The organism is Mycolicibacterium iranicum (assembly GCF_002101705.1).
Lineage (GTDB): Bacteria > Actinomycetota > Actinomycetes > Mycobacteriales > Mycobacteriaceae > Mycobacterium > Mycobacterium iranicum.
Map to the genome: position 1 here is coordinate 283,727 of NZ_LQPC01000026.1, position 56,206 is coordinate 339,932.

A 56,206-nucleotide genomic window follows, 5' to 3' on the forward strand; every position below is an offset into this window, starting at 1 on the left:
ACGAGCGGCCCACCCGAACGGCGGGCAGCTCCCCGTTGTGCACCAGTCGATACACGGTCATTTTGCTGACTCGCATCAGGCTCGCCACCTCGGCGACCGTCAGGAATTGAGCTCGAGGCGCTTGCGCGTCGCCGGCACTGCTCTGTCCGGCGTCACGCGCCGCCTTGCCGCCAGCAGACTCCCGCGAAGAAGGCCCGTTCATAGACGTCATCGCAACCCAATCCATCAGGCCCGGGCAGTTCCAGCGGCTTCCCCACCGCTGGCACCGAACCCGTGCTTACCACTGGGAGAATAGCGTGGCGGATGGGGTTACTGCGACGGGTGTGGGGTAATCCGTGCGAAATTGGATAACTACTCCGATGTAATTCCGAGCTGCTCAGAGCGCTTTTTGGCGGCCTCCACGGCGTTGGCGACAGCCGCGCGCAAACCGCCTCGCTCGAGTTCCCGCAGACCAGCGGCTGTGGTGCCGCCGGGCGAGGTGACCGTGGCGCGCAATTGCGCCGCGGAAGTGTCCATCGCCGCCCCGAGCGTCGACCCGCCCGAAGGCGTCGCCTCGTCGAGGCGCTCCAGCAGCATCGCGGCCGAACCGGCCATCGTCTGCACCACCAGATCCGTCGCCACGGGTCGAGCCAGCCCCGCGTCGACAGCCGCGTCGACGAGCGCCTCGACCATCAGGAAGAAATAGGCGGGCCCCGAACCCGACACCGCGGTGACGGCGTCGATCTGGGTCTCGGACACCGTGAGAACGCCGCCGACCGCGTCGAAGAGGCTCGAGACCTCCTTGACGTGTTCGGCGGTGGCGAACCGGCCCGGCGCGATCGCGCTGACGCCGCCGCCGACGAGCATCGGCGCGTTCGGCATCACCCGGACCACGGGCGCGCCGGCAGGCAGCTTGTTCTCGTAGTAGGTGGTGTTGACGCCTGCGGCGACGCTGACGAAAACCTGTTCGGCTGCGTCACTTTCGGCACGCGCCGCGGTGTCGGCGATGTCGCCGATGACGTTCTGCACGTCGTGCGGCTTCACCGCAACGATGACGTAGGTCGCCGCGTCGACCGCGTCGGAAACTGAGGTGACCCGCACCGAGTACTTCTCGGCGAGGAACTTTGCACGTTCGGGGTACTTCTCCGCGACGACGAGGTCCTTGACCTGCTTGCCGGCGCGCAAGAGTCCCGCCAGCAGCGCTTCGCCGATATTTCCGCCACCAATGATCGCGATTCTGGCCATGCGGGCAAGCATGGCACGCGGTCAGGACGGGAGTGCGGGCACCATCGCCAGCTGACGGGTCTGCACGATGATGCGGCCCTCGCAGTCGACGACGACGTGGTCCTCGTCGAACCAGTCCTGCCCGATCTGCGTCGCGGTGCACATCACCCTCAGCCACCCGTCGGCAGGCAACGCGCGCAGATACGCCGTCAGCTGGACGGTGGGCGCCCAGCCAAACCTGTTGACGCCGAAGGTGACCGGGGCCGACACGTCACCGCACAGCAGGGCGAACAGCACGTCGGGCGCGACCCCCTTGGGACGTACCCAGTACTCGATGACGGGCATGCCGCCGTCCGGGCGGGGATCGAACGTCGTCAGCGAGGGCCGGATGTCGCAGCCGTGCGCCAGGTGCACGATGTCGGCCATCTTGTGACCGGGCCCGATCGGCTCCAGACCCGGCGGCGGCTCGGGTGTCATCAGGGGCACCACCGGGTTCACCGACAGCAGCGGCTGAACGTGATGCTCGGGCGTGCCCAGCGTGATCGCCGCACGCAGAGCCGTCCTGTCCCCTTGCCTCAACTCTACGTCGATGAGGCTGACCCGCCGTCCGCGCTTGCGGACCGTGGTCACGACCTCCATCGAGCCGGGGTCGGGTGCCCACAGGAAGCTGCCCGACACCGCAATCGGCTCCACACCCGGCTCGCCGAACCCGGTGCGGGCGGCATTGGCGCACAGTGCGAGCATCGCGCCGCCGTGCACCTTCGGGCCGATCGTCCAGTGTTCGTTGAGGACACCGTGATAGACCCCGTCGCCGGCGGAGGTCAGCGCCATCGCGTCGGTGAACAGGGTGGAGCTCGTCATGTACGCGTCCTTACGCTCAGCGCAGCAGATGCGTCCTGGCGAACTGCAGCGACTCGGTCAACAACCCCTCACGTTCGGCGGCGTTGCGCGCGCCCGAGGTCGTGACCTCGAGGATGACATGTCCGGAGAAGTCGCTCGCGGCCAGCATCTCGCAGATCTCCGCGGTGGGTTGGGTGCCGTGGCCGGGCACGAGGTGCTCGTCGTGGGAGGCGCCGCTGCCGTCGCACAGATGCAGGTGCACGAGACCCTCCCCCATGCGCTTGGCCATGTCGACGGCGTCAGTGCCTGCCGTCGCGGTGTGCGAGAGGTCGAGTGTGTAGTGGGCGTGCCCGCCGTCGAGCGGGTCGTACGAGGGAGCGAACGCCGAGATGCCGGGGCCCGGGTTACCGCCGCGCTTGCGCATCCGCTCGATCGACGTCTGGCCCGCGCCGAAGAATCTGTCGGCCCGAAACGGGAACATGTTTTCCACGGCGACCATGACGTCGCTGGACGATTCCAGCTCCGCTACCTGGTCGCTGAAGCCTTCGGCGTAGCGCCGCTGCCAGCGGAACGGCGGGTGCACGACGACGGTCTGGGCGCCGAGATGCTCGGCCGCCCGCACGCTGCGTTCCAGTTTCGGGATCGGGTTAGCCCCCCATACCCGCTGGGAGATGAGCAGACACGGCGCGTGCACCGACAAAACAGGCACGTCGTACTGTCGCGACAGCTCCGCGATGGCCGCGATGTCCTGGCTGACCGTCTCGGCCCACACCATCAGCTCGACACCGTCATAGCCGAGTTTCGCCGCGTACTCGAAAGCGGCCTCGGTCTTCAACGGATAGACCGAGGCCGTCGAGAGGCCAACCTTGATTGCGGGGCGCACCCGTCAGCCTGATTGCAGCAGCGCCAGCGGCCCGAGGGTGACCAGGGCGCCGACGGCGACCGCGATCAGCGTGCTGCCGATGTCCTCGGTTTTACGCACCACCCGCACGCCGACCACCAAACCGAGAATGACGAGTACCGACAGCACCAGCGCGACGATGTTGTTCCACTTCCACAGCTGGTCGAAGGCGACGAACAGACCGGCCCCGAATACCACCGCGATGACACTCTGCCCGACGATCCACAGACCGTGCACCAGTGGGGACATCGTGCGGGGCTCGTCCTGCCCGGCGTCGAGGTCGTCCTCGTCGTCGAGCATCGCGGTTTCGCCACGCAACGCGTCGTCAGCCACGGACTGGCCTCCGAACAGCGGCTCCTCCGTGGACCGCAGGTAGGACGGAAGTTCGTCGCGGTCGTCGTCGTCGTCGGCCGTGCCCGTGCGCTCCTCGACCGCGGCCTCGGCGTCCAGGTCCTCGAGCTCGACGGGCTCGTCGGTCACCTCGGTCGCGTCGGCGCTCCCGTCGACCGGATCCGGGGTCCATGTCTCGGCGTCGACCTCGGGATTCTTGCGGCCGAACCGCCCGAAGCCGAACCTGCGAGCGGGCTCTGCCGGGGCGGGCTCAACCTGCTCTTCGGTCTCGGTCTCGGTCTCGGTCTCGGTCTCGGTCGCACTCTGCTGCACCCGCGCCGCGTACGCGGCGACCGCGTCGGCGTACTCGTCGATCTCTTCTGCCTCGTCGCCAGCTTCGTTGTCGGCTTCGGTGTCCGCGTCGGCTTCGGTGTCCACGTCGGCTTCGACGTCTTGGGCGATTTCCTCGACGGGCTCTTCGTCGACAAGCTCTTCGTCGGCTTCTTCGCTGACGGCTTCTTCGCTGACCGCCGCTTCCGTGGTCTCGACAGCCTCTGCCTCGACCACGCCATTGGTCGACGGTGCGTCGTCGGCACCGGGCGGTGCCCCATCGGCTTCGACGGCCTCGTCGGCCGGCTCCTCGACGGATGCGGCGGGCGTCTCGATGGGCGGCGGATCATCCGGACGGATGATCGGGATCTCGCCGGTGAGCTCGGCGACCGTGACGGCGTCGGCGTTACCGCGCCGTCGACGGCGCCTGCCGCCGACCGGTGGTGCACCGATCGTGCCGTTCTTGGCCAGCAGCTCCGCGACCGAAATCGGCCGCGTGCTGCTGTTGCTGTCGTCAGATCCAGTCATCGTCTGTATGCCTTCGAGCCTCGCTGCTTCATCGTCCAGCATTACGCACGGACACCAGCCGCGCGGCCGATTCTCCTGCCCCGCCCTTGACGGCTTTGTCCGCTCCGCTCACCTTGCCCGATTTGCCGGAACCGCCGGATTTCGTCGCGGGCTCATTGCCTCCGACGAACGCGGTGCCGTCGGCCTCGCTATCGAGTTTCCGCAGGATAAGCCCCTCACGCAACGCCCATGGACAGATGTCGACGCTCTCGATGCCGAGAGCTTTCATGCTCGCCTCCGCCACCAGTGCGCCCGCCACGATCTGGGGAGCCCGGTCGACACTCACCCCTTCCAGTTCTGCTCGGTCAGCCGCGGTCATCCTAGAGATGAAATTTATGAGTTGCCGAAGACCCGTCGCGGTGAGCGTGCGCTTGACGCGCGGACCCGCCCCCGACGGCGCTGCACCGGTGAGCCGTGCCAGCGAACGGAACGTCTTCGACGTCGCGACGGCGAGATCGGGGGTGCCGGCCTCGGTGATCGCCGTCGCGGACTCGGCCAACTCGTTGGACAACCAGTCGCGCAGCATCGCCACGCGCCGGCGCCCCGGCGGGTCGTCGGGCAGCCATTCCCTTGTCATCCTGCCGGCGCCCAGTGGCAGCGACAGCGCGACATCCGGCTCCTCGTCCACACCGCTGGACAACTCCAGAGAGCCGCCGCCGATGTCGATGTTGATGATTCGGCCTGCGCTCCAGCCGTACCAGCGGCGCACTGCGAGAAATGTCAGCCGGGATTCGTCCACCCCGCTGAGCACCCGCAGTTCCACGCCTGTCTCCGCCTTGACGCGCGCGAGCACGTCCTCGGAGTTGCGGGCGTCACGGACCGCGGAGGTCGCGAACGCCATCAACTCCGAGCATCCCGAACTCGTCGCGATGCGGGCGAACTCGTCGACAGTGCCGACGAGCCGGTCTGCGCCGCGGCGGGTCAGCTTCCCGGAGTCGTCGATCGCCTCGGCGAGCCGTAGCGACGCTTTCGTCGAACTCATCGGTGTGGGATGCCCACCGCGACGGGCGTCCACCACCAAGAGATGGACGGTATTGCTGCCCACGTCGAGCACGCCTAATCGCACTTCTCCAACTTAATGGGTCTACCGTGGGAAATTGTGAGCGCATCGCCTTCTCACCCAGGTGAGGTCGAATTGGATTTCGCCCGCGAGTGGGTCGAATTCTATGACCCCGACAACCCTGAGCACCTGATCGCCGCCGACATGACGTGGCTGCTGTCGCGGTGGACGTGTGTGTTCGGCACCCCCGCATGCAAGGGCACGGTGGAGGACAGGCCCGACGACGGATGTTGTTCGCATGGCGCGTTTCTGTCTGATGACGACGATCGCGCCCAACTCGACGACGCGGTGAAAATGCTGACCGACGAGGACTGGCAGTTCCGCGAGAAAGGCCTGGGCAAGAAGGGCTATCTCGAAATGGACGAGTACGACGGCAAGCCGAACTGGCGGACCCGAAAGTACAAGGGCGCGTGCATCTTTTTGAATCGCCCCGGTTGGGCGAAGGGAATCGGTTGCGCACTGCACCAGAAGGCCCTCGACATCGGCGTCGAGCCGCTGACGCTCAAGCCCGAGGTGTGCTGGCAGCTCCCGATCCGGCGCACCCAGGAGTGGGTCACCCGGCCCGACGACACCGAGATCCTCAAGACCACGATCACCGAGTACGACCGGCGTGGTTGGGGCGAGGGCGGCGCCGACCTGCACTGGTACTGCACCGGTGACCCGAGCACGCATGTCGGTGCCAAGCAGGTGTGGCAGTCCTATGCACCTGAGCTGACCGAGCTGCTCGGCGAGAAGGCGTATGCCGAGCTGGCGGCAATGTGCAAGCGCCGCAGTGGTTTAGGGCTGATCGCCGTGCATCCCGCGACCCGCGCCGCCGAATGAATGACCGGCTCCTGTTTCTGTTCCGGTTGATTCCGCCGCGGGCCGACTTCGCGCAGACCATGACCGACGTCGAGCAGCACACGATGCACCTGCACATGACCTACTGGCAGGAGCTGCTGGCATCCGGCCGTGTCGTGGTGTACGGCCCGGTCGCCGATCCCGAGGGCGTGTGGGGACTGGGGGTGCTTCGTGTCGCGGACCGCGCCGAGGCGCTTGCGATCGCCGAAGACGATCCGTCAGTTCGCGCGGGAGTCAACACTTTCGAGATGCTGGAGATCATGGGCGGCACGACGGGCTGAGCGCCCTCGGTTCACCCGTAGGCTGACAGTGCCCAGTGCACCACAGGTCGAACTGCACTCCGGTAGGGATCTGCGCTCCGCTTGCAGCTCAACGTAATTCGGTGATCATCTCGGCGAAGCAAAAGAGCGGCAGCCGTGTGACGGCTACCGCTCCATGCCCGCTCGGCTGACGCTCAGCCCTCCAGCTTGTATCCGAGACCTCGCACGGTGACCAGATGCACCGGGTTCGCCGGGTCTGCTTCGATCTTGCTGCGCAACCGCTTCACGTGCACGTCGAGGGTTTTGGTGTCGCCGACATAGTCGGCGCCCCAGACCCGGTCGATGAGCTGACCGCGGGTGAGCACCCGCCCACTGTTGCGCATCAGGTATTCGAGAAGATCGAATTCTTTGAGAGGCAACGTGATCGGCTGGCCGTTGACACTGACCACATGTCGCTCCACGTCCATGCGCACAGGACCGGCCTCCAGGACCCCGTCAGCGATACCGGGGTCCTCGCCGTCGGAACCGCGACGCAGCACGGCGCGGATCCGGGCGATGAGCTCACGAGCCGAGTACGGCTTGGTCACGTAGTCGTCGGCACCCAGTTCGAGCCCCACGACCTTGTCGATCTCGCTGTCGCGGGCCGTCACCATGATCACCGGGACGCTCGAACGGGACCGCAACTGCTTGCAGACATCGGTGCCGCTCATCCCGGGCAGCATCAGGTCCAGAAGCACGATGTCGGCGCCCGCCCGCTCGAACTCGGCCAGGGCTGAGGGCCCGTCGGCAACCACGGTGGCTTCGAAGCCCTCCTTCCGCAGGAGGAAGGCCAGGGGATCGGCCAAGGACTCCTCGTCCTCCACGATCAGCACGCTGGTCATCGATGTATCAATCCTCTCGTTCGGGAAGATGGTCAGCACCATCGGCGTCGTCGCCGCGGAGATGGGAGGGAACAGCCGCCGGGATCGACATCGTGAACGTCGAGCCGGTGCCCGGCTGACTCCACAGGCGAATGGAGCCGTTGTGGTTGGCGGCGACGTGTTTGACGATCGCCAGCCCGAGCCCGGTGCCACCGGTGGCCCGGGACCGCGCCTTGTCGACGCGGAAGAATCGTTCGAACACCCGCTCCTGATCGCTGGGCGCGATGCCGATACCGCGATCGGTGACGGCGATCTCGATGTTCTCGCCCCGCCGGCGACGGCTGATCGACACCGAAGAACCGTTGGGCGAGTAAGCGATTGCGTTGGATACCAGGTTGGCGACGGCGGTGACAAGCAAGGTCTGGTCACCGAGCACGCGGTAGCCCGTCGGGGCATCGGTGGTGATGGCGATGTCGGCGTTGTCGGCGGCCACCTTGTGCCGTGACAGGGCCTCGGAGACGACGGTGTCGACGTCGACCTCCCCGAGGTCGGGCAGCCGCTCGCCGCCCTGCAGTCGCGACAGCTCGATGAGTTCACCGACCATGTTGGCCAGCCGGTTGGATTCGGTGACCATCTTCTCGGCGAAGTGCTTCACCGTCTCCGGGTCGTCGCAGGACGCCAGCACCGCCTCGGCCAGGACCCCCATCGCGCCGACCGGCGTCTTGAGCTCGTGGCTGACATTGGCCACGAAATCGCGTCGCGTCGCCTCCATCCGGGCGTGCTCGGACTGGTCGTCGACGTAGACGACGGCGAATCGGCGATCCTCTTCGGTCAGCAGACGGACATGACCGCGTACCGAAAGCCCGGACCGGCCGGGCTTGCTTCGTTTGCGGGGCGACAGATCGAAGCCGACCGGCTCGCCCGTGGCGAGTGTGCGTTCTGCGGCCGCCCACGCCCGGTCGTCCAGCAGGCGCTCGCGCACCAGGCCGAGTTCCTGGGCGCGGTCATTGGTGTACACGACGTCACGAAAGGTGTCGACGACCACGATTCCGACCGGTGACTGCGAGACGATGTGCTCGAGCATCCGCGACACCGTGATGCCCGTCTGCTCGGCCGAACGCCGTTGCTGGCGATCCTGAAGCCGCGGCGCCACCCGTACCCCGATCGCCGCACCGATCGACAACGCGAGCAGTGCCACGACCGCTGCGAGAAGCAGCGCCGAGATGACACTCACGCGCAAATCGTACGCATTCGGTGAACGTCATCCCAGCAGCGTGCGGCCAAAACGGGACAAGTCACAAAGCCAAAGACGGATGTTCGAACCGCCGTCTCCCACTGTTCACCCGCCGTTTGCCGGCCGCCGGGTCGCACCGCGCTACTTGGCTCCCTGCGCGGCCACCGCGGCCGCTCCGGCGGCCGCCGCGTCGGGGTCGAGATAGCTGCCACCCTTGACCGTCGGTGACAAATTTTCGTCCAGGTCATAGCGCAGCGGAATCCCGGTCGGGATGTTCAGGCCGACGACATCCTCGTCCGACATCCCGTCCAGGTACTTGACGAGCGCTCGCAGCGAATTGCCGTGCGCCGCGATCAGCACGGTCTTGCCCGCTTTCAGGTCGGGCACGATCACCTCAGTGAAGTACGGCACGAACCGCTCGACGACATCTTTGAGGCATTCGGTGAGCGGCGCGCCACCCTCGATGTCGGCGTAGCGCACATCGGTGTCCTGACTGAACTCCGAGCCGGGCTCAATCGGCGGCGGCGGGGTGTCGTAGCTGCGACGCCACGCCATGAACTGTTCCTCGCCATACTTGGCCTTCGTCTCGGCCTTGTTGAGCCCCTGCAGGGCGCCATAGTGACGCTCGTTGAGGCGCCAGTCGCGGTGCACCGGAATCCAGTGCCGGTCGGCTTTGTCGAGCGCGACATTTGCGGTCGTGATGGCGCGCCGCAGCAGCGAGGTGTACAGCACGTCGGGCTGGCGATCCTGTTCCTTGATGAGCTCGCCGGCGCGAGCCGCCTCAGCCCGCCCCTTGTCGGTCAGGTCGACGTCGACCCATCCGGTGAACAGGTTGAGCGCATTCCATTCGCTCTCACCGTGGCGGAGCAGGATCAGCGTCGCGGTATCTGCCATGGGAGAAATCCTCTCACGCGAATCAGTCGTCGTCCCGCTCGTCCTCGATGAGATGTTGAAAGGCCTGAAGATTCTTCAGCGACTCCCCGCGGGACACCCGCCACTCCCATTCCTTCTGGATGGACGTGCGAAAACCCAACTCCAACAACGTGTTGAAGTCCGAGTCCACGGCTTCGAGCACCTGGCCGAGCACCCGGTCGACCTCGTCGGCGGTCACCGACGCCAGCGACATCCGGCCCACGAGATAGATGTCGCCGACGTTGTCGAGGGTGTAGGCCACGCCGTAGAGCCTGCGGTTGCGTTTGAGAAGGAACTTGTAGACGCCCTCATGGTTCTCGTCGGGACGGCGGCACACGAAGGCCTCGACACGCACCGAGTGCTCACCGATCGACAGGATCGTGTTGGTCTTGAGCCTGCGCTCGCCGGGCAGCGCGACGATCAGTCCCGGCAGCCCGCCTGCGGCGCCTTCGTGGCGGGTATAGGCCAGGTCGTTCTCCGTCAGGGTCGCCTCGATGATGTCCTGGACAGAAGTGCTGCCTGATGCTCGTCGCGCAAGCGGCTCATCGGTCATGCCCTGACTCCTCGCCTCATCGAGAATCGCCGTCCGCTGCGCTGGGCGGCGAGCTGACGCTGGTGATCGGCGCGGTAGTCGGCGATGGCGCGGCCGTAGCCCGCCAGCAGCGCGTCCACGGTGTGCGCCCACGAGAATGTCGCGGCGTGATCGACAGCAGCCCGGCTGAGGGCGGCCGAATCCGCCCGCAGCACCCCATCCAATGTCTTCGCCCATGCCTCGGGGTCGTGGCCGTCGACCAGGGCTCCGCTGACCCCGTCCCGCACCGCGACGGGCAGCCCGCCGACCGCGGCCGCCACGACCGGCGTCCCGCACGCCTGCGCCTCGACCGCCACCAGTCCGAAGGATTCGTTGTAACTGGGTACCGCGACGATGTCGGCGGCCCGGTAGACCTGCACGAGATCCTCGCGGGACTGCGGCGGCAGGAACGTCACGCGGTCGGCGATGCCGAGCTCGGCCGCGAGGCGAACCAGGTTGTCGGGGGTCGCCAATCCGGATCCCGAGGGTCCGCCGGCGACAAGCACCCGGACCTCGGGCAGAAGGGCGGCGGCACGCAGCAGCACATCCGGCGCCTTGAGCGGCTGGATCCGCCCGACGAACGCCACGATGCGGGCGTCGGCCTCGAGGCCGAGCGCTGCGCGCGCGGCGCGGCGATCACCGGGGCTGAAGGTCGCGAGGTCGACGCCGGGGTGGACGACGTCGATGCGCGCCGGGTCGGCCTGATGCAGCGAAACCAGTTGCTGCGCTTCGTGTTCGGTATTGACGATGAGCCGGTCGGCCTCGTCCACCACCTGCTGCTCGCCGACCGAGCGCATCGGCGGCTCGGGGGTGTCCCCGTCGGCCAGGGATGCGTTCTTGACCGCAGCCAGCGTGTGGGCGGTGTGCACCAGCGGCACCGCCCACCGGTCCGCGGCCAGCCAGCCGACCTGGCCCGACAGCCAGTAGTGCGAATGCACGATGTCGTAGTAGCCGGGCTCGTGGGTGGCTTCGGCCCGCAGTACGCCCGCCGTGAACGCGCACAACTGGGTCGGCAGGTCGTTCTTGTCCAGTCCCTCGAACGGGCCCGCCACGACGTTGCGCACGACGACGCCCGGTGCCACGGACACCACGGGTTCATCCGCCGATGAGGTGGCCCTGGTGAAGATGTCGACCTCGACACCGCGGCGGGCCAGTTCGAGGGAGGTTTGCAGAACGTAGACGTTCATCCCGCCTGCATCGCCGGTGCCCGGCTGGGCCAGTGGCGAGGTATGCACGGACAACACCGCCGCCCGGCGTGGCTCGGGAAGTCCGGAAGGCGGGCCGGCCGGATCGGTCGCTAGACGCACACGTCATGTCTACACCGCGGCGGAATGTTCCAAACTGCCGACGTGCTGGCCGAACTCAGGCGCTCACCTCGGGCCTGCGTGACGCGCGGCGCATCGCGGCAACGGGATCGGCGTACAGGCCGCCGAGCGACACGATGCCGGCCCCGGCCTCTTGCACCCGGTTCCCGAACGCCGTGACGCGGATGTCGCGGTGCCCCAGCACCGAGCGCTCCGCGAACGACGACTCGACGATGCCCATGCCCTCCGGGTATTCGGTGAAAGCCTGACCGCCGACAACCAGGTCATCGGGGTTGAGCATGTCTCGCAGCAGCGCGACGGCCTCGCCGAGCACCCGGGCCCGCTCGGCGACGAGCGCGATCGCCTCTTCATTGCCCTGCCTGGCGGCGCGCAGCACGGCCGTCACCGTCGATGTTGCGCCATCGGCGGGAACGATGCGCGCCTTCCTGGCCGCCGACAGCACCGCCTCGTCACTCACAGTGGATTCCAATTGCCCTGTGCCGCCGAGCAATTCGGAGTACACGGGTAGCGCCGCGATCGTGCCTGGGCCGCTGGACGGGGAGTGCACCCGCCCCCCGATGGACAGGGCGTAACCGACTGTCTCACGGGCGTAAACGTAGAGGCTGGTGGCCGACGCGGTCGGCTGTCGACGCACACCGAGCAGCAGTTCGGCGCCGGCCATGGCGTCCACGTGGGACGCCACCGAGACGGGCAGGCCGAGGGATTCGGCGAGCACCGGTCCGACGGGCGCGTCCGACCAGCCCAGCCGTGGGTGGTCCAGGTATCCGGTGACGCTGTCGACGACACCGCCGGTCGCGACGCCGACCCACAGTGGGCGGCGCCGGTGCCAGCGGCTCAGGTAGCGGCGGGTGCTGGCGGCGATCGCCGCCAACGCCGCCGCCTGAGGTCCGCGCGGGGTCGGCGTCTCGACGACGTCGAGCGTGCGCCCGAACAGGTCGGCGGCCACGATGCTGGTGGTGCGAGCACCGATGTGGACGCCGAGGGTCAGGTAGGGCTCGTGGTTCACCTCGACAGGTACACGGGGTCTGCCGATCGCGCCGGACACGGCGAGGTCGGCGCGCTCACGCAGCAGCCCCACGTCGAGAAGGGCGGTGACCTGGCGGTTCACTGTGGCGATGCTCAGCCCGGTGACCTGCGCGATGACGTCGCGAGCGATGGGCCCGCGCTGTCTGGTCGCGGCGAACACGAAGGCGGCAGCCGCTTCAGGCAGGCGCAGCGCGGGCGCCACGATGTGGTGCAGCAGAGCCTGCGGGTAGCGACCGCTGCCCGTGGCGGACTTCGCGCGCTTGGCCGAGGCGGTGCGGGGACGCTGGGTGAGGGTGGTGCTCATAGAAAAGTCCTTGGAGTCGGCGCGGATGGTGGGGCGCGGCCACACCTTCGCGACTCAGCAGGACTTGGTCAGTCCCGGGGCGCAGTCAGGCGCGGCGGGGTGCGCAACAACAACACGCACGCCGCGCGGCAGCGAGAACTGCCTGACTGTTCCGGTACACGCGGTCAACTTAGCACGACGGCTAGGGTTGGGTACATGACGACTCCAACAGATGCCCGCCGGGTCGCAGTGGTCACCGGAGCCAGTGCCGGCATCGGCGAAGCAACCGCGAGAACGCTTGCTGCTCAAGGCTTTCACGTGGTCTGTGTGGCGCGTCGCGAGGAGCCGATCAAGGCGCTCGCCGCCGACATCGACGGAACCGCGATAGTGGCCGACGTCACCGACCCGACCGCCGTGGCGGCCATGGCGGGCCGCCTGGACCGGGTTGATGTGCTGGTGAACAACGCAGGCGGGGCCCGCGGTTTGGAGTCGATCGCCGACGCCGACGTCGAGCATTGGCGGTGGATGTGGGAAGCCAACGTGCTCGGCACCCTGCATGTCACCCGCGCGCTGCTCCCCAAGCTGATCGACTCCGGCGACGGACTCATCGTCACGATCACCTCGATCGCCGCGGTCGAGATCTACGACAACGGCGGCGGGTACACCTCGGCCAAGCACGCCCAAGGTGTCCTGCACCGCACGCTGCGCAGCGAGCTGCTCGGAAAACCGGTGCGGCTCACCGAAGTTGCGCCGGGGATGGTGAAGACCGACTTCTCGCTGAACCGTTTCGAGGGCGACGAGGAGCGCGCCGAGAAGGTCTACCAGGGCGTCACCCCCCTGGTGGCCGAGGACATCGCCGAGGTCGTCGGATTCGTCGCAAGCCGGCCGTCGCACGTCGACCTCGACCTCGTCGTCGTGCGACCGCGCGACCAGGTCAGCGGCGCCAGCGGTTCGCGCTTCAACAGGAAGTAGCCGTCCTCAGCAGATTGTCAGCGAATCCGATGGCAATTTCTTGGGATAACACGCAGGAAATTCCTCAGTACGGCCACAAAGCTGAGTAGCGTCCAATCAAGGCGCAACTCACAGGCGAGGACTGCGATGGCAACTCTGACACTGCCCACCACCCCGGCGATCGATCCCACCCTGGAAGCCGTGCTGGAACTCAGCGCGCTCGAGGCGATGATCCTGGACGCGTTCTGGACCGGCGACGAAAGCTAGCCGCCCGGACGACCCCCCACCGGCTGCGGAGCACCTGACGGCGTCGCCGGTGCGGTACTCGGCATGCCGTCGGGCTTGGCCTGCGACGACAGCGCGGACATGGACTTCCATTCGTCCCACGGGATGGCCCAGTCCCAGATGTCCCCGTCGGCGTAGGAGAGCTGGATCCGGGTGCCGGTGACCTCGACGGGATCGCCATACATCGCGACGTTGAAATACTGCTCGGCGTCGGTGAGGGACAGGTTGATGCAGCCGTTGGTGACGTTGCTGTTGCCCTGTGCGCCCGAGCTGGCCGGGTTGGCGTGGATGAACTCGCCGTTGTTGGAGATCCGCACCGCGAACCGCTCGCGCACGTTGGCGTAACCGGCGGCCGGGTTGGTCATGTAGAAGTCCTCGTACTTCTCGGTGACCACGTGAATGCCGCTGCGGGTGACGTTGCGGTCCAGATCTCCCTCGCCGTAGCTGCACGGGAAATCCATGATGACGCCTGCGTCGGTGAGGACCTGGATGCGGTGGCTCGACGCCTCGGCCTTCACCACCTGGAAGCGGCCGATCGTGAAGTCCAGCGTCGAGTCGGCAGCGCCGTAGGCGCCATCGCCGAATGGCACGCCGTACAGGTTGGCGTCGACGTGCACGGTGGTGCCGGCCGGGTAGTAGTCCTTGGTCCGCCAGTGCACCCGTGAGCCGCCGGCCTCGTCGGGTAGCCAGGCCCAGCTACCCTCCACCGGCGGCGTGGTGGTCACCTTGAGCGCCTTCTCCACCTCGGCGCGGTCGTCCTCGGCGATGGCCGAATCGAATTGCAGAATGATCGGGGCGGCGACGCCGACGGTCTGCCCGTCGGCGAGTTGGAAACGACCGCTGACCTCGGTGGTCGGCGCTACGGTGGTGAACGTGCCCGACAGCGGTACCGCCTTGCCGTCCTCGCCGACGGCCGAACCGGCCCACTTGTAGGACGCCCCGTACCCGAGCGATTCGGTGATCGTGTAGGCGTTGCGGTCCTTGTTGAGGGCACCCGCGACGACCGTGCCGGTGCTCGTGTTGGTCAGCGAGACCTTCTGGAACCAGCCGTCGGCCACCTTGACGCCGATGCTGCCGGTGGGCACGACCTCGGCGGTCGCGTCGGAGGGTTCGTAGGTGATGGTGGGTACCTTCGGCGCTTCCTCGGCGGCCTCCCCTGCGGAAGGGCCGTCGGTTCGCATACAGGCCGCGAGAGCACCCGGTGCGACGACGCCGACCGCAAAGGCGGCAAGGGCTCGCCGCCTGTTGATCGACGGCAGCGGTTCAGCAGGGCTCACGTGAACCAACGGTACCTAGAGAGAGCAGCCAACCAGAATCGGCTCGGGTGTGAGTTCGATCCCGAAAGCCGTCTTGACCCCGTCTCGCACCATCCTGGCCAGCGCAATCACGTCAGACGATGTCGCCGCGCCGCGGTTGGTGAGCGCCAGCGCATGTTTGGTCGACAACCGCGCCGGCGCTTCGTCGTCCGGATAACCCTTACGGAATCCGGCACGCTCGACAAGCCACCCCGCAGCAAGCTTCACGCCGTCGGCGGCCGGATAATTCGGGACGGGACCGTCGACGGCCGCGTCAAGGCGCTCGAAGTCGGCACGGGTGACGACGGGGTTGGTGAAGAAGGATCCGACGCTCCAGGTGTCGTGGTCGGCCTCGTCGAGCACCATGCCTTTGCGGGCACGCAGCGCCAGTACCGCCGCGCGGACCTGCTCGGGGTCGGCGCGCTCCCCCGCCTGCGCGTCGAGCGCGGCGGTGAGCTCGCCGTAGCGCAGCGGTGCGCTGCGCCCCGCGGGGTCGAGCTCGAACTCCACCTCCAACACCACCCAGGCCCTGGAGTGCTTCAAAATGCTTGTGCGGTAACCGAACCGGAGAACATCCGAGGTGACCCAGCGGTCCTCGCCGGTGGCACGGTCGAGCAGCCGGACCCGACGAATGGTGTCGGAGACTTCAGCGCCGTATGCGCCGACGTTCTGCACCGGTGTCGCCCCGGCCGACCCGGGGATGCCCGACAGGCATTCCAGCCCGCCGAGCCCGTGCTCCAGCGACACGGCGACGACGTCGTCCCAGACCGCTCCCGCCTCGGCGCGCAGCACGGCACCGTCGACGGTGATTCCGGTGTTGGCGAGGCGGACAACGGTGAGATCCGTCAGCTCGTCGGACAGCACCACGTTCGAGCCGCCCGCCAGGATGAGCGCATCGGGACCGGCGGCGGGCACCGCGTCGATGACCTGCCCGGTGGTGACACAGGTGGCCACGCGCGCAGCAACCGGTCCCACGCGCAGCGTCGTCAGCGGCGCCAGCGGCACGTTCTCGGTGAACGGCACGCCGCCCAACAACGAAGTGCCCACGGCCGGTAACGGTAGCGTGGCCAGCTATGCCGCGTTCATTCGACATGGCCGCCGAGTACGAGGGCACGGTCGAGCAGGTGCACAAGGCGTTCAGCGACGAGGAGTACTGGCTGGTCCGGCTCGGCGACTCCGGCGCCGACGATGCCACCCTCGACGAGATGGTCATCGACGACGCCGGCGGGATCCGCATCAAGACCACGCAGACACTGCGCGCGGACCGGCTGCCCGCGGTGGTGTCGCAATTCCACCGCGGAGACCTGAGTTTCGTGCGCGAGGAGGCGTGGACACCCGTGGCCGACCGACGCGCCACCGCGGTGGTGCGCGGGTCGATCCCCGGCGCGCCTGCCACCCTGACCGGTGACGCGGTGTTGTCATCGGTGGCCGACGCCAACGGCGCCATCGCGTCGCGGATGACGTTCAAAGCCACCGTCGAGGTTCGGGTGCCGCTGGTCGGCGGCAAAATCGAGAACTTCATCGGCAGCCAGCTGCTCTACCTGCTCACCGCAGAACAACGCTTCACCACGGTGTGGATCACCGCGAACAGCTGATTCGCTCTCTACCATCGGAGTCATGGCCGCCCCCCTCGGACAGGTGACGCGGGGCACCACGGGCCACAACCGTCTGCGCCGCAGCGATCGCTGGCTGGTGCATTCGTCGCGGGTACGCACTGCGCTCCAGGCCACCCCCGACCCCCTCGTCGTGGATCTGGGATACGGGGCCAAGCCCGTCACGACATTGGAGCTGGCCGTGCGGCTGAGGGAGGTCCGCCGCGACGTGCGGGTGATCGGGCTGGAGATCGAACCCGAGCGGGTGCGGGCCGGTCAGGCCGCGGTGCGGGACGGAGCCGCGCCCGGCGTCGAATTCGCGCTCGGTGGTTTCGAATTGGCGGGCCACCGGCCAGTTCTGGTGCGCGCCTTCAATGTTCTGCGTCAATATCCGGTCGAGGCGGTACACGACGCGTGGGCCGCGATGCGGGAGGGGGTGTCCGCAGGCGGCTTGATCGTCGACGGCACCTGCGACGAACTTGGACGACTGTGCTGCTGGGTGCTGCTGGACGCGACGTCACCGGTGAGCCTGACATTGGCGTGCGACCCGTTCGCGATCGAGAAGCCGTCCGATCTCGCCGAGCGCCTGCCCAAGGTGTTGATCCACCACAACGTCGAGGGCCAACCCATTCACACGCTGCTGCGGGCAGCCGACCGCGCATGGGCCAGCGTGGCGGGCCACGGCGTGTTCGGACCGCGAATCCGATGGCGGGCGATGGTGGATCTGCTTGTCGCCGAGGGGTTTCCGGTATCCATGCCACGCAAGAGCCTGCGCGACGGGGTCCTCACGGTGCCGTGGGAGGCCGTCGCACCCCTCGGGTGAGCCACCGACCCATCGGCACGCCGGCCGTCACGACGAGAATGACGGAGCCGATGAGAACCGGCAGCGTCAGGTCCACCCGCTCTCAAGAGCAGACGCCAGATTACGTCGCCTCGGCTCCCACCTTCGCCGGAACAAGCGGCTCTTCTTCGAAACGATCCGGCTCGTCGAGCACATCGTCGAGATCTTCGGCGACCTTGATGTCGAGTCCACGCAGATGAGCGGCCGGCGTGGCCAACGACACCGCGACATAGGTGAGCAGGCCTGCGGCGAACGCGATGAACGTCGGCCAGCCGTCGAACGACGCGCCCATGAGGTCGTTGGGAATGTAGAGGATGGTGTTCTCGACACCGAACATCGTCGGCGTCATCACGAAAAGCCCGATCCGGACCACGAATCCGACTGCGATGGCGGCCATCGCGGCCGTCGTCGTCCCCCGTCGCCACACCAGGCCGAGGATGAACGGCACCGCCAGGCAGGCAAGCATCAGATCGAAGGCCAGAGTCAGCAGGATGCCCGTCTGCTGGACGTAGATCGCGAACACAATCGAGAACAGCGTCATCGGCACCATTGCGATCCGGGTGGCTTTCAGCAGCGGGTCCTTCTGGCCGGGCACATGGACGCGCCGTACGCCGCCGAGATTGCGCACGCACACATTGGAGATGGCCAGGATCGCACCGTTGGCGGTGGACATCGACGCACCCACCAGACCGCACAGCACCAGCACCGTCAGCCCGACAGGGGCGTACTGATCCAGGAGCACGAACAGCACCGGGCCGTCGAGCTCCTCAGGCATGAACGAATGCGCCGCCAGCACAACGAGTCCGAACGGCACACAGATCGCGACGACGCCCGCGGACGCGGAGAAGCAGGCCCTACGCGCCGCCTCGGGCGACTTCGCCGAGAACACGCGCGCCATGAAGTCGATCGCGACGATGTCACCGATACCGAGCGCGATCAACGTCGCCCAGTTGATGACGGCGCCCTGCGCCGGATCCGACAACTGACCCAACGCGAAAGGTCCTGCGCCATCGGCGATGTTGATGCCGTGCGTGCTCGACATCCAGATGAACAGACCGATCGCTCCGAATAGGATCAGCGTCATCTGGATGATCGCGGTGTAGGCGTCGGCGATCAGGCCGCCGGTTCCTGTGTAGGCCACAGCAATTGCCGCGATCAGCACCACGCCGAGCCAGTACGGCATGCCAAGGAAGTAATTGAACAGCAGCCCGCCTGCCACGAGGTTGCCGGCCACCAGCATGCAGAACGCGATGGCGAGCAGGATCGACGAGCTGACTTCCACCGAACGGCCGAAGCGCAGGCGGTAGTAGTCCGGGAACGATGTCAGCCCCATCCGGTTCATCGGCTTGGCGAAGAAGATGCCGGTGATGAGCAGGCACAGTGCCAATCCGAGTGGCAGACATGCACCGGCCCAGAAGCCGAATTCGAAGGCGAGATCGGTGTTGCCGAGCGTGGCGTTGGTATCGACCGCCGCACCCATCAGGGCACCGCCGACCAACCAGAATGGCAGCATCCGGCCGCCGACAAGGAAATTGGAGCTGTCGCCCTCGATCCTCTTCGACACATAGAAGCCGACGGCCACGACCACGGCGATGCTTATCGCAACCCCGAGAAGAATCATGCGCAGGAGCCTCCTGATAGAGATTGGAGTCTCCCGGGCTTTTGTCCCGCCGTGGAACGACCGGGCTCCGATGCCGACCGCCTGCGTCTCTCGGACCAGACCCGGCCCGATTCACTCGGCCCGGCGGAACCCTAGGCGCGCCCCACACTTTTTCTGCGGGTCTCAGTCAGGAAAGACCTGGTGTGTTTCGTGTTGTCGCGCCGCGTGTTAACGATGCGTTTCAGTCAGCGCTGGACAGGCATTGCGCGACGTGCCAAGAATGGGTCCAGGCGGCGGTATCACCGCGCCCCGGACGAGTGCGTCGTACCCGGTCTGCGACAAGACGGCGCTGTGAGGAGATCTCGTGTCCGATCGACCCGATCCATCCCTGCCGAACGCCGAAGGCGCGTGGGCTCAACAGGTCGAAGCCAATCTCGGCGACCGCCGGCTGCGCGAGGAGATCGACCGCGGCCTGAGCTACGGCCTGGAGGCCGCTCCCACGATCAACGACAGGACGATCTCGACGTTCGTCCGCGGCGAGAAGCCGCATTTCGCCGGCGAGCGCGGGACATTCCTGAAGTGCCCGTTCATCGAGGACGTCAACGAGGTCGACGACGCCGAGGTCGCGATCTTCGGCGTCCCACTGGACGCCGGCGCGACGTATCGGCCCGGCACGCGGTTCGGCCCCCAGGGCATCCGCCGCTCCACCAACCTGTTCGGCACCTACAACTACGAGTCGGGTGTCGACCTGCGCGAGCAGCTCAACATGGTCGACATCGGCGATGTCTTCACGATCCCCGGCAATCTGGAGAAGTCTTTCGACCAGATCAGCACCGCGATGGCGCACGTAGTGCAAAAGGGTGTGATGCCGATCGTGCTCGGCGGTGACCACTCGATCGGGTTTCCGACGATCCGTGGCATGGCGCCCTACATGGACGGCAATATCGGCATCATCCATTTCGACAGGCACGTCGACACGCAGGAGACCGACCTCGACGAGCGGATGCACACCACCCCGTGGTTCCACGCCACCAATATCAAGAACGCGCCGGCGACGAACCTGGTGCAGATCGGCATCGGCGGGTGGCAGAGCCCCCGAGAAGGCGTGAAGGTGGGCCGCGAACGCAAGTCGACCGTGATCACCGTCGGCGACGTCGAGCGGGTCGGGATAGAAAAAATTGCGGAGACGGCGCTAGAGATCGCGTGGAAGGGCGCCAAGGCGGTCTACCTGTCGTTCGACATCGACGTCATCGACGCCGGTTTCGTGCCGGGCACCGGTTGGCCGGAGCCGGGCGGCCTGCTGCCGCGCGAGGCGTTGAACCTGGTGAAGATGATCTCCGAGCCCGGCCTGGCCGGCATCGAGGTGGTGGAATGCTCGCCGCCCTACGACTGGGCCGAGCAGACGGCCCTGATGAGCTCGCGCGTGATCCTCGACAGCCTCGCCGCGCAGGTGCGCTCGGGCAAGCTCGGCCGCAAGGCCGCCAAGGCCGACCGGCCCGCCTGGGGTCCGTAACCGCAGGTGTAAAAACCGCACGTCGCGGGGTGTTTGACGGCACACCCGAAAAAGTCGCATCCACGATGCGTAATTAGTAGCTTCGAGCCATGCAGCTCACTCGCTTCACCGATCTGGCGCTGCGGGCGATGATGCTGTTGGCCGCCGGCGAGAACGACGAACAACGGGTCACCACCCGCCAGATCGCCGCCGCTGCAGGCGCTTCCGAACATCACATCGCCAAGGCGGTGTCCCGACTCGTCGACCTCGGCCTGGTCCATGCCCGCCGCGGCCGAGTCGGCGGGCTGTCGTTGACCGACGCCGGCCGCGCCGCCTCCATCGGTGGGTTGGTGCGCGAACTCGAAGGCGACCGCGAGGTCATCGACTGCCACGGCCAGGGAACCTGCCCGCTCATCGCGGGCTGCCGGTTGCGCCGCGCGCTGGCCGAGGCCAAAGAGGCGTTCTACGCCGAACTCGACCGCTACACCATCACAGATCTGGTGCGCAGCCCTGCGCTTCCACTCCTTCAGATAGCACCGCCAGAGAGGAACAGTCGATGACCGTCACTACCACCCGCGAGGACCTGAAACCCGATCAGGCCGAAATCATCTCGGCGACACTGCCGTTGGTGGGTGCGCACATCGACGAGATCACCACCGAGTTCTACCGCCGGATGTTCGAGGCGCATCCCGAGTTGTTGCGCAACCTGTTCAACCGCGGCAATCAGGCCCACGGCGCACAGCAGCGGGCGCTGGCCGCGTCAATCGCCACCTTCGCCACCCATCTGGTCGATCCCGACCTGCCGCACCCCGCCGAGATGCTGTCGCGGATCGGACACAAGCACGCATCGTTGGGCGTCACCGCGGATCAGTACCCGATCGTCGAGGAGCATCTGTTCGCCGCGATCGTCGCCGTCCTGGGCGCCGACAACGTCACCGAAGACGTCGCCGCCGCATGGGATCGGGTCTTCTGGATCATGGCGAACACATTGATCGCGCTCGAACACGACCTCTATGCCGGCGCCGGGGTCGCCGACGGCGACGTGTACCGCCGTCTGCGGGTGACACAGCGGGTCGACGACCCGTCCGGCGCGGTACTGGTCACCGTCGCGTCCAATACCAAAAGCTCTCCCGGTCAATATGTTTCGATCGGGGTGACGCTGCCCGACGGCGCACGACAGCTCCGCCAGTACAGCCTGGTGAACGCACCCGGGGAAGATCTGACGTTCGCGGTGAAGCCGGCTGGGGAGGTGTCGGAGTGGATCCGCGCGAACCTTCGCGTCGGCGATCTGCTCGATGTCACCGTGCCCTTCGGTGATCTGCCCACCCCCGGCCCGCAGGTACCGGTGGTGCTGGTCTCGGCGGGCATCGGTATCACCCCGATGATCAGCATGCTGGAGCATCTGGCCACCACGGCGCCCGAGACGTCGGTGCTGGCGCTGCATGCCGACCGCTGCGACACCAGCCACCCGCTGCGGGAACGACAGCGGGAACTGATCGACGCGCTGCCCAACGCGTCGCTGGCCATCTGGTACGAGGACGGTCTGACCGCGGGTGATCCCCGTGTGCACGCCGGCCGAATGGTGCTCGACAACCTTCGAGGTGGGCAGGAAATCCCCAAGGACGCACACGTCTACGTCTGCGGAACGGACGGATTCGTCCAGGCGGTGCGTCCGCAACTGCTCGACCGCGGACTGCCCGCCGATCGGGTGCACTGCGAGCTGTTCTCGCCCAACGACTGGCTGCTGGGATAGCGCTTAGTCTGGCAGCCATGCGTATCGCCCTCGCTCAGATCCGCAGCGGTACCGACCCGACGGAGAATCTCGGCCTGGTCGAGGAGTACACCGGGCGGGCCGCCGAGGCGGGCGCCTCGCTCGTCCTCTTTCCCGAGGCGACGATGGTCCGCTTCGGTGTCCCGCTCGGCGGCCTCGCCGAACCGTTCGACGGCCCCTGGGCGACGGCGGTGCGCCAGATCGCGGCACGGGCGGGCATCGTCGTCGTCGCCGGCATGTTCGTCCCGTCCCGGGAAGAACCTGCCGGGCGGGTCACCAATTCTCTGATCGCCACCGGCCCCGGGGTGGAGGCGCGCTACGACAAGATCCACCTCTACGACGCGTTCGGTTTCACCGAGTCGAGAACGGTGGCTCCGGGCCGGGAGCCGGTGGTCATCACCGTCGACGGCGTGACGGTCGGGCTGACCCTCTGCTACGACATCCGATTCCCCGAGCTCTACGTCGAGCTGGCCGAACGGGGCGCCGAGCTGATCACCGCACACGCGTCCTGGGGGTCAGGCCCCGGCAAGCTCGACCAGTGGACGCTGCTCGCCAGGGCACGCGCCATCGACACCAGCAGTGTGGTCGCCGCCGTCGGCCAGGCCTACCCCGGCGACGAGATCGCGGCGCTGGGCCCCACCGGCGTCGGCGGCAGCCTCGTGGCGTCGGCGCTGGGTGAAGTGCTGGTCTCGGCGGGTGATGAACCCGAACTTCTGGTGTGCGATATCGACCTGGACGCGGCACGGAAAGCCCGCGAGACGGTCGCGGTCATGCACAACCGCTCAGGTGCAGCTCAACCCCGTAGGGCACAATCGCTGGCGTGAGTGATCCCTGGGCCCCTCCGCCGCAACCGCCAGGCCCCCCGCCGGGGCAGCTCCCGCAGGGCCCCGGCTATCCGCCGGCGCCCCCCGCCCAGGAAAGCGCGTCGGCCGGGGGGAAGCTGAAGAGACTCTTCAGCGACCCGATCTCGATCGTTCTGGCCGTCGTCATCGTCCTGGCGCTGGTGTTCGCCGGCCTGCTCGGCGGTGAGCTCTACGCCCGCAGCCGCGCCGACACGATCGTCGCAGGAACCGTCGAATGCGTCGTCCAGGATGACGCGTCGGCCTCCTTCGGGGTGATGCCGCCGTTCCTGCTGCAGCACATGTCCGGCCACTACACGAACATCCGGATCGAAACGGCGGGCAATCAGATCCGCGATGCCAAGGGCATGAAGGTCAACCTCGAGATCAACGACGTCCGTATCGAGGACTCCGCGACCTCCAGTGGTTCCATCGGCTCGCTGGTCGCCAACATCAGTTGGAGCGCCGAGGGCATCAAGGAGACCATCCAGGGCGCCATCCCGCTGGTGGGCAGCTTCGTCAACGGCGTGACCACCAATGCCAACGACGGCACCATCGAGCTCGAAGGTGCGCTCGGCAGCATCACGGCCAAGCCGGAAGTCGTCAACGGCGGACTCTCGCTGCAGGTTCAGCAGGTCACCGGGCTCGGATTCACGCTGCCGCGCGAAGCGGTGCAGCCCGCGCTGGATGCTTTCACCGCGGAACTGACGCAGAACTACCCGATGGATATCAAAGCCGATTCGGTCGAGGTCACCGATTCGGGTGTGGTGAGCCAGTTCTCGACGCAGAACGCGTCGATCCCGAAGGGCGAGCAGGACCCCTGCTTCGCGTCTCTCTAGACGCCGAGACCGTCGAGCACCGCGCGGGTGCCCGACAACCCGAGCCGGGTGGCACCGGCGTCGAGCATCGCGATTGCGTCTGCGGCCGAGCGGATTCCACCGCTCGCCTTGACGCCGAGGCGGCCGTCGACGGCGCCTGCCATCAACTCGACGGCGCGCGGTGACGCACCGCCGCTGGGGTGAAAGCCCGTCGAGGTCTTGACGAAGTCCGCGCCCGCATCTTCGGCGACCCGGCAGACGTCGACGAGAATCGGCTCGCCGCTGAGATCGAGCAACGCGGCCGACTCGACGATCACCTTGAGCACCGCCTGCGGCGCTGCCTGCCGCACCGCGGCAACGTCGGCACGGACGGCGTCGAGCTCACCGGCGAGCGCGGCTCCGACATCGATCACCATGTCGATCTCGGCGGCGCCCTGCGCCACGGCGAGGCGGGCTTCCTCGGCCTTGACCGCGGAGAAGTGCTTGCCTGAGGGAAACCCGACGACCGAAGCGATGACAACGTCGCATTCGTCGAAGGCGGCGGCCGTCGCGACCAAGGTCGGTGACACACACACCGCATACACGTCGAGGTCGACGGCGTCCTTGAGCAGTAGGGCGATATCGGCTTGGGTCGCCTCGGGTTTGAGCAGCGTGTGGTCGACGAGCGCAGCCACCTCGGCGCGGGTGTAGGAGCCCATCAGAACGGCTCTTCGGTGCCGCCCGGATTACAGCGGCTCGCCACCATCTCCTCGTAGCCGACCTCAGGACGCCACGGTTCGAGGTTCCAGCTCACCTTGCCGGGTTCGACGAACTCCGCGAAATTCCAGTGGCACAGGAATTGTTCCTGCATGCCGGGGATCGCGGCGTCCGGTGACAGCGCGAGCACCTCAGACCACGCCAGTGCCGCCATCGGTTCCGTGCCCGCATGACCCGAGGAGGCGCGGGCGGACGGCGTCGGATACACGCGCAGGCTGGAGAGATCGCCCCATTTCGCCCATTCCACGTGGTCGACGTATGGCGGACCCGTCGGGCTCGCGGACGCCGCGGGGGCCAGTGCCAGGGCACTCGCCAGCGCGAGGCCCGCGACGAAGATGCGCACTAGCGCGACTTTCCTTGGATCTCCAGAATCTTGGGCCGAACATCGACCAGGTACACACCGGATGCGACGGCCGCGATGGCGATACCCGTGACGCCGAGAACAAGTGCGAGAAGCGTGCCCACACCGAGGATCACCAGCCAGACCGGTTTGGTGAGCTTCTCAGCTGCCGTGTAAGCGTCGGGACGCTGCATGGCGGCGTGCACGAATGCATACACCGACGCCACAAGCACGGCGACTTGCAACGCAAAGAGGACGTAACTCACGAGGCCTTGGAGCTGCACGCTCACAGCCTAGGCGGGTTACGTCCCCTTTTCGACTTTCTCTCGCGCGGGGCGAATTACTTCTGGGTGACCTTCTTGGCCGGCGCCTTCTTGGCGGGGGCCTTCTTGGCCGGGGTGCTCGCCGAAGCCTTGGCGGGGGCCTTCTTGGCCGGCGCCTTCTTGGCGGCCTTCTTCACCGGGGCGGCAGCCGACTCGGCCTTCTTCGGAAGCTCGACGCCGACCAGCTTGGCGGCGCGCTCGCCAACGGCGCGGGTCTGCGAGGCGACGTTGCCCAGCGCTTCCTGGGTCAGCTCGACGGCCTGGTCGGTGTATTCCTCGACGCGGCTGGCGGCCTCTTCGAGCGCCGGCTGGCTGCGCAGACGCTCCAGCGCGGCCTCGCCGCGCTCGATCAGCTTGGTGTAGGTGGTCTGAGCCGCCTCGGCGTAGCCCTCGGCGAACTTGCGCAGCTCGTCGGAGGTCAGCTTGTCACGCAGGTCGCCGAACTGAGCGGGCAGCTCTTCCTGCAGCTTGGCGACACGGGCACGGCTCTCCTCGACGCGGCTCTCGGCGTCGGTGCGGGCATCGCCGGCACGCTCGCGCAGGGTGGCCACGATCTCGTTGACGCGCTCCAGCGCCAGGTCGGCAGCACCCACAGCGGCGAGAAGCGGGGCCTTCAAATCGTCGATATCGAGCTGGTTCTTGGTCTCAGCCATGGTTGTTTCCTTCCTTCTCAGGATTGAGTTCTGTGATTGATAGCGGGGTCTGGGAGATCTCTAGAGGATTCTTGTGTTGTTCAGGTGTGGGCTCCTCTGCAGCTTCGGCCACGGCGGCCTCGTTCTGCTGACAGAACGAGGTGTAGATGTCGAGCAGCACCTGCTTCTGCCGCTCGTTGATCGCCGTGTCGGTCACGATGGCGTCGCGGACCTCGTTGGTCTCGCTCGGCTCGAGGATTCCCGCCCTGATGTAGAGCACCTCGGCGGATACCCGGAGAGCCTTGGCGATCTGGTTGAGCACGTCCGCGGATGGCTTCCGCAGACCCCGTTCGATCTGGCTGAGGTACGGGTTGGAAACTCCCGCCTTCTCGGCCAGCTGCCGCACCGATACCTGCGCGGCTTCGCGCTGGGACCGGATGAACGAGCCGATGTCCTGTGCGGCACTGGACACGACTGCGGCAAGATTTTCATCCTGCGGCATGGGTTGCCCCTTCGTTCGGTGGTTATCCGTGATATTGGGTACCGACGATCCCACCGTACGACGGGGTGCTAACTTTTGCAAGCACTCGTTAGCGCAGGTCAGAACAGTAGCTGAGCTATCGAATAGATGACGAGGCCGGCGAGCGAACCGACGACGGTGCCGTTGATGCGGATGAACTGCAGGTCACGACCCACATGGAGCTCGATTCGTCGGCTGGCCTCCTCGGCGTCCCAGCGCTCGATCGTGTCGGTGATGATCGTTGTGATCTCCGCCCCATATTCGCCGACGAGATGGTTCGCGCCGCGGACGATCCAGTTGTCGACCTTGTCGCGCAGCTCGGCATCGTCGCGCAACGATTCGCCGATGCGCACCACGGTGTCGGCGATGCGGCTCCGCAGCGTGGAAGACGGATCTTCCACCGACTCCAGGATGATGCGCTTGGCCGCCCCCCACGCGGTCTCGGCCGCCCTCGCGACCTCGTCTCGCGACATGATCTGCTCTTTGACGTTCTCGGCCTTCTGGATCGTGGCCTCGTCGTTCTGCAGGTCTCCGGCGAATTCGAACAGGAAGCGGGTGGCCGACTTACGGAGCTCGTGGTCCGGGTTGCGGCGCACCTTGTCGGTGAAGTCCATCAGCTCGCGGTGGATGCGGTCGCCGACCAGATGATCCACCCAGCGCGGTGACCACGTCGGCGAGTCCCGCTCGATCACGCGCTCGATGATCTCGTCGGCATCGAGCGACCACTGGAACGCGCGGTCGGCCAGCAGCTGCAGCAGCGCTTCTTGCCGCCCCTCTTCCAGCAGCGAGGTCAGCACGCGTCCGATCGGCGGCCCCCACTGCGGCTCGGCAATTCGCTTCACGATCATCCGGTCCAGAAGCTGCTGGACGTCGTCGTCGCGCAGCATCTCGACGAGCACCCGCAACACGGTCGACACCTCGGCCGCCACCCGCTCCGCGTTGGCCGGATGTGCCAGCCACTTGCCGGTGCGGCTGGCGACGTCGGCGTCGCGCAGCTTCGTCTCGACGTTCTCCGGGGACAGGAAGTTCTCGCGCACGAAGTCGCTGAGACCCTCACCGAGCTGGTCCTTCTTGCGTTTGATGATCGCGGTGTGCGGAATCGGGATCCCGAGCGGGTGCTTGAACAGCGCGGTGACGGCGAACCAGTCGGCCAGCGCGCCGACCATTCCGGCTTCGGCGGCAGCACGCACATAGCCCACCCAGGGCGGTGCGCCGGTCGACTGCCACCACGTGCAGAACAGGAAGACGGCGGTGGCCCCGAGCAGGAAGCTCAACGCCACGACCTTCATGCGCCGCAGTCCGCGCCGCCGTGCGGCGTCGGCGGCGGAGTCGACACCGGCGAGCGCCTCGGCGAAGCTCCGGCGTTCGCGGGTCTCTCGGACCGCCGGCGGGGAGCCGGCGCCCTCGGATCGGTGTGCCACGTGTCCATCATCCATGTGAAGACCCGTGTGCCTCACCAGGCGCCGTCCGAACCGCCAGCTAGCGCTGGCCACCGTACTATTGAGACGGACTTAGGGAACGGATCTGCGCGATAGTGGCACAACAATCCCCGCCCGTGGCGGTCAAGACCGATGGACGCAAACGGCGCTGGCACCAGCACAAGGTCGAGCGCCGCAACGAGCTCGTCGATGGCACGCTAGATGCCATCCGCCGGCTCGGCAGCAACGTCAGCATGGACGAGATCGCTGCCGAGATCGGGGTCTCCAAGACCGTCCTGTACCGCTACTTCGTCGACAAGAACGACCTCACGACCGCGGTGATGATGCGCTTCGCGCAGACCACGCTGATCCCGAACATGGCGGCGGCGCTGTCGTCGAACCTGGACGGGTACGAACTGACGCGCGAAGTCATCCGCGTCTACGTCGAGACCGTCGCCGCTGAACCCGAGCCGTACCGGTTCGTGATGGCCAACAACTCGGCCAGCAAGAGCAAGGCCGTCGCCGATTCGGAGGCGATCATCGCGCGCATGCTCGCGGTCATGCTGCGCAGACGCATGCTCTCGGTCGGGATGGACGCCGCCGGCGCGGAGCCCTGGGCGTTCCACACCGTCGGCGGGGTGCAGCTGGCCACGCACTCCTGGATGTCGAACCCGCGCATGACCGCCGACGAACTCATCGACTATCTGACGATGCTGTCGTGGAGCGCGCTGTGCGGCATCGTCGAGGTGAACGGATCGCTGGAGACATTCCGGCAGAGTCCCCATCCTTCCCCGGTGCTGCCCTCCACCCTGCTTGAGTAGGGCTGTGACCGATACCCGACGCACCAAAGAGCCCGACGACCTCCCGTCGCTGTGGACACACCAGCCGCACGAAGAGCTGACGTTCCGGCCCGGCGACAAGGTCGCCGACATCGACGCCGCAGCCACCCCGGGTTTTCGCGGCAGCAAGTCCGACGCGCCGACCCTGCAGGAAGAACGCAATGTGCGCTTCGCGGAACTGCAGGAGATGCTCTACGCCAACAGCCGTGCCGGCGACACCCGCTCGGTGCTGCTGGTGTTGCAGGGCATGGACACCGCGGGCAAGGGTGGCATTGTCAAACACGTTGTGGGAGCAGCTAACCCGCAGGGCATCGACTACCGGAGCTTCGGCAAGCCGACGCCTGAGGAGCTGTCCCACCACTACCTGTGGCGGATCCGCAAGGCCCTGCCGCAGCCCGGTCACATCGGGGTCTTCGACCGGTCCCACTACGAGGACGTCCTGATCGTGCGCGTGCACAACCTGGTCCCGCCCGACGTGTGGGAGCCCCGCTACGACGAGATCAACGCCTTCGAGCGTGAACTCGTCGACAGCGGAACCACATTGGTGAAGGTGGCGATGTTCGTCTCCCTCGATGAGCAGAAGAAACGGCTCGCCGAGCGACTCGAGCGGCCGGACAAGTTTTGGAAGTACAACCCTGCCGACATCGACGAGCGCATGAAGTGGCCGCTGTACCAGGAGGCGTATCAGGCCATGCTGGACCGGACGTCGACGGACTACGCGCCGTGGCACATCGTGCCGAGCAACCGGAAGTGGTACAGCCGCCTGGCGATTCTCGAACTGCTGATCGAGGCGCTGAAGGGTCTCAACATGTCCTGGCCGCCGGCAGATTTCGATGTCGAGGCCGAGAAGAAGCGGCTTGCCGCGGTCTAGGCGTCCTTAGCGGCGCCGAGCGCACACTTGTCAGGCGCGCCGAGAGTGCGCTCAGGGCGGAATTTCAGCCGATTCTCCGCCCTGTGCGCACTCTCGGCACAGCAATCAGTACGTGTAGAAGCCCTTGCCCGACTTCTTGCCGAGCTGACCGGCTTCCACCATGCGCTGCAGCAGGGGCGGCGGCGCGAAGTTCGGATCCTTGTACTCGTCGTACATCGAGTCCGCGATCAGCTTCATGGTGTCCAGGCCGATGAGGTCAGACAGCCGCAGCGGACCCATCGGGTGCGAGAGCCCGGCGACGACGGCGGTATCGATGTCCTCGACGCTGGCCACCCCGGCTTCGGCCATCCGGATCGCCGACAGCAGGTAGGGCACCAGCAGGGCGTTGACGATGAAGCCGGACCGGTCGCCACAGCGCACGACCTTCTTGCCGAGCACCTCACCCGCGAACTGCTCGACGCGCGCGATGGCCTCGTCGGAGGTGACGAGCGTGTTGATCAGTTCCACCAGCGGCAGTACCGGTACCGGGTTGAAGAAGTGCAGACCGAGCACCCGGCTCGGATTCTTCGTCGCCGCAGCGATTTTCATGATCGGAATGCTGGAGGTGTTCGACGCGAGCACGGCGTCGGGATCGGTGACGATCTCGTCGAGCGCAGCGAAGACCTTGGCCTTGACGGCTTCGTCCTCGACGATCGCCTCGATGACAAGCTGACGGTCGGCGAGGTCGGCGAGGTTCGTGGTGAATCTCAGGCGCGCGAGCGTCACCTCGAAGTCGTCGGCGGAAAGCTTGCCCTTGGACTTGGCCCGCTCCAGTGATGCCGTCACCCGGGCCTTGCCCGCAGCGGCAAGTTCCTCGGTCGGTTCGAACGCGATGACGTCGGCGCCCGCCTTCGCGCACACCTCGGCGATGCCGCCGCCCATCTGTCCGGCGCCCACAACCCCGACTCGTTCGATGCTCAACTGATGTCTCCTTGTCATGCGTCAGACCCCGCCCAAGATTTCTGGGCGGGGTCTGCGCTGTCAAGCCGTGCGAGCGTGCGCTGCGTGTACGCGCCTTGCGGCGTGTTGCCGTGCAGACGCGCGCGCTCGCGGTGCTTCTAGTGGAACTGGCCCTCTTCGGTCGAACCCGCGAGCGCGGTGGTCGACGAGGTGGGATCCACGGTGGTGGCGATCCGGTCGAAGTAGCCGGCGCCGACCTCACGCTGGTGCTTGGTGGCGGTGTAGCCACGCTCTTCGGCGGCGAACTCGCGCTCCTGCAGCTCGACGTAGGCGCTCATCTGGTTGCGGGCGTAGCCGTGGGCCAGATCGAACATCGAGTAGTTCAGAGCATGGAAGCCGGCGAGGGTGATGAACTGGAACTTGAAGCCCATCGCGCCGAGCTCCTTCTGGAACTTCGCGATCGTCGCGTCGTCGAGGTGCTTCTTCCAGTTGAACGACGGCGAGCAGTTGTAGGCCAGCATCTGGTCCGGGAACTCGCTCTTGACGCCCTCGGCGAACTTCTTGGCCAGCTCGAGATCCGGGGTGCCGGTCTCCATCCAGATCAGGTCCGAGTACGGCGCGTAGGCACGCGCACGGGCGATGCAGGGCTCGAGACCGTTCTTCACGCGGTAGAAGCCCTCGGCGGTGCGGTCACCGGTGATGAACGGCTGATCGCGCTCGTCCACGTCGGAGGTGATGAGCGTGGCGGCCTCGGCGTCGGTACGGGCGATGACCACCGTGGGCACACCGGCGACGTCGGCCGCGAGGCGGGCCGAGGTGAGGGTGCGGATGTGCTGCTGGGTCGGGATGAGCACCTTGCCACCGAGGTGGCCGCACTTCTTCTCCGACGCGAGCTGGTCTTCCCAATGCGAGCCGGCGACACCGGCGGCGATCATCGCCTTCTGCAGTTCGTAGACGTTCAACGCGCCACCGAAGCCGGCTTCACCGTCGGCGACGATCGGGGCGAGCCAGTTGTCGACGGAGGTGTCGCCCTCGACCTTGGCGATCTCGTCGGCGCGCAGCAGCGCATTGTTGATCCGGCGGATGACCTGCGGCACCGAGTTGGCCGGGTAGAGGCTCTGGTCGGGGTAGGTGTGCCCGGAGAGGTTCGCGTCACCGGCGACCTGCCAACCCGACAGGTAGATGGCCTTCAGGCCGGCGCGCACCTGCTGCACGGCCATGTTGCCGGTCAGCGCTCCGAGCGAGTTGACGAAGTCCATCTCGTGCAGCTGCTCCCACAGCACCTCGGCGCCGCGACGGGCCAGCGTGTGCTCCTCGACGACATGGCCCTGCAGGGCGACGACGTCGGCCGGGGTGTAGGTGCGCGTGACGTTCTTCCAGCGGGGGTTGTGGTCCCAGTCGTGCTGGATCTGTTCGGGGGACTTCGGCGTGCCAACGGTCGACTTGGTCATGACGGCCTGCTCCTTAATTCGCAAAACGGTGGCGGCCCTGATTCGCGAAGCGTCGCCACAGTGTGTTGTTAACGCGCCAGCTGGTTCGCCGGCTTGCTAACCCGAGGATGCACCACGCCATAACCGCAGGTCCACCAGTTTCGCTTGCCAATTTTCGCGAACGGCTTCCGCAAATTTGCGAATCTTGCGAAGAGCCAGTGTGACTGAAACGGTTCAGAATCTACTCGCGAGTAGCGAATATTCGCAGGTCAGTACGCCCGTACTGTTTAGAGGGCCCGAGTCAGAGGGAGAAGATCGACGCGACCGCTTTGACGTCCTCGCCGACCACATATGTGAGCGTTGTAACAGCCCGATCGCTGAGTTCTTCGCCGAATTTGTCGGTGGACCCCGCCGGGTAGACGTGGCGGATGATCTCGAGCTTGTCCCCCAGCGCTACGGGCAGATCATGCTCGATGGTCACGCGCAGCGGGGCTCGCATCAGCTCGGGCTGCGAGTAGAGGTAATCCTCGACCACGCTCCAATACACGGAATTGTTCATGTGATCGAAAATGTCGATGTCGCTGACCCGCACCGGGTAGTCGCGAATGTGCTCGGCATCTTCGCGGTTACCCGGCTTCAGATAGGCCTTCCACCGCAACCGGCTCTCGCTGGTCGTTCGTCGCAGCCCTTCGATGAAGTCATCGGAGATGCGCGCAGGCCCTTGAGTCTCCCGGTTGATGTTGATCCAGAAGGCCTCGGATTCGACGAGGCCGCCTTTACGACCTTCTATGCGCACACGCATCTCGCACCACCGGTTCGAGGTGCCCGAACACCAGCGCCGCAGCCGCAAAATGTCCTTGAAGACGATGGGCTCGATCATGTCGATCATGGTGCGGCGTACGATCCACAGCGGATGGGTGTCCTCGTAGCCCATCTCCCGCAGTTGATCGGTGCCGATGTCCTGGATGTGGCGGGTGGCCGCGTCGAACTTGAGCCTGCCCTCGCGGTCGACGTCCGCGACACGCAGCGGCCACTGGATGTCGAAGACATCCGGGTGTCCTTCGGGGACGGGCATCAACGTCTTCGACAGCCCGGTGCCCAACGTTTTCCCGGCCACGTCCTTGGTGCTCACGGACTCTGATCCTGCCACAGCACCACTGCTGCCAATCCTGCGAAGCGCGTGCTTCGCAAACCTTCACAACACTGTCTAGGCTGGTAATCGTGGCCAAAATCTTCGTCGGGGGACGGGTGCGGCAGCTCCGCAATGAGCGCGGGTTCAGCCAGGCCGCGCTCGCGCAGATGCTGGAGATCTCCCCCAGTTATCTGAACCAGATCGAGCATGACGTCAGGCCGTTGACGGTAGCCGTGCTGCTCCGCATCACCGAGGTGTTCGGGGTCGATGCGACGTTCTTCGCCTCGCAGGACGACACCCGCCTGATCGCCGAGCTCCGTGAGGTCGTCATGGATCGCGACCTCGACGTCGACGTCGACCCCGCCGAGGTCGCCGACATGGTCGGTGCTCATCCTGCGCTGGCACGCGCGATGGTCAACCTGCACCGTCGCTATCAGCTCACGACCACACAACTGGCCGCCGCCACCGAAGACCGGTTCCATGTCGGCAGTTCGGGGGGCAGCGGCTCGGGGTCCATCTCGATGCCCCACGAGGAAGTGCGCGACTACTTCTATCAACGGCAGAACTATCTGCACGATCTCGACACCGCGGCCGAGGAACTCACCGCCGACATGCGGGTCCACCGCGGGGAGCTGGCGAGCGACCTGACCGACCGATTGCGATTCGTCCACGGCGTCACCGTCATTCGCAGCGTCGATCTCGGCTCGTCACATCCGCAAGGGGTACTGCACCGCTACGACCCCGCGACAAAGCGCCTCGAAATCGGTGCACACATGTCCTCGGGTCAGCGGGTGTTCCGGATGGCGGCCGAACTGGCGTACCTGGAGTGCGGCGATCTGATCGACAGACTGGTTGACGAGGGCCATTTCACCAGTGAGGAGTCCAGGAAGCTGGCGCGGATGGGCCTGGCCAACTACTTCGCCGCCGCCACCGTGCTGCCCTACGGGCAGTTCCACGCCGTGGCAGAACAGTTCCGCTACGACATCGAGCGGCTGTCCGCGTACTACGCCGTGAGCTATGAGACCATCTGCCACCGGCTCTCCACCCTGCAGCGGCCGTCGATGCGAGGTGTCCCGTTCTCGTTCGTCCGGGTCGACCGGGCCGGAAACATGTCGAAACGCCAGTCCGCCACGGGTTTTCACTTCTCGTCCAGCGGCGGCACTTGTCCCCTGTGGAACGTCTACGAAACCTTCGCCAACCCCGGCAAGATCCTGGTGCAGATCGCGGAGATGCCCGACGGGCGCCATTACATGTGGGTGGCGCGGACCGTGGAGCGACGTGCGGCGCGCTATGGTCAGCCGGGTAAGACGTTCGCGATCGGCCTCGGCTGCGAACTGCGTCACGCGCAGCGGCTGGTCTATTCGGAAGGCCTGGTGACCGGTGACCCCAACGTGCCAGCGACGCCGATCGGCGCCGGCTGCCGGGTGTGCGAACGTGACAACTGTCCGCAGCGTGCTTTCCCTGCTCTGGGACGCGCACTCGACGTCGACGAGCACCGCTCGACGGTGTCGCCGTACCTGGTGAGGCAGTCATGAGTTCTTCCGATGAGCGCTCGCGCGAAGGGCAGACGAGCCCCGCACGCATACCGCCCGGCGGTTTCAAAGAGCTCGGTCCGCTCAACTGGGCCATCGCGAAGGTGGGCGCCCGGGGCATCCGCCGTCCGCGCTTCAGCCTGATGAACGTGCTCGGCAGGCACAGGTCCCTGTTCCTGGTCTGGCTGCCGCTGTCGGCACATCTGCTCTATGCGGGCAAGCTGTCGCGCCGCGATGCCGAGTTCGTGATCCTGCGTGTCGGGCATCTGCGCGGCTGCGAGTACGAGCTTCAGCAGCACCGCAGGCTCGCGCGCTCGCGCGGTCTGGACAAGCTGACCCAGGACCGGATCTTCAACGGCCCCGACGCCGAGGGCCTGACCGACCGCGAGCGGATCCTGATCACCGCGACCGACGAGTTCGTCGTCACGCGCGGCGTCTCCCCCGAGACGTGGCAGCAGCTCGCGGGACATTATACGAAGCCGCAGCTGATCGAATTCTGTTTGCTCGCAGCACAATACGACGGCCTGGCGGCGACGATATCGACGCTGCAAGTGCCGTTGGACTTCCCGGACTGACAGTCGCGGGCGGCGCCGCCGTGACACAGGCGACCGCAGGTGTAAACCCTGCGGCTACCATTGGTCCATGCTTTCCAACCCGTGGCGCCACCCACCGGGCGTCCCTCGCTGCGAACCGCCGCGCGCCGAGGGCACGTTCTTCCTGCCTGGCGGCCGACGCCTGGGCTACGCCGAGTTCGGCGATCCGACCGGTCCCGTCGTGCTCTGGTTCCATGGCACCCCGGGCGGTCGCAGGCAGCTCCCGATCGTCGGGCGGCGCGCGGCCGAGAAGCTCGGGCTGCGGGTGGTCCTGGTCGAGCGCGCCGGGGCCGGGCTCAGCGACGCCCACCGTTACGAGCGGATCGGCGACTGGGCCGACGACATGGCCCATGTCGCCGATGTTCTCGGCGCCGACAAGCTCGGCGTGGCCGGGTTGTCCGGCGGCGGACCGTACGCACTGTCGTGCGCCGGGATGCCCGCGCTCAAGGACCGCGTCGCCGCCGTCGCCGTGCTCGGTGGCGTCACACCGTCGGTAGGACCCGATGCGACGTGCAGCGGCGCGATCGCGTTGGCCCGCAAGATGTCTGCGGTGACCTCAGCGCTGCGTCGCCCGTTCGCCGCCATGACCACGGGCATGCTCATACCGGTGATTCCGCTCGCCCATCTGGCCTATTCGGGTCTCGCGTCGGCCATGCCAGACGGCGACAAGCGGGTGTTCGCCAACCCGGAGATCGAGGCGATGTTCATCGACGACATCGTCCACGTCATCAACGGTCGCTTCCAGGCTCTACTCGACGACGCCCGACTCTTCGGAGTCGACTGGGGTTTTCGCCTTGCCGACGTCAAGGTCCCGGTGCGGTGGTGGCACGGCGACGCCGACTCGATCATCGGCCTGGCCGACGCGCAGGCGGCCGCCGAGCATCTACCGGACGTCGACCTTCTGCTGATGCCCGACGAGAGCCACCTCGGCGGTTTCGCGAAAGCCGACGACGTACTCGCATTCCTGGCACAGCATCTGCGCCGCGACGCCAAAAGCGAACTGCACCAACAGCTTTGACAGATCCTAAGCCACCGCTCGGGTAGCCACGACCCGGTTCCCACCCGACGCCTTGGCTCGGTACATCGCGGCATCGGCCGCGTCGATCACGTCCATGAGATCAGGACCGGCGCTGGTGCCGGTTGCCAGCCCGATGCTGACCGTCACCGTCGGCTGGGCAGGGGCCGCGATCGCCGCCCGGATCCGTTCGGCGAGCAAGCCGATCTCACGCTCCGGCAACCGGTCCACAACCAGGAATTCCTCACCACCCCAACGGATGACGACGGTGTCCTCGCGCACATTCTCTTTGATGCGGCGCGCCGTGCGGATCAGCACCTCATCGCCGACCGCGTGCCCCAGGGTGTCGTTGATCCGCTTGAAGCCGTCGAGATCCATCATCAGGGCGCACAGCGTCGTCTCGGCGGGAGCACGTTCGTTGAGCCGCTTCACCGACACGGCCAGACCGCGCCGGTTGGTCAGTTCGGTCAGCGGATCGGTCAGCGACTGCTTGGAACTGCCCTGCAGCAACCAGAATCCGAACTGCAGCGCGGGCAGGATGCAGACGGTGACCACCAGCGCGATGACGGCACGGGACACCCCGACCTGGAATCCGTAATCGGGGTAGGCGCTGGCCAGCCACACTGCAATGCCACCCACGGCGACTGCGCTCCAGGCAATGTGGAACAGATGCAGTCGCGGCCCGTGGAAGAAGACCACGTAACCACCCGCGCAGAGAAGGAGCGGTATTCCCGACATCGCGAAATTGGGGTCGCCGAACATCAGCGCCGACAGCGTGATCAGCACGTCCACGTACACCAGCAGCGCCGCCGACTCCCGGACCGTCGGCCATGGCAGCAACGACCAGCGCAGCGCCCATGCCAGCGAGCCGATACCTGTGACAGCCCAGCCGATGCGGAATAGCAAGCCGTCGGCGCCGGGAGGAAAGAAGACGTTGACGAGGGAGAGCGCGCCCATCACGGCGCCGATACCGGCGATCAGCCAGCGTAGAACCTTCAGCAGGCCGCGGGTGCGCAGGAAGTCGATCCGCCACTGGTACTCGTCGCGCTGATTCCACCACTGCCGCAGCAACAACCTGATATCTGCGGTTCCGTCCCCCACCGGGCCATTCTGGCCTAGAGGTAGGTCACCCCGAGCACAATTACCGACAACAGCACCGGAGTGATCGGTAGCCCCCACAGGAACGCCGCCCACGTCTCGGACTCCGGCGTCTTCTGCCGCCACTTGTGCCGGCCCAACAGAGCAGCGGCCGCCCCGACGACGAAGGACACCCCAGCGACCACGAGCACCCAGGTGGACACGTTCTCAGACGCGATGGCAAACGAGATGGCGGCCAGCCACACGATGTGGCCGACCACCAATCCGCCGATGCCGGCGACCCAGATCGACCTCAACTAGAAATTGATCATGTGGCCGACCAGGCCGTGGAAGCACTCCTGCATCGCCTCCGACAGGGTCGGGTGGGTGTGGACGTTGCGCGCGAGCTCATTGGCGGTGAGGTCCCACTTTTGCGCCAGCGTCAGCTCGGGCAGCAACTCGGCGACGTCGGCGCCGATGAGGTGGCCGCCGAGCAGTTCCAGGTGCTTCTTGTCGGCGATCAGCTTGACGAAGCCGGTCGGGTCGCCGAGGCCGTGGGCCTTGCCGTTGGCGGTGAACGGGAACTTGGAGACGACGACGTCGTAGCCCTCGTCCTTGGCCTGCTGTTCGGTGAGGCCGAAGCTGGCAACCTGCGGCTGACAGAACGTCGCGCGGGGCAGCATCCGGTAGTCGCCGAGCGCCAGGGTGTCGGCGCCGGCGATGGTCTCCGCCGCGACCACACCCATGGCCTCGGCAACGTGGGCGAGCTGCAGCTTGGCGGTGACGTCACCGATCGCGTAGATGTGGCTGACGTTGGTGCGCATGTAGTCGTCGATGCCGATGGCCTTGCGGTCGGTCAGCTCGACGCCCGCCGCCTCAAGCCCGATACCCTCGACGTTGGGGGCGAAGCCGATGGCCTGCATGACCTTGTCGGCCTTGAGTTCCTCGGTCTTGTCGTTCTTGGAGACCTTGACGGTCACCTCGGAACCGCTGTCGGTGATGGACTCGACCTTGGTGCCGGTCAGGATCTTCACACCCAGCTTCTTGTACTGCTTCTCGATCTCCTTGGAGACCTCGGCGTCCTCGTTGGGCAGCGCACGGGGCAGGAACTCGACGATCGTGACGTCGACGCCGTAGTTCTTCATCACGTAGGCGAACTCCATGCCGATGGCTCCGGCGCCGGCGATGATGATCGACCCGGGCAGATCACGGGTCATGATCTGCTTCTCGTAGGTGACCACGTTCTCGCTCAGCGAGGTGCCGGGGACGAGGCGGGTGCTCGATCCGGTCGCGATGATCGCGTTGTCGAAGGTCAGCTCCTCGGTGCCGCCCTCGTTGAGGTCGACGGTCATCGCCTTGGCCCCGGTGAACTTCCCCCAGCCGTGGACCTCGGTGATCTTGTTCTTCTTCATTAGGAAGTGCACCCCGGCCACACGGCCGTCGGCGACCTTGCGGCTGCGGTCGAAGGCGGCGCCGTAGTCGAAGCTCGCCTCCCCGCTGATGCCGAACGTCTTCGCCTCTTTGTGGAAGATATGCGCGAGTTCGGCGTTGCGCAGCAACGCCTTCGACGGAATGCACCCCACGTTGAGGCACACGCCGCCCCAATACTTGGGTTCGACGATGGCGGTGCTCAGCCCGAGCTGGGCGGCGCGAATGGCCGCGACGTATCCGCCGGGGCCGGCTCCGAGAACGACGACGTCATAGTGGGTCACGTCTACCTACCCTAATGGTCGCGGCAAGGCGAGCGCGTGTGCGGTCAAACGCTCGATCAGCGCAGGGTCATGGCTGACCAGGACGACCGTTGCGCCGTCGGCCGCGATCTCCCGCAGCATCGCCGACACCGCCTCCGCCGCGATCGGATCGAGCATCGCGGTCGGCTCGTCGCACAGCACCACCTCTGCCCGCTGGATCAGGACCCTCCCCAGGCAGGCGCGCTGCAACTGACCGTCGCTGACCTGTCCCGGGTAGCGGTCCAGCAGCTCGGGCTCCAGCCCGACTCGAACGGCGATCTCGTCGATGTCGATTCGTTCACGACGGATCACCGCAGGCTCGGCGACGATTCGTCCCAGCGTCCAGCGCGGGTTGCAGACCAGCCGCGGATGTTGGGCCAGCAGCGCAATCGAACCCGTCGGCGCAGTGGGGCGTCCGCGGTAGGTGACCTCCCCGGCGTCCGGGCGCTGCAGCCCGGACAGCACGCGCAGCAGTGTGGTCTTGCCGCTGCCGGATGGGCCGGTCACGCCGGTGACTGACCCCGCGGGCGCGACGAGGTCGACGCCGTCGAGCACCGTCACACCGTCGAACGTGACGGTGATGCCGGACGCCTCCAGCCCCGTCATGCCGGCACCGCTCCGAGCAGGGTCCGCACGTACAGGTCGGTGCCAGACATCGCTTCGGCGAGCGGCACCTGAGTCGTGACAGAGCCTCGCGCCATGACCGCGACGTCATCGCACACTCCCGCGCGCCGCAGCGACGGCATGTCGTGCGTGATGACGAGCACGGCGGCGCCGTCGGCCGCCGCATCCCCGAGCAGTCGCCAGATCAGCGCCGCGTTGTCTGGGTCGAGCGCAGAGGTCGGCTCGTCAGCGATCAGCAGTCCCGGCCGGCCGGCCAGGGCTGCGGCGATCGCGACCCGCTGCGCCATGCCGCCGGACAGTTCGTGCGGATAGCGCCGCGTCACGTCCGCCGGCAGCGCGACGGCCGTCAACAACTGCTTCGGGGCGCGGTCAGCGGCGAGCCGGTCGCAGACCTCGGCGAGTTGGGAGCCGATCGTGCGCACCGGGGTGAACGACGTCGCCGCCGACTGCGGCACGACGCCGATGTGGCGGCCTCGCAGTGCGCGCCAGGCCCGCTCGTCGTCGGATCGCACCTCGGTGTCGCCGATGAACACCTGTCCCCGCACGTGTGAGCCGGGTGGAACGAGCCCGCTGAGTACGGCTGCGACGAGCGACTTGCCGCATCCTGATTCACCGATCAATGCCGTGACCCGACCCGCGGGCACGACCAGGCTGACGTCGTCGAGGACGCGGACGACGGTCGAATCCCGACCGCGTCGCAGGTTGATGTCGACCGTGACACCGGCTAGACGGGTCACCACACCTGCCCCGCGGGAGCACGACGGCGGTCGCGAATCGCGGTGCCCGCGGCGGCGAAGGCGAGCGCGGTGGCGATGAGCGCGACCGCGGGCACGGCCAGGGTCCACCACGCACCGGTCAGGATGTCGCCACGGGCTTCGCTGAGCAGCGTGCCCAGGCTGGCCCGGTCCGGGGAAAGCCCGACGCCGAGGAACGACAGCGTGGATTCGTGCCACACCGCGTGCGGCAGAAGGACGACCATCGCGACCAGGGCTTGACCCGTCACGGCGGGAAGCAGGTGACTGCGGGCGACGAACCACCGTGACGCCCCGGCCAGTCGCGCGGTCTCGACCCACCCTGCGTCGGCGACGGCGAGAAGTTCGGCGCGCACGACCCGCGCCACGGCAGGCCAGTGGGTCAGTGCGATGGACGCGATGATGGCCAGCGGCGCACCGCGCCACATCGCGGCGATGACGATGCCGAGCACCAGGTGCGGCAGCGCGTTGAAGCCATCGACGAGTCGCATCACGATCGCGTCGAACCATCCGCCGGCCAGCGCCGCGGCCACCCCGATCGCGAGACCGAGAACAGTCGCGAACAGTGCGCAGACAACAGCGATCAGCAGCGAGACCCGCAGCCCCTCGGCGGTGCGGACCAGCAGGTCATAACCCGAATGGTCGGTTCCGGCGAGGTTCTCGAAGCTCGGCGGACGCAGAGCCGCGGAGAAGTCGGCGACCTGCTCACCGGCGAGCATCGGAATCCCCAAAGCGGCAAGCACGATGACGCCGAGCACGATCCACGCAGCGTCGCGCCTCACGCGGTGATCCTTACGCGGGGGTCGACGGCCACGGCCGCCGCGTCCGAGAGAGCGGACCCGGCCAGCACCGCAACCGCGGCGGCGACGGTCAGCGCGGCGAGCAACGGGAAGTCCAGGGCGGCGGCGGAATTCACCAGAACCGCCGCCATACCGGGCCAACCGAACACCGTTTCGACGATCGCCGCACCCGCGATCAGCTCCGGGAGCCTGGTGCCCAGTAGCGCGAGGGTCGGTAGCACGGACACCGGCGCGACATGGCCGCGCAGCAGCGTCCAGCCGTGGACACCGCGGGACCGGGCGCCGCGCACCGCGTCGGAGTCGATACTGGCCACCACCGCCGTGCGGGTGGTCAGCAGCAGCCACGGGATCATGGAGACGGTGAGCGCGATCCACGGTAGAACCCCGTGCCGCAGAACGCCTTCGATCGTGTAGTCGGCTCCTGGCGCGGCGGCGCCCGATGCGGGCAGCCAGCGCAGTCCGACCGCCACCACGACGACGAGGGCCAGGGACACGACGAACGGCGGGACGGCGGCGAACGTCACCGCGAACCCGGTGCAAACCCGGTCGAGCATGCCGCCCCGTCGCATCCCCGCCAGGCACCCGAGCACGATCGCCAGCACCGTCGCGGTCAGCAGCGCGGCGCCGGACAGCGCGAGGGTGAACGGAAGGCGTTCGGCCAGAACGTTTGTCACGGGTTGCGACTGCGTCGACGACCACCCGAGATCACCGCGCGACAACCCGCCGACCCACTCCCACCAAGCCTGATACCAGGGCCGGTCGGTCCGGTAGGCCTCGCGCATCGCGTCGCGCTGAGATTGGGTGGCGAACTGATAGTTGCCACCCAGGTACGCGGCCAACGGGTCGAAGGGCGACAGCGACGCGACCGCGAAGATGGCCGCTGAGATTGCCGCGGTCAGCGGGACAGCGATCGCGGTCCGGAGCGCGAGCAACCTGACCGCAGCACGGAGCGGGCCGGCGGGCCGGCCCGCGGGAGTGTGCTCGCGGGCTGTCCCCGGAGCCAGCGTGCCTAGCGCTTCCATGCCTGCAGGTTCCACCACGGACCCCACGAAACCCCGTGCGAATGCGGCTCCATGATGGGGGCACTCTGCTGCCACCCGAGATCGCGGTAGCCGTAGGTGTGGTCCAGGAACACGAGAAAGATGTGCGACGGTGCGGCGGCATAGGCGGTCTGGATGTCGCGATAAAGCGTGTCCTTCGCCGGACCGGACTCCGACCGGCTTGCCTTCTCCAACATGTCGTCGAGCCCCGGTGCGGTGAAGTTCCCGGGGTTCGAGTAGGGCGACGAGTCGGGCACGCGGGTGTGCAGTGTGTCGTACACCTGCGAGTCGATGCTGTAGGGCGTGGATCCACCGCCGAGCACCACCGCGGAATCACCGAAGCGGGTGTCGATCTCGTCCCAGCTGGTGCCGCGCGGACGCACCTCGACACCGAGCGGCTTCATCGCCGCCGAGTAGGCCACCGCGAGGTCTCGCCGCAGTGTGTCCTGCGCGTTGTACAGCAGCTCGAAAGATGCCCGCGCACCGTCTTTTTCACGAATTTCGTCGCCGCCGGGTCGCCAGCCCGCCTCGTCGAGCAGCGACCGTGCCCGGTCGATGTCGAACGTGAACTGTGCCTGCGCGTTGTAGGCGTCCCCGTAAGCCTGCGCCACCGGGGTGCTCGCCGGGCGTCCATACCCGACGAGAACGTCGCGCACCATCGCCTCCCGGTCCACGCCGAGGTTCATCGCCAGACGCGCCGCGACGTCGGCGGTGAACGGGTTTCCGGCAGGCAGTGCGATGCCGCGCCAATCCGCGGATTCCGCTGCGACCGTTTGCACCTCGTCGGTTTTGACCGAATCAATCAGTCTCGGGGGCAGATTCGTGCCGTCCACCGATCCGGAGACCATGCTCTGCGCCCTCGCGTTGTCGTCGGGCGCGTAGGTGTAGACGAGACGTTTGACCTGAGCCGGCTGGCCCCAGTAGTCGTCACGTGCGACGAGGACCGCCTGATCGGGACGTAGGCTGTCGAGCCGGTAGGGCCCGGTGCCGACCGGGGCGGTGTTCACCGCCCAGTCGGCCGCCGGCTTGGCCTCGATCTTCTCCGACGGCAGGATCCCCAGCAGCAGATAGGGTTTCGGGTTCGCTGCAGTGGTCAGCTCGACGGTCACGGAGTCGGGTCCGTCGGCGGTGATCGCCACGATGGGCGCTACCGAGGTGGAGATCTCGGACGCCACTTCCGGGTCGCGCACGGCAGCGTAGGTGGCGACGACGTCGGCGGAGTCGAAGGCGCTGCCATCGGAGAAGGCGACGCCGGTGCGCAGGAAGATGCGCCACCGGTTGGGTCCGGCCGGTTCGGGTTCCCGCTCGGCAAGCGCCGGGGCGAGTTCGGGAACGACGGAGTCGGTGTCGGCGCTGGGACGGTAGAGCCCGTCGTAGAACGGTGACACGCCCGTCTCGCCGTAGCCGTTGACCGGGTTGTAACCGCCGAGCTCGTACCCCTCGGCCAGCACGATCTGGTCGGACGACGAGCCGGTGGCGCTGTCATTTGCAGCGGTAGAACATCCTGCGAGCAGCGCAGCTGCCGCTCCGATCGCCACGACGACTCGCCTTTTCATGTGTGTATGTGAACACATGAAGCGACATGCGTCCAGTCACCTCATAGGTTGGGCAGCGCTAGATGACGATCCAGCCGAAGCCGACACTCGCGTACAGCACTCCCGCGCCGATCGCCGCCGCCAGTGGGCTCGACATCAGCGCCAACGACATCGCCGCGATGTTCGGCCGCTCCTGGACCATCGCGGTCAGCAGACTTCCGACGATGCACGCCACAACGAAGACCAGGACCGCGAAGATCGGCATCGCCTTGTCGAGTGACTGGAACCACCAGTAGTAGAGGCCCGCCCCTGCTGCGGCACCCGCCAGCCACAGGCCGACGACCACGAGCAGGAACCGCCCGCGGCCCACGAACTGCGGGATGCCAGGGACGACGATCGGCTGCGCGGGCGGATGCGGTGGCAGCTCGCTGGCATAGGCCGGGTCGTCGACCATCGTCTGCACGGGGATGCTCCCGGTGAATTCCGGTGTGAACGACTGGGTTTGCTCAGACACCGGAAGCCACCTGGATCGCGGTGAGCGCACCGAACCAGCCCGGCCCGATCGCGAGAATCATGGCGCCGACGGCGGTCACCCACCGCTTGCCCGAGAACAGGATCATCAGCATGCCGATCACGCTAGGAACACCGATGACAGCGCCGATCACGACGTCGGGTCTTACCGTCGCAGTGATTTCGACGGCGGCGATGAGCGCGGCCATCATCCCCAAAGCGACTCCGATGATCATCACTCCGGCGAGGACCGATGCTCGTGGCAACGGGATCACGTCACTGACGATAACGCCGCTGGCGGCCGTATTCCTCACGGCGCGCCGCATTTTCGTGCGTACGACATAACAGCACGATCACGACGAGCGTCTGCGAAATCGCCAATCAGCCGGTCAGCAGGGCGATCCTGCTCATGGGTGCAGCCGTTTTCGTGATCGTGTTGTGTCTCGCCGATTCTCGCGCCACGTGTCTAGCGTTTACCCAGGGCGCGATCAGCCGCCTGGATGACTCTAATCATCCCCAGTTTGATCAACGGGGCATAGATCCTCGTGAGGAGATCGCCGACAACGGGCACGGTCAGCCGGAAGGCTGTGGTCCACACGACATCGGTTCCCCCCGGGACCTCGTGAAAGGCGATCGATCCGCCGTCGTGTTCGATCTTCGGAATCGAAGACAGTGCTTGGTAGCCCATATAGCGCGGGCGGTCGAATTCGGTGATGATCTCAGAGACCTTCGAACCGAGGCTGGCAAAGTCGCGGATCGAACCGACACCATTGGGCTCGGCACCGTCTGCGGAACGAACCCGCGAGTAGAGCATGCCGGTGATGGTGGCCCAATTTGTTCCATCGGCTATCCAGTCGAAAACGTCGTCGACAGGCGCGCCGACAAAGCGTCGCGTGCTCACCCTCCGCATTCGAGTAAGCATCGCGCCGCCGCGTCGAGAGTGCAGGCAGATCGCCAAAATACGCCTACACGCGATCTGTGCGCCCTCTCGGCGCACCGGCTACCGCTGAGGAATTGCGCAGGCGTCGACGGCATCGGCGACGACGTGCGTGCCGTTGGCCTGTGGTCGTTCCCCGCGCTCGTAATCCGCCCCCGTCACCGGCGGCGCAGCGTCCAGCGCACGGTTCTCTTCGTCGGTGAACGCCCGGCCGCGCGAGAGGAATCGCTTGCCCTCCGGCGATTCCAGGCTGAAGCCGCCACCGCGGCCCGGCACCACGTCGATCACCAGTTGGGTGTGCTTCCAGGTGTCGAACTGTGGACCGGAGATAAACACCGGCACGCCGTCACCGACGTCGAGCACGGCGAGCAGTACGTCCCGGTCCCCGACGATGAAATCGCCGTCGGGGTAACACATCGGGGACGACCCGTCGCAGCAGCCGCCGGACTGATGGAACATCAACTTTCCGTGCCGCTCCTGCAGTGTGCGTATCAGCTCGGCGGCGTCCTCGGTCACCAGTGCCCGATTGGGTGCATGCATGTCAGCCATTCTCCCTTGCTGCGCGAATCGCGGGTGCCGTCGACGGTGGCAGCAGCAGCCGCCGGTCGGCCGGATAGCAGACGGACAGCTCCACAGCGCCGGAGAACCGGTAGGGCTGCGCGGCAAGCAGTCCGGTGAACTGCTTGCGTAGCCGTGACATCTCCGCGCGCACCGTCACCACCCTGGATCGGTCGCCATAGAGGTCCTCGGCCAGCTGCGGCGCCGACCGCCCCTGTGGCGAAAGGGCAAGGGCGCAGAGGATTTCCGCGTGCCGCAGGGACAGGTCGTGGCGCCAGCTGCCGAAGTCCCCCGCCATCACCAGTGACGGCCGGTCTGGGTCGCGAAGATCCAAAGTCACCTGTGACGCTGCGCGGTGGCCGCAATCCTCGTCCGGCGCCAGCCGCACCAGCCATCCCCCGGGCAGCGGCTCGACGGCGCACATGCCCAGCGTCGCCAGCCACATTCGGCCTGGACCCATCTGCTCGGGCAACAGGATCCGGTTGTGCAGCGGCATGGCATCGACCGCAGCCACCCAGCCCTCGGTGTCGACGGCCAGTGCCGGGCTGCCCATCCGCGCCAGGATCGGTGCGGCCAGGGCGCGCAGCCGGTTCAACGTGCGGTCGTGTTCCTGGCGCAGATGGGACTCGGCCAGGCGGGCGACGGCGTCGACGAGGGCGATGGTGGTGGGGTGCACGGTGGCAGCCGGACCCGAGACGTCGACGACGCCGATCACCTGACCGGTGCGCGGATCCCGGATCGGTGCGCCGGCACAGGTCCACGGGTGGTGGCTGCGCAGGAAATGCTCGGCGGAGAACACCTGCACTGCCCGCTGGGACACCAGCGCCGTGCCGATGGCGTTGGTGCCGACGGACCCTTCCCCCCAGTTGGCGCCTTCGACGAAGCCGAGCCGGTCGGCGTTGCTCAACACCGCAGGCGACCCGGAGCGCCACAGCACCCGGCCCGAGGCGTCGGCCACGACGAGGATGTTCTCCCCCTCGGCGACCAGTGATTCCAGGCCGTGCGAGATCTCGTCGAGCACTTCCATCAGCCCCGACGAGCGCCGCAGCATCTCCAAAGCACCCGCCTCGACGACAGGCACGACCTCGTCGGGATTCACCCCGTTGGCCATCATCCGGCGCCACGAGTCGCCGATGACCTCCCGCGGCCGGGCAGGCGCACGGTGGCCTGCCATCGTCGCGTCGTAGACAGCCGACATCAGCCGCGCGTAGCTGCGCGGATCCTCCCCGACGGCGACGGCGGGTTCAGGCACCGGTGAAACCTGCATCGATACCCAGTGTGCTCCCCATCTCAGCGGTAGACCAGGCCGCCGTCGATCAGACCGGACTGCCCGGTCATGTAGTCGGCGTCGGGGCCGGCCAGGTAGGAGACGAAGCCGGCCACGTCGTCGGGCGTCTCCGCGCGACCGAGCGCGATGCCGCCGACGAACTTGTCGTAAGTTTCACCTTCGGCGGCGCCGGTCAGCTCGGCGAACCGCTTGTCGATCTCCACCCACATGTCGGTGCCGACCACGCCGGGGCAGTACGCGTTGACGGTGATGCCGTCGACGGCGTGCTCCTTGGCGGCGGCCTGCGTCAGAGCCCGGACGGCGAACTTGGACGCGCTGTAGGGACCAAGCATCGCGAACCCGTCGTGACCGGCGATCGACGAGGCATTGATGACTCTGCTGATCTTTCCTTGCTCTTTGTTGTTCAACTGCTTGAACTTCGCGACAGCGGCCTGGATCCCCCACAGCACACCGTTGATGTTGATCGCCCACAGCTTCTCGACCTGCGCGGGCGTCACGTCCTCGATCGGCCCCACCAGCGCGATACCGGCGTTGTTGACCATGATGTCGAAACCGCCCAAGGCGGACGCGGCGTGCTCCACGGCGGCGAACACCTGGTCGCGGTCGCTGACATCAGCGACGAATGTGGTTGACTTCGAACCGATCTCGGCGATCGCCGCCGCGACGTCGTCGAGGCCGTCCGGCCGGACGTCGACGAGGGCGACGTCCGCGCCGTCCCGCGCGAGTCGAAGCGCGATGCCCCTGCCGATCCCTTTTGCCGCACCGGTCACCAGTGCGACCTTGCCCTGCAGTGTCATGCGCCTTCTCCGTTCGGGTCGACGAGGACTTTCATCTTCTTACCGGCGTGCAGCGCCTCGAACCCTCCGTCGACCACATCGTCGAGCGGGATATGGGTCACCCACCCGGTGGTGTCGTACTTGCCGTCGGCCATCAGCGCGATCACGGCCTCGAAGTCGGCGCCGGTGTAGCAGAGGGAGCCCTGAATCCTGGACTCGTTCATCACGAGGTTGAGAAGCGGTGTTTCCAAGGGTTTTTCGTAGATGGCGACACTGATCATCGGTTTGCGCGAGCCGACGCACGCCAATGCGTCAGCGACGGCGGGGGCCACGCCGGCCGCGTCGAACACCGCGTCGGCGCCCTCGCCGTCGGTGTGGTCGGCAACGAACGCGGGCACGTCGACACCGGCCGGGTCCAGAGTCTGGGCTCCGAGCGCTTCGATGGCGGCGCGCCGCGTCGGTGACGGCTCGACGACGAAGACATCGTTGAGTCCCTTGCCGCGCAAGGCAAACCACAGGCCAATGCCGATCGGACCCGCGCCGAACACCATCGCGGTGTCACCGGGCGTCACGTCCCCGAGGGTGGCGGCGTGGTAGGCGACCGACATCGGTTCGACGAGAGCACCGAGTTCCAGTGAGACGGTGTCGGGCAGCTTGTGCAGCATGCTCGTCGGAACCACGGTGTACTCGGCCATCCCGCCGTCGGACATCAGCCCGTGGAAGCCGATCTGCTGGCAGACGTTGTAGTTGCCCGCGCGGCACGGCACGCAGTGGTCGCACTTGTAGATGGGTTCGACGGCGACGCGGTCCCCCTCGCTCCATCCCGTGACGCCGGCGCCGACGGCAGTGATCGTGCCGGAGAACTCGTGGCCCATCGTCAGCGGCAGCTGAGCACCGGTCAACGGATGTGGTGAGGTCGGCACGAAGATGGGGCCGGCGTAAAACTCGTGCAGGTCCGTCCCGCAGATGCCGTTGAAGCCGACCTTGAGCTTCACGGTCCCGGGACGCGGCTCCGGTTCGGCGACGTCGTCGACCTCGAGCTTGTTCGGTCCGTAGTACACAGCTGCTCTCATGGCGACATTCCTATGTGATCGCCGACACACCGCGAAAGAGTTGCAGGGGGTTGCAGCGTGCTCGTGCAACGGTTCGCAACTCTTGCCAGACCCTGATCTTGAGGTGTGGTCTGGCTCACATGACTTCCACTCTCGACCCGCAGACCACCACCGATCTCACGCCGCAGCAACGCGTCGATGCCTGGCTCGCCGACTTCGAGGCGGCACTGGCCGTCCGCGACGTCGAGCGCGTCGTCGCAATGTTCGCCGTCGACAGCTTCTGGCGCGATCTGGTGTCGTTCACCTGGAACATCAAGACCCTCGAAGGCCGTGACCAGATCGCCGACATGCTCGGTGCGCGGCTGGCCGAGACCCACCCGTCGGGCTTCCGGACGCGGGAGGCGCCGACCCGGGACGGGGACGTCACGTCGGCGTTCATCGAATTCGAGACCGGCGCCGGACGTGGGGTGGGACACCTCCGGCTGAAGGGGGATCAAGCCTGGACGCTGCTGACCGCGCTGCAGGAACTCAAGGGCCACGAGGAGCGCAAAGGCTCCACTCGCGTGCTCGGCGCTGTGCACGGCGACGACCCCGACCCGCGGTCGTGGGCCGAGAAAAAGGCCGCCGAAGACGCCGAACTGGGCCGCACGGTTGAGCCCTACGTGCTGGTGATCGGCGGCGGACAGGGCGGCATCGCGCTCGGCGCGCGGCTGCGCCAACTCGGTGTTCCCGCGATCGTGGTCGACAAGCACGAGCGCCCCGGCGACCAGTGGCGCAAGCGGTACAAGTCGCTGTGCCTGCACGACCCGGTCTGGTACGACCACCTGCCGTATCTGCCGTTCCCGCAGAACTGGCCGGTGTTCGCACCCAAGGACAAGATCGGCGACTGGCTGGAGTTCTACACCCGCGTGATGGAGGTGCCGTACTGGTCGAAGACCACGTGCCTGTCCGCGACCTTCGATGAGACCGCCAACCAGTGGACCGTAGAGGTCGACCGCGACGGCGAACGGCTGACGCTGCACCCGACGCAGTTGGTGCTCGCAACCGGCATGTCGGGCAAGCCGAACGTCCCGACGCTCCCCGGCCAGGACGTCTTCCGCGGGGATCAGCACCACTCGAGCGCGCACCCGGGCCCCGACAGGTACGTCGGCAAGAGGGCCGTCGTGATCGGTTCCAACAACTCGGCGCACGACATCTGCAAGGCGCTCTATGAAAACGACGTCGACGTGACGATGGTCCAGCGCTCCTCGACGCACATCGTCAAATCCGACACCCTGATGGACATCGGCCTCGGCGACCTCTACTCCGAGCGCGCTCTGGCGGCGGGCATGACCACCGAGAAGGCCGATCTGACGTTCGCGTCGCTGCCGTACCGGATCATGCACGAGTTCCAGATCCCGCTGTATGACCAGATGCGGGAACGCGACAAGGAGTTCTACGACCGGCTGGAAGCCGCCGGCTTCGAATTGGATTGGGGTGCAGACGGTTCGGGGCTGTTCATGAAGTATCTGCGGCGTGGCTCGGGCTACTACATCGACGTCGGCGCGTGTGACATGGTCGCCGACGGCCGGATCAAGCTGGCACACGGGCAAGTCGACCGACTGACCGAGAGCTCGGTCGTCCTTTCCGATGGCACCGAGCTACGCGCCGACGTCGTGGTCTATGCGACCGGCTACGGCTCGATGAACGGTTGGGCCGCGGATCTGATCGGCCAGGACGTCGCCGACCGCGTCGGCAAGGTCTGGGGCCTGGGCAGCGACACGCCCAAAGATCCCGGCCCGTGGGAGGGCGAGCAGCGCAACATGTGGAAGCCCACCCAGCAGCCCAACCTGTGGTTCCACGGAGGCAACCTGCACCAGTCCCGGCACTACTCGCTGTATCTGGCCTTACAGCTCAAGGCGCGTTTCGAGGGCATGGCCACCCCGGTGTACGGGCTGCAGGAGGTCCACCACCTGAGCTGAGGCGGGACGGGGCAACCGCCGAGAGTGCAGCCAGGGTCGTGATCCCGTTCGTCGGCACAGCCCTGGCTGCACGCTGGGCGACTAGGAGTCTGCTGAATTAATCCCGCGTGGCGGGGGTGGGTTGACCTTTACTTTTGGGATGATTGGTGGGTGCAGGGTCGCTCTGATGATCAGCGTGAGTTGTTGGATGCGGAGTCGGTTGCCGGGCATCTTCTGAAGTCCGACAGCATGTTTGCGTTCTTGGCAGCACATCGCCATGAGTTGTTTCCTGAGGCGATGTTCGCCGATCTCTTCCCGTCACGTCGGGGCCGTCCGAGTGTGCCTGCTGAGGTGATGGCCTCGGTGATCACGCTGCAGGCCCTGCACGGGCTCTCTGACAACGAAACCGTCGAGGCGGTGACCTTCGATCTGCGCTGGAAGGCGGCCTGCGGGCTACCGATCACCGCGGGGGCGTTTCACTCGACGACGCTGACCTACTGGCGACGTCGGTTGGCCGCCTCGGATCGCCCGGATCGCATCTTCGAGGCAGTCAAGTCCGTCATCGCGGCGACCGGGGTGTTGGCAGGCAAGACCCGGCGTGCGTTGGATTCCACCGTCCTCGACGATGCGGTGGCCACCCAGGACACCGTGACCCAGCTGATCGCCGCGATCCGCCGAGTGCGCCGCGACGTCCCCGGTGCTGGGGCAGTCGTCGCTGTGCACTGCCACGCTCACGATTGGAACGACCCAGGTAAGCCGGCCATCGCCTGGAATGACAAGGCGGCTCGCAATCAGCTCGTCGATGCCCTAGTCGGCGATGCGCACCGCCTGCTGGGACACCTTCCTGAGCAGGACTTGGGGCCCCGCGCCGCTGAAGCGGTGGCGTTGTTGGCGTTGATCGCCGGCCAGGACGTCGAACCCGTCGAGGGCTCTGATGGCACCGACGGACACTGGCAGATCGCGCACAACGTTGCCCCGGACCGGGTGATCTCCACGGTCGATCCCGAGGCCCGCCATGCGCATAAGACGGTGCACCGCCGCCAGGATGGCTTCAAAGCCCACATAGCGATCGAACCCGACACCGGGCTGATCACCGACTGCGCACTGACCAAGGCCAACGGCCCCGATAATCACGAAGCCGTGATCGGACTGGCTCTACTCGACGGTGAGGACACTGCGGTGCGGGTACTCGGCGATTCGGCCTACGGCACCGGCGCTGCCCGTGCCGCCTTGGCCGACTCCAAGCACATCGCGGTGATCAAACCGCTGCCGTTGCGCGCTCCGGTGCCCGGGGGTTTCACCACCGACGACTTCGCTATCGATGTCGATGCCCGCACCGTGACCTGTCCTGCCAACCACACGTTGTCGATCCCGCCCGGCGGCGGCGTGTGTTTCGGGAAACGCTGCAGCACATGCCCGTTGGCATCACAGTGCACTACCGCCAAGCGTGGCCGCAAACTCACCTTGACTGAATACGAACCCCTGCAACGGGCTGCCCGCGCCCATGCCCGCGATCTGGGTTGGCAAGCTGAATACCGCCAACACCGCCCCATGGTGGAACGCTCGATCGCCTGGTTGACCCGCGGTAACCGCAAAGTCCGCTACCGCGGTGTGGTCAAGAACAACCACTGGCTGCATCACCGCAGTGCCGCACTTAACTTGCGTCGCCTCATCACCATCGGCCTGACCCACACCGGCACCAACTGGGCCATCGCCTGACACCGACGAGGTCTTGCCTGCTTGAAAACCCCATGCCACGCTGAACACAGCGGGGTGACCTCGAATTCTGTCGGCCCTCGGGTCTGACTTACACCAACGCGCCACCGAGCGCTCTGAGGCACCCCGCCCCAAAACCCCTAATTCAGCAGACTCCTAGGGCGCCAGGGTGTCGACGATGTCCTTGGACTCCTTGAGCCCCAACCCCGTCTGTTCGCGCAGCACCTTGATGGCCTCGATCTTCTTGCCGGCAAGAGCCAGCTGCACGACCTCGGGACTGATGGGGGGCCCGGCCGCGGAAGGCACCGGCATCGACGCCGTCTCGGTCCGCGGTCCCGCAACACGCAGTGCCCATTCCAGCGCCGCGACCCGACGTTCCAGCTCCTCCACCCGGCGACGCAGCCCACCGTCATCGAGACCGTCGTCTGATCGTCCGAAAATGCCCATGCGGCAAGTATGTCGTGTGCGCCGCAACCAGGGGCCGCGTCGCTCACGCGGCGGCCGACGACTGCCGGATCTGGTTGCCGCCGGCCCTCTTCGCCTCGTACATCGCCATGTCAGCCGCGGCGAAGACCCGCTCGATGAGGGTCGCGGTGTCTGCGCGAGGGTCTGTCACCGTGACACCGGCGATCCCGAGACTTGCGGTGACACCCCACTGATTCGATGCGATCGCCGAGCACAATCGACGCGCCAGCATCTCCATCTCGCGCGGCGGCGAGGCTTGCGCGACTGCGAACTCCTCGCCCCCGACGCGCGCTGTGATCACACCGGACCCGCTCGCGGAGCGGAGCCTTTCAGCGACGTCGACGAGAACCTGGTCCCCCACCGCGTGGCCCAGCGTGTCGTTGAGCCGCTTGAACCCGTCGAGATCGATCACCACGATGCTGAAACTTCCCGAGCCCCGGCGGGCAGCCTCGGCGACGAGGGCGCGCACCGACCGGCGGAAGCCGCGGCGGTTCGTCAGACCGGTCAGCGGGTCTGTGGACACCGCGTCGTTCCACAGCAGCCGTACCAGGATCTGACCGCCGAACGGGACCGTCAGCAGCCCGCCGGTGGACAGCAGCAACGTGGCCACCGCCATCGCCACGTCGCCTGCCCACGCCATCCGCGCCGCGCACACCCCGGCCGTCACAAGCGCCGCGCTCACCGTGACGGCGAGCAGCCGCGGATTGTGGAAGGTCGCGACATAGGCGGCCAGCCCGACAAAGGCCCAGCAGGTCAGCAGTCCGGTATGCGGATCTGTCGCCGTCAGTGCGACGCAGGCGATGGCGGCACTGCCGAGGACCGAGAAAACAGTCGATTGTCGCCGACTCGGCCAGCGCACCGCATACGTGACGGCTATGCCGACGAACACCACAGCAATCGCCAACACCACACCGCTGGCGGCCCCCTGCTGACCGGACGGGCTGATCGCCATCAAGGCGATGGCGGCCGCGAGCGCCGTCATGATCGCGGCCATCACCACAGACGAAACGCGCAGGAGCCGACGTGACGCCAGGTACTCCGACAGCCATTCATGGCGGTCCGGCTGTCGCCACCACTGGCGGATGTGGTTCACCGTGGCCCCCGATGCTCACCTGGGGCGATAGTACCCAGTCCACCGGGCGCAGCAGCCGAATCGAACACGTCCGGTCGGGGTGGTCAGAATGGGGGGCGTGACGAACCCCGCGCATACCGACGACCCGTACCTGTGGCTCGAAGACGTCACCGGCGACGATGCGCTCGCCTGGGTCCGCGAACACAACGCGCCGACGGTGGCCGAGCTCAGCGGCAAGCGTTTCGAGCAGATGCGGGCCGAGGCGCTGGAAGTTCTCGACACCGATGCGCGGATCCCGTATGTGCGCAGGCGCGGCGAGTACCTATACAACTTCTGGCGCGACGCGGCCAACCAGAAGGGCCTGTGGCGGCGCACGACGCTGGAGAGTTACCGCACCGAGAAGCCGGACTGGGAGGTCATCATCGACCTCGACGAACTCGCGCGCGCCGACGACGAGAACTGGGTGTGGGCCGGCGCGGATGTGCTCGAACCGGACTATTCACTGGCTCTGATCAGCTTGTCGCGCGGCGGCTCCGATGCCGCGGTGGTTCGTGAATTCGACATGCGGACAAAAGTCTTTGTGGACGGCGGATTCGAACTGGCCGAGGCCAAGTCGCAGGTGTCCTGGGAGGACGAGAACACTCTGCTGGTCGGCACCGACTTCGGCGAGGGGTCGCTCACCGAGTCGGGCTATCCGCGGCTGGTCAAGCGGTGGCGGCGCGGCACCCCGCTGTCGGAGGCCGAAACAGTGTTCAGCGGTGCGGAATCGGACGTGGTCGTCGCGGGCTCTCGGGATCACACCGAGGGTTTCGAACGCACGCTGGTGAGCCGGGCCTTCGACTTCTTCAACGAGCGGGTCTACGAACTGCGCGACGGCGAGCTGATCCGCATCGACACCCCTACCGACGCGAGCATCTCGATCCACCGGGAGTGGCTGCTGATCGAGTTGCGCACCGAGTGGCAGTACGGCACCCAAACGTATCCGGCCGGTTCCCTGATCGCCGCCGACTACGAGAAATTCCTCAGTGGCACAGCAGAATTGCAGGTGGTGTTCAGTCCGGATGCGCACACCTGCCTGCACCACTATGCGTGGACGCGTGATCGCCTCGTCGTGGTGACGCTGGCCGATGTGGCCAGCCGTGTCGCGATCTACACGCCCGGCGCGTGGATCTCCCAACCGGTGCCCGGACTGCCGGAGAACACCAACACCGTGATCGTCGGCACAGATCCGTTGGGCGACGAGATGTTCCTGGACTCTTCGGGTTTCCTCACTCCGTCTCGCCTGCTATACGGATCTGCCGACGGGAACCTCAGCGAGATCAAGCGGGCACCGTCGTTCTTCGACGCCTCCGATCTGGAGGTGTCGCAGTTCTTCGCGACCTCCGATGACGGCACCGCCGTCCCCTACTTCGTGGTCGGACACCGGCACCGCCGGACCCCCGGTCCGACGCTGCTCGGTGGTTACGGCGGGTTCGAGGTGGCGCGCACGCCGGGCTACGACGGCGTTCTCGGCCGACTCTGGCTGTCGCGGGGCGGCACCTACGTGCTGGCCAACATCCGGGGAGGCGGCGAGTACGGGCCGACGTGGCACACCCAGGCCATGCGCGAGGGCAGGCACCTCGTCGGCGAGGACTTCGCTGCTGTGGCAAAGGATCTGGTCGAACGCGGGATCACCACCGTCGACCAACTCGGCGCACAGGGCGGAAGCAACGGCGGGCTGCTGATGGGAATCATGCTGACCAAGTACCCCGAACTGTTCGGCGGCCTGGTGTGCAGCGTGCCACTGCTCGACATGAAGCGCTTTCATCTTCTGCTTGCCGGCGCCTCGTGGGTCGCGGAGTACGGCGATCCCGATGATCCCGACGACTGGAAGTTCATCTCCGAATACTCCCCCTATCAGAATATTTCGACGGACAGGCGATACCCGCCGGTTCTCATCACCACGTCAACCCGTGACGACCGGGTTCA

59 protein-coding genes and 2 riboswitches (2 of these 61 cut by a window edge) are annotated in these 56,206 nt (G+C 66.8%); of the genes, 18 read left to right on the top strand and 41 right to left on the bottom strand.

Annotation, left to right across the window (positions count from 1 at the left end):
• From AWC12_RS08845 to AWC12_RS08870, 6 genes are all read right to left on the bottom strand, one after another.
• A protein-coding gene (locus AWC12_RS08845) for a helix-turn-helix domain-containing protein (RefSeq protein WP_024446053.1) crosses the window boundary here: on the bottom strand, window positions 1–211 show its 5' portion. Its footprint begins 62 nt before the window's first position; 211 of the gene's 273 nt are visible here — the first part of the coding sequence; its start codon is at window positions 209–211; its stop codon lies beyond the left edge, outside the window.
• 140 nt (window positions 212–351) lie between these two features.
• Window positions 352–1,224 (bottom strand): pyrroline-5-carboxylate reductase, encoded by an 873-nt coding sequence (gene proC, locus AWC12_RS08850; RefSeq protein ID WP_110808603.1) that lies wholly within the window; start codon window positions 1,222–1,224, stop codon window positions 352–354.
• Window positions 1,225–1,245: 21 nt separating this feature from the next.
• Entirely contained in the window at window positions 1,246–2,064 is an 819-nt protein-coding gene (locus AWC12_RS08855; protein WP_085173658.1) for a thioesterase family protein, read from the bottom strand.
• 16 nt (window positions 2,065–2,080) lie between these two features.
• On the bottom strand, window positions 2,081–2,926 hold the full coding sequence (locus tag AWC12_RS08860) for a sugar phosphate isomerase/epimerase family protein (protein ID WP_024446056.1): 846 nt from the start codon (window positions 2,924–2,926) through the stop codon (window positions 2,081–2,083).
• A gap of 3 nt (window positions 2,927–2,929) precedes the next feature.
• A complete protein-coding gene (locus AWC12_RS08865; RefSeq protein WP_085173847.1) occupies window positions 2,930–4,132 on the bottom strand; it encodes an Rv0497 family membrane protein in 1,203 nt (400 codons plus the stop codon).
• Window positions 4,133–4,160: 28 nt separating this feature from the next.
• Entirely contained in the window at window positions 4,161–5,237 is a 1,077-nt protein-coding gene (locus AWC12_RS08870) for a Ppx/GppA family phosphatase (protein WP_085173660.1), read from the bottom strand.
• A gap of 12 nt (window positions 5,238–5,249) precedes the next feature.
• Between AWC12_RS08870 and AWC12_RS08875 the strand changes: the two genes are divergently transcribed.
• Both AWC12_RS08875 and AWC12_RS08880 read left to right on the top strand, forming a co-directional pair.
• A complete protein-coding gene (locus AWC12_RS08875; protein WP_024446059.1) occupies window positions 5,250–6,053 on the top strand; it encodes a DUF3109 family protein in 804 nt (267 codons plus the stop codon).
• Entirely contained in the window at window positions 6,050–6,352 is a 303-nt protein-coding gene (locus AWC12_RS08880; protein WP_207576398.1) for a YciI family protein, read from the top strand. Before AWC12_RS08875 ends, AWC12_RS08880 begins: the two co-directional genes overlap by 4 nt.
• 173 nt (window positions 6,353–6,525) lie before the next feature.
• On the opposite strand, the gene regX is transcribed toward AWC12_RS08880, so the two are convergent.
• The 6 genes from regX to AWC12_RS08910 all read right to left on the bottom strand — a co-directional run bounded on the left by regX (window position 6,526) and on the right by AWC12_RS08910 (window position 12,563).
• Window positions 6,526–7,212, bottom strand: coding sequence for a two-component sensory transduction protein RegX (gene regX, locus AWC12_RS08885; protein ID WP_024446069.1), 687 nt, complete (start codon window positions 7,210–7,212; stop codon window positions 6,526–6,528).
• A 7-nt stretch (window positions 7,213–7,219) separates the two neighbouring features.
• The gene (locus AWC12_RS08890; protein ID WP_024446070.1) at window positions 7,220–8,425 is read right to left on the bottom strand and encodes a sensor histidine kinase; all 1,206 of its coding nucleotides are present in this window, start codon (window positions 8,423–8,425) and stop codon (window positions 7,220–7,222) included.
• Window positions 8,426–8,566: 141 nt separating this feature from the next.
• Window positions 8,567–9,319 (bottom strand): phosphoglyceromutase, encoded by a 753-nt coding sequence (locus AWC12_RS08895; RefSeq protein WP_024446071.1) that lies wholly within the window; start codon window positions 9,317–9,319, stop codon window positions 8,567–8,569.
• 22 nt (window positions 9,320–9,341) lie between these two features.
• Complete coding sequence (locus tag AWC12_RS08900; protein WP_024446072.1) at window positions 9,342–9,890, bottom strand: type III secretion system chaperone family protein; 549 nt, start codon at window positions 9,888–9,890, stop codon at window positions 9,342–9,344.
• Entirely contained in the window at window positions 9,887–11,215 is a 1,329-nt protein-coding gene (gene mshA, locus AWC12_RS08905) for a D-inositol-3-phosphate glycosyltransferase (protein WP_085173662.1), read from the bottom strand. Before mshA ends, AWC12_RS08900 begins: the two co-directional genes overlap by 4 nt.
• Window positions 11,216–11,270: 55 nt before the next feature.
• The gene (locus AWC12_RS08910; RefSeq protein WP_110808598.1) at window positions 11,271–12,563 is read right to left on the bottom strand and encodes an ROK family protein; all 1,293 of its coding nucleotides are present in this window, start codon (window positions 12,561–12,563) and stop codon (window positions 11,271–11,273) included.
• 195 nt (window positions 12,564–12,758) lie between these two features.
• On the opposite strand from AWC12_RS08910, the gene AWC12_RS08915 reads away from it, so the two are divergent.
• Window positions 12,759–13,514 carry an SDR family oxidoreductase gene (locus AWC12_RS08915; protein WP_085173664.1) on the top strand — a complete coding sequence of 252 codons (756 nt, stop codon included), beginning with the start codon at window positions 12,759–12,761 and terminating at the stop codon, window positions 13,512–13,514.
• A 242-nt stretch (window positions 13,515–13,756) separates the two neighbouring features.
• Here the strand turns inward: AWC12_RS08915 and AWC12_RS08920 are convergent, their stop codons facing one another.
• Window positions 13,757–15,055: a L,D-transpeptidase gene (locus AWC12_RS08920; protein WP_085173666.1), complete on the bottom strand. Its 1,299-nt coding sequence runs from the start codon at window positions 15,053–15,055 to the stop codon at window positions 13,757–13,759.
• Between the two features lie 15 nt (window positions 15,056–15,070).
• Window positions 15,071–16,120, bottom strand: coding sequence for a UDP-N-acetylmuramate dehydrogenase (locus AWC12_RS08925; protein ID WP_085173668.1), 1,050 nt, complete (start codon window positions 16,118–16,120; stop codon window positions 15,071–15,073).
• A 26-nt stretch (window positions 16,121–16,146) separates the two neighbouring features.
• Between AWC12_RS08925 and AWC12_RS08930 the strand changes: the two genes are divergently transcribed.
• Both AWC12_RS08930 and AWC12_RS08935 read left to right on the top strand, forming a co-directional pair.
• On the top strand, window positions 16,147–16,668 hold the full coding sequence (locus tag AWC12_RS08930) for a DUF2505 domain-containing protein (protein ID WP_085173670.1): 522 nt from the start codon (window positions 16,147–16,149) through the stop codon (window positions 16,666–16,668).
• Window positions 16,669–16,690: 22 nt separating this feature from the next.
• A complete protein-coding gene (locus AWC12_RS08935) occupies window positions 16,691–17,488 on the top strand; it encodes an SAM-dependent methyltransferase (RefSeq protein WP_085173672.1) in 798 nt (265 codons plus the stop codon).
• A 100-nt stretch (window positions 17,489–17,588) separates the two neighbouring features.
• On the opposite strand, the gene AWC12_RS08940 is transcribed toward AWC12_RS08935, so the two are convergent.
• Complete coding sequence (locus AWC12_RS08940) at window positions 17,589–19,127, bottom strand: high affinity choline transporter 1 (RefSeq protein ID WP_085173674.1); 1,539 nt, start codon at window positions 19,125–19,127, stop codon at window positions 17,589–17,591.
• 28 nt (window positions 19,128–19,155) lie between these two features.
• Window positions 19,156–19,273, bottom strand: a riboswitch (guanidine-I (ykkC/yxkD leader).
• A gap of 121 nt (window positions 19,274–19,394) precedes the next feature.
• Window positions 19,395–19,459, top strand: a riboswitch (guanidine-III (ykkC-III) riboswitch).
• A gap of 11 nt (window positions 19,460–19,470) precedes the next feature.
• On the opposite strand from AWC12_RS08940, the gene AWC12_RS08945 reads away from it, so the two are divergent.
• From AWC12_RS08945 to AWC12_RS08965, 5 genes are all read left to right on the top strand, one after another.
• On the top strand, window positions 19,471–20,619 hold the full coding sequence (locus AWC12_RS08945) for an agmatinase family protein (RefSeq protein ID WP_024446082.1): 1,149 nt from the start codon (window positions 19,471–19,473) through the stop codon (window positions 20,617–20,619).
• Between the two features lie 89 nt (window positions 20,620–20,708).
• On the top strand, window positions 20,709–21,158 hold the full coding sequence (locus AWC12_RS08950; RefSeq protein ID WP_085173675.1) for an RrF2 family transcriptional regulator: 450 nt from the start codon (window positions 20,709–20,711) through the stop codon (window positions 21,156–21,158).
• On the top strand, window positions 21,155–22,351 hold the full coding sequence (locus tag AWC12_RS08955; RefSeq protein ID WP_085173677.1) for a globin domain-containing protein: 1,197 nt from the start codon (window positions 21,155–21,157) through the stop codon (window positions 22,349–22,351). Before AWC12_RS08950 ends, AWC12_RS08955 begins: the two co-directional genes overlap by 4 nt.
• Window positions 22,352–22,368: 17 nt before the next feature.
• Complete coding sequence (locus AWC12_RS08960) at window positions 22,369–23,193, top strand: carbon-nitrogen hydrolase family protein (protein WP_085173679.1); 825 nt, start codon at window positions 22,369–22,371, stop codon at window positions 23,191–23,193.
• Window positions 23,190–24,047, top strand: coding sequence for an LmeA family phospholipid-binding protein (locus tag AWC12_RS08965; protein WP_085173681.1), 858 nt, complete (start codon window positions 23,190–23,192; stop codon window positions 24,045–24,047). The genes AWC12_RS08960 and AWC12_RS08965 overlap by 4 nt, the downstream gene beginning before the upstream one ends.
• Here the strand turns inward: AWC12_RS08965 and deoC are convergent.
• From deoC to AWC12_RS08995, 6 genes are all read right to left on the bottom strand, one after another.
• Window positions 24,044–24,727: a deoxyribose-phosphate aldolase gene (deoC, locus tag AWC12_RS08970; protein WP_200864977.1), complete on the bottom strand. Its 684-nt coding sequence runs from the start codon at window positions 24,725–24,727 to the stop codon at window positions 24,044–24,046. The genes AWC12_RS08965 and deoC overlap by 4 nt on opposite strands.
• Window positions 24,724–25,125, bottom strand: coding sequence for a DUF2599 domain-containing protein (locus tag AWC12_RS08975; RefSeq protein ID WP_024446088.1), 402 nt, complete (start codon window positions 25,123–25,125; stop codon window positions 24,724–24,726). The genes deoC and AWC12_RS08975 overlap by 4 nt, the downstream gene beginning before the upstream one ends.
• Window positions 25,125–25,406 carry a DUF2516 family protein gene (locus AWC12_RS08980; RefSeq protein WP_085173851.1) on the bottom strand — a complete coding sequence of 94 codons (282 nt, stop codon included), beginning with the start codon at window positions 25,404–25,406 and terminating at the stop codon, window positions 25,125–25,127. The genes AWC12_RS08975 and AWC12_RS08980 overlap by 1 nt, the downstream gene beginning before the upstream one ends.
• A gap of 56 nt (window positions 25,407–25,462) precedes the next feature.
• Entirely contained in the window at window positions 25,463–26,098 is a 636-nt protein-coding gene (locus AWC12_RS08985; RefSeq protein WP_085173683.1) for a heparin-binding hemagglutinin, read from the bottom strand.
• Window positions 26,091–26,579 carry a helix-turn-helix domain-containing protein gene (locus tag AWC12_RS08990; RefSeq protein ID WP_085173685.1) on the bottom strand — a complete coding sequence of 163 codons (489 nt, stop codon included), beginning with the start codon at window positions 26,577–26,579 and terminating at the stop codon, window positions 26,091–26,093. Before AWC12_RS08990 ends, AWC12_RS08985 begins: the two co-directional genes overlap by 8 nt.
• A gap of 98 nt (window positions 26,580–26,677) precedes the next feature.
• Window positions 26,678–28,033: a DUF445 domain-containing protein gene (locus AWC12_RS08995; protein ID WP_207576399.1), complete on the bottom strand. Its 1,356-nt coding sequence runs from the start codon at window positions 28,031–28,033 to the stop codon at window positions 26,678–26,680.
• 98 nt (window positions 28,034–28,131) lie between these two features.
• Here AWC12_RS08995 and AWC12_RS09000 point away from each other — a divergent pair, with 98 nt between their 5' ends.
• Entirely contained in the window at window positions 28,132–28,836 is a 705-nt protein-coding gene (locus tag AWC12_RS09000; RefSeq protein ID WP_024446093.1) for a TetR/AcrR family transcriptional regulator, read from the top strand.
• Between the two features lie 4 nt (window positions 28,837–28,840).
• Complete coding sequence (locus tag AWC12_RS09005) at window positions 28,841–29,725, top strand: polyphosphate kinase 2 family protein (RefSeq protein WP_024446094.1); 885 nt, start codon at window positions 28,841–28,843, stop codon at window positions 29,723–29,725.
• Between the two features lie 105 nt (window positions 29,726–29,830).
• On the opposite strand, the gene AWC12_RS09010 is transcribed toward AWC12_RS09005, so the two are convergent.
• From AWC12_RS09010 to AWC12_RS09020, 3 genes are all read right to left on the bottom strand, one after another.
• Window positions 29,831–30,685, bottom strand: a complete 855-nt coding sequence (locus AWC12_RS09010; RefSeq protein ID WP_085173687.1) for a 3-hydroxybutyryl-CoA dehydrogenase — start codon at window positions 30,683–30,685, stop codon at window positions 29,831–29,833.
• Between the two features lie 137 nt (window positions 30,686–30,822).
• Window positions 30,823–32,115: an isocitrate lyase gene (gene aceA / locus AWC12_RS09015; protein WP_085173689.1), complete on the bottom strand. Its 1,293-nt coding sequence runs from the start codon at window positions 32,113–32,115 to the stop codon at window positions 30,823–30,825.
• Between the two features lie 280 nt (window positions 32,116–32,395).
• Window positions 32,396–33,169: an acyl-[acyl-carrier-protein] thioesterase gene (locus AWC12_RS09020; RefSeq protein ID WP_200864979.1), complete on the bottom strand. Its 774-nt coding sequence runs from the start codon at window positions 33,167–33,169 to the stop codon at window positions 32,396–32,398.
• Between the two features lie 146 nt (window positions 33,170–33,315).
• On the opposite strand from AWC12_RS09020, the gene ramB reads away from it, so the two are divergent.
• The 3 genes from ramB (at window position 33,316) to AWC12_RS09035 (ending at window position 36,369) form a co-directional block, all read left to right on the top strand.
• Window positions 33,316–34,761: an acetate metabolism transcriptional regulator RamB gene (gene ramB, locus AWC12_RS09025; protein WP_085173691.1), complete on the top strand. Its 1,446-nt coding sequence runs from the start codon at window positions 33,316–33,318 to the stop codon at window positions 34,759–34,761.
• Window positions 34,758–35,333, top strand: a complete 576-nt coding sequence (locus AWC12_RS09030) for a carboxymuconolactone decarboxylase family protein (RefSeq protein WP_085173693.1) — start codon at window positions 34,758–34,760, stop codon at window positions 35,331–35,333. Before ramB ends, AWC12_RS09030 begins: the two co-directional genes overlap by 4 nt.
• A 67-nt stretch (window positions 35,334–35,400) precedes the next feature.
• The gene (locus AWC12_RS09035; RefSeq protein WP_085173695.1) at window positions 35,401–36,369 is read left to right on the top strand and encodes an alpha/beta fold hydrolase; all 969 of its coding nucleotides are present in this window, start codon (window positions 35,401–35,403) and stop codon (window positions 36,367–36,369) included.
• A gap of 6 nt (window positions 36,370–36,375) precedes the next feature.
• Here the strand turns inward: AWC12_RS09035 and AWC12_RS09040 are convergent, their stop codons facing one another.
• The 15 genes from AWC12_RS09040 to AWC12_RS09110 form a co-directional block, all read right to left on the bottom strand.
• Window positions 36,376–37,467, bottom strand: a complete 1,092-nt coding sequence (locus tag AWC12_RS09040) for a GGDEF domain-containing protein (protein WP_085173697.1) — start codon at window positions 37,465–37,467, stop codon at window positions 36,376–36,378.
• Window positions 37,468–37,481: 14 nt separating this feature from the next.
• The gene (locus AWC12_RS09045; protein ID WP_024446102.1) at window positions 37,482–37,760 is read right to left on the bottom strand and encodes a hypothetical protein; all 279 of its coding nucleotides are present in this window, start codon (window positions 37,758–37,760) and stop codon (window positions 37,482–37,484) included.
• A complete protein-coding gene (lpdA, locus tag AWC12_RS09050; protein WP_085173699.1) occupies window positions 37,761–39,155 on the bottom strand; it encodes a dihydrolipoyl dehydrogenase in 1,395 nt (464 codons plus the stop codon). It abuts the gene before it with no gap.
• Window positions 39,156–39,161: 6 nt separating this feature from the next.
• Entirely contained in the window at window positions 39,162–39,779 is a 618-nt protein-coding gene (locus AWC12_RS09055) for an ABC transporter ATP-binding protein (protein WP_085173701.1), read from the bottom strand.
• The gene (locus tag AWC12_RS09060) at window positions 39,776–40,537 is read right to left on the bottom strand and encodes an ATP-binding cassette domain-containing protein (protein ID WP_024446105.1); all 762 of its coding nucleotides are present in this window, start codon (window positions 40,535–40,537) and stop codon (window positions 39,776–39,778) included. The genes AWC12_RS09055 and AWC12_RS09060 overlap by 4 nt, the downstream gene beginning before the upstream one ends.
• Window positions 40,531–41,331 (bottom strand): ABC transporter permease, encoded by an 801-nt coding sequence (locus AWC12_RS09065; protein ID WP_234813893.1) that lies wholly within the window; start codon window positions 41,329–41,331, stop codon window positions 40,531–40,533. Before AWC12_RS09065 ends, AWC12_RS09060 begins: the two co-directional genes overlap by 7 nt.
• Window positions 41,328–42,371 carry an ABC transporter permease gene (locus tag AWC12_RS09070; RefSeq protein ID WP_085173704.1) on the bottom strand — a complete coding sequence of 348 codons (1,044 nt, stop codon included), beginning with the start codon at window positions 42,369–42,371 and terminating at the stop codon, window positions 41,328–41,330. Before AWC12_RS09070 ends, AWC12_RS09065 begins: the two co-directional genes overlap by 4 nt.
• Window positions 42,359–43,945: an ABC transporter substrate-binding protein gene (locus AWC12_RS09075; RefSeq protein ID WP_234813894.1), complete on the bottom strand. Its 1,587-nt coding sequence runs from the start codon at window positions 43,943–43,945 to the stop codon at window positions 42,359–42,361. Before AWC12_RS09075 ends, AWC12_RS09070 begins: the two co-directional genes overlap by 13 nt.
• Window positions 43,946–44,003: 58 nt before the next feature.
• Window positions 44,004–44,438, bottom strand: coding sequence for a hypothetical protein (locus AWC12_RS09080; protein WP_234813896.1), 435 nt, complete (start codon window positions 44,436–44,438; stop codon window positions 44,004–44,006).
• On the bottom strand, window positions 44,431–44,709 hold the full coding sequence (locus AWC12_RS09085; protein ID WP_024446110.1) for a putative holin: 279 nt from the start codon (window positions 44,707–44,709) through the stop codon (window positions 44,431–44,433). Before AWC12_RS09085 ends, AWC12_RS09080 begins: the two co-directional genes overlap by 8 nt.
• A 191-nt stretch (window positions 44,710–44,900) precedes the next feature.
• Window positions 44,901–45,392: an SRPBCC family protein gene (locus AWC12_RS09090; RefSeq protein WP_234813897.1), complete on the bottom strand. Its 492-nt coding sequence runs from the start codon at window positions 45,390–45,392 to the stop codon at window positions 44,901–44,903.
• Between the two features lie 42 nt (window positions 45,393–45,434).
• On the bottom strand, window positions 45,435–45,911 hold the full coding sequence (locus tag AWC12_RS09095; protein ID WP_085173859.1) for a DUF779 domain-containing protein: 477 nt from the start codon (window positions 45,909–45,911) through the stop codon (window positions 45,435–45,437).
• A 1-nt stretch (window position 45,912) separates the two neighbouring features.
• Window positions 45,913–47,196, bottom strand: a complete 1,284-nt coding sequence (locus AWC12_RS09100) for a helix-turn-helix domain-containing protein (protein WP_085173708.1) — start codon at window positions 47,194–47,196, stop codon at window positions 45,913–45,915.
• Window positions 47,197–47,219: 23 nt separating this feature from the next.
• On the bottom strand, window positions 47,220–48,014 hold the full coding sequence (locus AWC12_RS09105) for an acetoin reductase (RefSeq protein ID WP_085173710.1): 795 nt from the start codon (window positions 48,012–48,014) through the stop codon (window positions 47,220–47,222).
• Complete coding sequence (locus AWC12_RS09110; RefSeq protein ID WP_085173712.1) at window positions 48,011–49,066, bottom strand: 2,3-butanediol dehydrogenase; 1,056 nt, start codon at window positions 49,064–49,066, stop codon at window positions 48,011–48,013. The genes AWC12_RS09105 and AWC12_RS09110 overlap by 4 nt, the downstream gene beginning before the upstream one ends.
• A 119-nt stretch (window positions 49,067–49,185) precedes the next feature.
• Between AWC12_RS09110 and AWC12_RS09115 the strand changes: the two genes are divergently transcribed.
• Entirely contained in the window at window positions 49,186–51,006 is a 1,821-nt protein-coding gene (locus tag AWC12_RS09115; protein WP_207576401.1) for an NAD(P)/FAD-dependent oxidoreductase, read from the top strand.
• A 150-nt stretch (window positions 51,007–51,156) separates the two neighbouring features.
• On the top strand, window positions 51,157–52,704 hold the full coding sequence (locus AWC12_RS09120; protein ID WP_085173714.1) for an IS1182 family transposase: 1,548 nt from the start codon (window positions 51,157–51,159) through the stop codon (window positions 52,702–52,704).
• A 153-nt stretch (window positions 52,705–52,857) separates the two neighbouring features.
• Here the strand turns inward: AWC12_RS09120 and AWC12_RS09125 are convergent, their stop codons facing one another.
• Together AWC12_RS09125 and AWC12_RS09130 are read right to left on the bottom strand one after the other, a co-directional pair.
• Window positions 52,858–53,148 carry a ribosomal protein L7/L12 gene (locus tag AWC12_RS09125; protein WP_085173716.1) on the bottom strand — a complete coding sequence of 97 codons (291 nt, stop codon included), beginning with the start codon at window positions 53,146–53,148 and terminating at the stop codon, window positions 52,858–52,860.
• 43 nt (window positions 53,149–53,191) lie between these two features.
• On the bottom strand, window positions 53,192–54,259 hold the full coding sequence (locus tag AWC12_RS09130) for a GGDEF domain-containing protein (RefSeq protein WP_085173718.1): 1,068 nt from the start codon (window positions 54,257–54,259) through the stop codon (window positions 53,192–53,194).
• An 88-nt stretch (window positions 54,260–54,347) separates the two neighbouring features.
• Here AWC12_RS09130 and AWC12_RS09135 point away from each other — a divergent pair, with 88 nt between their 5' ends.
• On the top strand, window positions 54,348–56,206 hold the 5' portion of the coding sequence (locus tag AWC12_RS09135; RefSeq protein ID WP_085173720.1) for a prolyl oligopeptidase family serine peptidase. It continues 169 nt past the right edge of the window; only the first 1,859 of its 2,028 coding nucleotides appear in the window; the start codon lies at window positions 54,348–54,350; its stop codon lies off the right edge, out of view.

Excerpts from the sequence above, each read along its gene's own strand:
- AWC12_RS08940 (WP_085173674.1), bottom strand. The coding sequence starts at position 19,127 with ATGATTCTTCTCGGGGTTGCGATAAGCATCGCCGTGGTCGTGGCCGTC.
- AWC12_RS09030 (WP_085173693.1), top strand. The coding sequence starts at position 34,758 with ATGAGTTCTTCCGATGAGCGCTCGCGCGAAGGGCAGACGAGCCCCGCA.
- AWC12_RS09100 (WP_085173708.1), bottom strand. The coding sequence starts at position 47,196 with ATGCAGGTTTCACCGGTGCCTGAACCCGCCGTCGCCGTCGGGGAGGAT.
- AWC12_RS08875 (WP_024446059.1), top strand. The coding sequence starts at position 5,250 with ATGGGTCTACCGTGGGAAATTGTGAGCGCATCGCCTTCTCACCCAGGT.
- AWC12_RS09105 (WP_085173710.1), bottom strand. The coding sequence starts at position 48,014 with ATGACACTGCAGGGCAAGGTCGCACTGGTGACCGGTGCGGCAAAAGGG.
- AWC12_RS08955 (WP_085173677.1), top strand. The coding sequence starts at position 21,155 with ATGACCGTCACTACCACCCGCGAGGACCTGAAACCCGATCAGGCCGAA.
- AWC12_RS09055 (WP_085173701.1), bottom strand. The coding sequence starts at position 39,779 with ATGACGGGGCTGGAGGCGTCCGGCATCACCGTCACGTTCGACGGTGTG.
- proC (WP_110808603.1), bottom strand. The coding sequence starts at position 1,224 with ATGGCCAGAATCGCGATCATTGGTGGCGGAAATATCGGCGAAGCGCTG.
- AWC12_RS09035 (WP_085173695.1), top strand. The coding sequence starts at position 35,401 with ATGCTTTCCAACCCGTGGCGCCACCCACCGGGCGTCCCTCGCTGCGAA.
- AWC12_RS09075 (WP_234813894.1), bottom strand. The coding sequence starts at position 43,945 with ATGAAAAGGCGAGTCGTCGTGGCGATCGGAGCGGCAGCTGCGCTGCTC.
- AWC12_RS08995 (WP_207576399.1), bottom strand. The coding sequence starts at position 28,033 with ATGGATGATGGACACGTGGCACACCGATCCGAGGGCGCCGGCTCCCCG.
- AWC12_RS09070 (WP_085173704.1), bottom strand. The coding sequence starts at position 42,371 with ATGGAAGCGCTAGGCACGCTGGCTCCGGGGACAGCCCGCGAGCACACT.
- regX (WP_024446069.1), bottom strand. The coding sequence starts at position 7,212 with ATGACCAGCGTGCTGATCGTGGAGGACGAGGAGTCCTTGGCCGATCCC.
- AWC12_RS09125 (WP_085173716.1), bottom strand. The coding sequence starts at position 53,148 with ATGGGCATTTTCGGACGATCAGACGACGGTCTCGATGACGGTGGGCTG.
- AWC12_RS08880 (WP_207576398.1), top strand. The coding sequence starts at position 6,050 with ATGAATGACCGGCTCCTGTTTCTGTTCCGGTTGATTCCGCCGCGGGCC.
- AWC12_RS08985 (WP_085173683.1), bottom strand. The coding sequence starts at position 26,098 with ATGGCTGAGACCAAGAACCAGCTCGATATCGACGATTTGAAGGCCCCG.
- AWC12_RS08950 (WP_085173675.1), top strand. The coding sequence starts at position 20,709 with ATGCAGCTCACTCGCTTCACCGATCTGGCGCTGCGGGCGATGATGCTG.
- AWC12_RS08935 (WP_085173672.1), top strand. The coding sequence starts at position 16,691 with ATGGCCGCCCCCCTCGGACAGGTGACGCGGGGCACCACGGGCCACAAC.
- AWC12_RS08910 (WP_110808598.1), bottom strand. The coding sequence starts at position 12,563 with ATGAGCACCACCCTCACCCAGCGTCCCCGCACCGCCTCGGCCAAGCGC.
- AWC12_RS08865 (WP_085173847.1), bottom strand. The coding sequence starts at position 4,132 with ATGACTGGATCTGACGACAGCAACAGCAGCACGCGGCCGATTTCGGTC.
- AWC12_RS08900 (WP_024446072.1), bottom strand. The coding sequence starts at position 9,890 with ATGACCGATGAGCCGCTTGCGCGACGAGCATCAGGCAGCACTTCTGTC.
- AWC12_RS09115 (WP_207576401.1), top strand. The coding sequence starts at position 49,186 with ATGACTTCCACTCTCGACCCGCAGACCACCACCGATCTCACGCCGCAG.
- AWC12_RS09020 (WP_200864979.1), bottom strand. The coding sequence starts at position 33,169 with ATGCCCGTCCCCGAAGGACACCCGGATGTCTTCGACATCCAGTGGCCG.
- AWC12_RS08915 (WP_085173664.1), top strand. The coding sequence starts at position 12,759 with ATGACGACTCCAACAGATGCCCGCCGGGTCGCAGTGGTCACCGGAGCC.
- AWC12_RS09095 (WP_085173859.1), bottom strand. The coding sequence starts at position 45,911 with ATGCATGCACCCAATCGGGCACTGGTGACCGAGGACGCCGCCGAGCTG.
- AWC12_RS08960 (WP_085173679.1), top strand. The coding sequence starts at position 22,369 with ATGCGTATCGCCCTCGCTCAGATCCGCAGCGGTACCGACCCGACGGAG.
- AWC12_RS08895 (WP_024446071.1), bottom strand. The coding sequence starts at position 9,319 with ATGGCAGATACCGCGACGCTGATCCTGCTCCGCCACGGTGAGAGCGAA.
- aceA (WP_085173689.1), bottom strand. The coding sequence starts at position 32,115 with ATGACCAAGTCGACCGTTGGCACGCCGAAGTCCCCCGAACAGATCCAG.
- AWC12_RS08855 (WP_085173658.1), bottom strand. The coding sequence starts at position 2,064 with ATGACGAGCTCCACCCTGTTCACCGACGCGATGGCGCTGACCTCCGCC.
- AWC12_RS08930 (WP_085173670.1), top strand. The coding sequence starts at position 16,147 with ATGCCGCGTTCATTCGACATGGCCGCCGAGTACGAGGGCACGGTCGAG.
- AWC12_RS08990 (WP_085173685.1), bottom strand. The coding sequence starts at position 26,579 with ATGCCGCAGGATGAAAATCTTGCCGCAGTCGTGTCCAGTGCCGCACAG.
- AWC12_RS09110 (WP_085173712.1), bottom strand. The coding sequence starts at position 49,066 with ATGAGAGCAGCTGTGTACTACGGACCGAACAAGCTCGAGGTCGACGAC.